The organism is Streptomyces sp. NPDC094034, assembly GCF_040303865.1.
Classification (GTDB): domain Bacteria; phylum Actinomycetota; class Actinomycetes; order Streptomycetales; family Streptomycetaceae; genus Streptomyces.
Genome location: NZ_JBEOUD010000006.1, coordinates 57,672 through 113,551 on the forward strand (window position 1 = coordinate 57,672; position 55,880 = coordinate 113,551).

Below are 55,880 nucleotides of genomic sequence, written 5' to 3' on the forward strand. Positions count from 1 at the left end.
GCGGACACCGCACGGCCGGCCGCCGCCAGGAACTCCGCCAGCTCGGGTCCGTTGACGGCGGCCAGCAGCCCCGGCCGGGTACGGAACTGCCCGGCCCCCGCCGTCAGCGCGCCGATGAACCCCTCGACCAGCGCGGCGGACCGGTCGCGGAGTGCGCCGGGCAGCAGGAAGACCGGGTTGACGCTGCTCATCTCGGCGTACACCGGGATGGGTTCGGGGCGGGTGGCGACCGTGCGCATCAGCGCCTCGCCGCCCGCCCGGGAGCCGGTGAAGCCGACCGCCCGGATCCGGGGGTCGGCGACCAGGGCCCGGCCCAGTTCCGCGCCGGAGCCGAAGAGCAGCGAGAACACGCCTTCCGGCAGTTCGCTCTCGCGTACGGCGGCGGCCACGGCCGACCCGACCAGTTCCGAGGTACCCAGATGGGCGCTGTGTGCCTTGAGCACGACGGGACAGCCGGCGGCGAGGGCGGCCGTGGTGTCCGCGCCCGCCACCGAGAAGCCGAGCGGGAAGTCTCTCGCGCCGAACACCGCCACCGGCCCGATACCGATATGACGCTCCCGCAGATCGGGCCGTGGCTCGGGAACGCGGTCCGGCAGCGGGCGGTCGATCCGTACCTCCGCCCAGGCGCCGTAGCGCACCTCGGCCGCGAGGAGCCGCAGCTGTCCCGTCGTACGGTCCCTCTCGCCGGTGACCCCGTCCGCGGGAAGGCCGCTCTCGGCGACGGCCCGGGCGATCAGCTCCGCGCCGAGCGATTCGACACGGTCCGCGATCCGCTCCAGGAAGGTCGCCCGCCGCTCGGGGGAGGTGGCGCGGTAGCCGGGGGCGGCCAGCTCGGCCAGCTCGCAGGCGCGCGCGACGTCCTCGGGGGTGCCGGAGCCGTAGCCGGGCTCCAGCGGGGTGTCCGTACGGGGATCGAGCGAGACGATCGCCGGGCCCCGGCCGGGCCGCCGCTCGGCGCCGAGGAACATCGCTCCTGTCAGGGGCATGGTGCGCTACCTCACCTCTCTGGGCTTCGTCGGGTTCCTCGGACGGGGGACGCGGGGCCGCATGCGATCGCGGGGCCCGGGGCCGACGGGGGTCAGCCGCCCCCGGGCTGCTCCCCGCGATCCGGCTCCCGCTGCTTCCCCGGCTCCGCCGGGCTGAGGTGCGCCACCAGTTCGGCGAGATCCACGCACGCCTGCTCGATCTTCAGCCGGACGTTCCGCTGCTCCGTGACAATCGCCGCCAGCAGCAGCGAGGTCAGGGCGACGGACCCGTTGAGGGCCTGGAGGCTGACCAGGCGCTCGACAAGGGTGTGGTGTTCGAAGGCCCCGACGCGGTCGGTCGCCTCCGCGATCGCCAGTACGGACACGCACAGCGCGTACGGCGCGCTCGCCGGGAGCTGGAAGCGCAGCGCGGCCCAGATGAGCACCGGGAAGACGAGGAAGAGCACGGAGAGGCTGCTCATGGTGGCCAGCGGCGTCACGAGGGCAGCGGTGATCAGCAGCGCCAGCGCCTCGGGCCAGCGCCGGAAGTCCCCGGTCCGGGGAAGCCGGGCCCAGCGGAGCATGAGCAGCATCGGCGTGACCACCAGCACCCCCATGGCGTCGCCCACCCACCACGCCGTCCAGGCCGGCCAGAATCCCTCGGGGCGCAGCTTGCCGCCGAGCAGCAGCATCCACACGCCCAGCGTCGCGCTGATCAGCATCCCGGCCAGTGCCCCGAGGAACACCAGGGCGACCCCGTCGCGCAGCCGGTCCAGCCGCGTACGGAACCCCACGCGCCGGAGCATCAGAAAGGCGCAGACCGGGCCGAGGGTGCTCGCCGCGATGACCCCGATGTCGAAGAGATGGACGGGACCGAGGGTCAGGATGGTGATGAGGGCGCCGAGCGAGATCCCCGGCCAGACCCCGATGCCCAGGAAGAGGAGCGCGGCCACCGCGATGCCCGAAGACGGCCAGAGAGGCGTCACGACCGCGCCCGAGATCAGCAGCTGCTTCAGCAGCCCGAGCTGCGCGGCCCCGGCGTAGGCGGCGGCGACGCCGAGGATCCGGACAGCGGCCATGGACAGACGTCGGACTTCCTCGGTACGCACCACATCAGCCATCAGACAACGCCCGCCGCCCGGGTACGCCGTGACACGCACTGCCGGAGGGCTGGCGTCACCCCGGACCGTACGTGCGGACAGCGGCCCGGGAAGCGCCCCCGCGTCAGGTCAGCGGCACTCGCCGCGCGCGCCGATGAACCCCTCCGGTACGGAGTCATGGCAGAGGACGAGCACGGCGGCGTCGTCCGCGTGACCGGTCAGCTCGGCCACCTTCAGCACCTCGGTGGCCAGCTCGCTGGGGTCCGCACCGACCCGGGCGTCCTCGGCGGCCAGCACCGCCTCGGCGGTCAGCTGGGCCACCCGCCCGAGGCCGTCCTCGACCGAGAACGAGGGGCCCTCCACCACACCGTCCGTGACCAGTACGAACGCCCCCGTGTCCGTCAGCCGACGGCGGATCACCGGGTATATCTCCCCCGGCAGGATGCCCAGCGGCAGACCGCCCGGGTCCTCGTCGACACCCGAGCTGCCGTCCGCCGCGGCCCACACCGAGGCCACATGACCGGCGCGGGCGCTCTCCAGCACGCGGGTGACCGGGTCGAAGCGGAGGAACGTACAGGTCGCGAAGAGGCTGGAGCCGACCGACAGCATCAGATCGTTGGCCCTGCTCAGCACCTGGCCGGGATCGCCCGCCGCCGCCGCGACCGCCCGCAGCCCGATCCGTACCTGCCCCATGATCACGGCCGCCTCGACATCGTGCCCCTGGACATCGCCGACGCAGAACGCGAGCGCTCCGTCGGGCAGCACGAAACCGTCGTACCAGTCGCCCCCGATGTCCAGACCGTCCCGCGCCGGCGCGTAGCTGGCAGCCGTCCGCAGCCCCGGTACGGCGGGCAGGAAAGGCGGGAGCATCGCACGCTGAAGGGCCTCCGCCAGCTCCACCCGGGCGTGCTGAAGCTCCACCCGCCGCCGTGCCTGGGCGGTGAGCCGACCGAGTGTGGTCAGCAAGTCGTCGGCGCTCGCCGATCGGCTGGGACGACGCCGGGTCATGCACCGCTCCGAGGTACGTCCGTTGGTGGACCGCTGTGAGTTGTTCCTCGCAACGGAGTGCAGAGGGCCTCTCTCTCAAGCCTCACCTTCATCATATTTCCGCCACGCGGCTTCCGCCGGATGAGCCCGGATGCGCCCGGATCGGCCTGTGATCCTGAAGGGGCCTTCTGGGGGCCTTCTGGGACCTCAGACTATGCATGCCGCACGAGAGGTGCATCACGAACATCGCGTCGTCGGCGCGAGCCGGAGCCGGGCCTCCCACCAGGCCGAACTACCGCGGGTCGGCGGAGTCGCCCACCTCGTCCACCCCGTCCGCTTCGCCCACCTCGCCCACCCCGTCCACCCCGTTCGCGGCTCCGCCCGCGCCCAGAAGCGTGGTGGGGGTCCCGGCCGAGGCAGGTTCCAGGGCGGGCAGGGCACGGCGGGCCCGGCGCGCCGCGGCGGGCGGGAGGGCCGCCCGTACGAGCTGGGCCGCGCGGAGCCAGGGCTGGGCGTAGACATGGCGGGCGCGGCGTTCGATGCCGGCGGTGAGGCGGTCCACGGCCGGGGCCAGCGGGTAGGTGCGGTTGGCGGGCCAGCGCATACGGGAGCGCAGCTCGCGGAGCGTGACATCCTGCTCGGCGCTGCGGACCATGTCGGTGTCGGTCCAGGTGAGATAGCCGACGCCGATCTCCACTCCGTGGTGCGCCACCTCCATACGGAGAGTGTGCGCGAAGGACTCCACCCCGGCCTTCGAAGCGCAGTAGGCCGTCATCATCGGCGCGGGGGCGAGGGCCGCGAGCGAGGCGATCTGGAGGTAGTAGCCCCGGGAGTCCAGCAGGGCGGGGAGGAAGGCGCGGGCGGTATTCGCGCTGCCGATCAGGTTGACCTCGATGACGCGGCGCCACGCGTCGGGCTCGGAGTGACGGAAGAGCCCGCCCGCCGCGACCCCCGCGTTGGCGACGACGACATCGACCGTGCCGAAGCGCTCCTCCACGAGCCGTGCCGTACGCAGCATGGCCGCCGCGTCAGTGACATCCGCGTGCCAGTGGTCCGCCTCGCCGGTCAATGACTCGGTGACACGGGCGAGTTCGGATTTCTCCAGGCCGACGAGCGCCAGCCGGGCGCCCCGCTCGGAGAGGGACCGGGCGAGCTGTTCGCCGACACCGCGCGCGGCGCCGGTGATGACGGCGGTACGTCCTCGGAGCGGCGGACGCCTGCTCATCGTGGGGCCTCCGGAGAGAGTGAGGGGAGGCCGCCCCCCGGCGCGTGGCTGGAGGACGGCATTCCGTACGTCGGCGCATTGTGTGCGCCGACGCGTCGCGCGCACTGACGCGGTGTGTGCGGCAGTACGTACGGCAGTGCGTACGCAGTGCAGTGCGTACGCAGTGCATACGGCAGCCAGTACGTGCGGCAGCCAGTACGTACGCAGTGCGTGCGGCAGGCAGTGCGTGCGGCGGCGTGACTCAGGCCCGTCGCAGCGCCAGCACCGCGTTGTGCCCGCCGAAGCCGAACGAGTGGCTGACCGCGCGGTCGATCCGCTGGTGCAGCGGCTGCTTGGTCACGCAGTCGATGTCGAACTCGACGGCCGGCGCGTCCAGGTTGGCGATCGGCGGTACGACGCCGTGCTGGAGCGTCAGGACGGTCAGGCCCGCCTCGATCGCGCCCGCCGCCCCCATACAGTGCCCGAGCACGCCCTTGGGCGCCGTGACCGGTGGACGGTGCGGATAGACCCTGCTGATCAGCGCCGCCTCGGTGGCGTCGTTGAGCGGTGTCGAGGTGCCGTGCGCGTTGACATGTTCGACATCACCCGACTGCCAGCCGGCGTCGCGCAGCGCCACCTCCACCGCGCGCTGGGCGACGGCGCCCGAGGGATGCGGGCTCGTCGGGTGATGCGCGTCCGTCGTGGCACCGGCGCCCGCCAGCAGCGCGCGTGGCTTCGCGCCGCGCGCCCGCGCGTCCTGCTCGCGCTCCAGCACCATGATCGCCGCGCCCTCCCCCAGGACCAGCCCCGCGCGGTCCGAGGCGAAGGGCCGGCACAGCAGCGCCGGGTCGTCGCCGGGATCCGCCATGGCGGCGGCTCCCGAGCGCACGAACCCGGTCATGGCGACCGGGAAGACGATGGACTCCGTCGCCCCCGCCACGGCGATGTCGCACTGCCCGGTGGAGAGCAGGTCCCGCGCCACGGACAGCGCCGTGACCCCCGAGGAACACGCCGTGCACGGCGCCATGCTGGGCCCGGTGGCGCGCATCTTGATGGCGATCTCGGCGGCCGGCATGTTGGGGATCGTGAGCAGGATGCCGGACGGGGAGGTCGCCTCGGGCCCGCGTCTGTCGAGCGCGACGGACTGTTCCGTCAGGCTGGCCGAACCCCCGCTGCTGGTCCCGACCACGACGGCGACCCGGGTGCCGTCCCAGCTCGTCGGGTCGAGTCCGGCGTCCGCGACCGCCTCGCGCGCGGCGAGGAGTGCGAACTTCACGTACCGGCCCATCCGGAAGGCCGTACGCCCGCCGATCGCGGCGTCGAGATCGATGCCCTCGACCGTGCAGGCGAAGTCGACCGCGCAGCCGCTCAGTTCGGGCACCCGATGCGCCGGGGAGACTCCCGCGCACACGCCGTGCCAGGTGGAGTCGGTGTCGTTCCCGGCCGGTGTGATCATCCCCAGACCGGTGATGGCGATGGCGGGTCCGGTCATCGGCCGACGCCCACCGCGGCCTCGTTCGTCTCGCTGACGCCGCTCATCGTGCCCGCCGCGTGAACCGCCCGGAGGGCGTGCGCTGAGGGCGCCGCGTGCGCGGTGTGCGCCGTCCGTGCCGTACGCGCCGTACGCGCTCCGTCGAGGAACGCGGTGATCTCCGCCAGCGTGGCGCCCTTGAGCAGTGAGTCCGAGTCGGCGTCGATCCCCAGAGTCTCCTTGATGATGACGGCGAACTCGGCGACGGCGAGGGAGTCCATCTCCAGGCTGTCCATGGTGGCCTCGGGGATGATCTCCGCGGCGGGCACCTTGAACGTCGCCGTCAGCACCTCGGAGATCTTCGGGTGGATCTCGCTCATGGGTTGTCCTTTCCAGGGGTTGGGTCGGTTGAAGGGGTCGGTGGTTTCAAGCGGGTGCGGCGGGTACGGCGAGTACGGTGTGCCACGCGCCCTCCGCGTCGTCGTAGGCGTCCACGTAACCGGCCCCGGAGATGGGCCAGTCCGCGAACATCTCCGTCGGCAGCGCGAAGGACTCCACGAGAGCGGGGGCGTGGCCGGCCAGCCGCGAGATGAGCTGTTCGACGGCCTCGGGCAGTTCGTCGAGATGACGGGGGGTCAGCCGGCCTGCGGCCAGCAGATCGCCGCTGTTCCGGTCGATCCACTGGAGCGCGAAGAGCCGGCGCAGCGAACCCAGCAGGTCACTCGCCGACGACGAGCCGGGCGAGGGCGACGGGCCGGGCTCCAGTCCCGCCATCGCCACCGCGTACGCCTCCGAAGCCCGCCGGTACGCGTACGCCTCCACGGCGCGCAGCGCGGCACCGGACGCCGCGTTCCACCGTGCCAGCGAATCGCCGTGCGGCAGCTGGCTCATCCGGCGGCGGGCCCGCTCCAGCCACACGGCCTCGACGGCGACGAGGAGTCCGTCCAGGAACAGCGGGTCGGTCAGCTCACGGTGCGAGGGACCGTACGATCCGACGCCCGGCTCCGAACCGACGCCCGGCTCCGGTTCGGGTTCGGGTTCCGGAGCCGCCGAGAACAGCATCTCGGCCGCCGCCTTCGCGTAAATCGCGAGATTGTCGCCCTCCGCCGTGATGACGCCCTCGATACCCGCCAGCAGTTCGGTCATGCCGTTGTTCTCCAGCAGCGCCTGCGCACCGCACCGTTCCCGCGACTCCACGATGACCTCGCGCGCCCGCCAGCTGATCCAGCCCTTGGCGACGGCCACCAGTCGCTCGGCCTCGTCGGTGTCCGCTTCGGTACGCGACTCCCAGGCGTCCAGCACCGTACGGTGCAGCAAGGTCATCGCGAAGACCGTGGCCAGGGCTCCGACCAGGGGACCGTGGTGGCTGCGGTGCGCGAACACCGGTACCCGTTGCCCTCCTCTGGAACCGGAGATCCGCCGGTGCCCGCCGTACCGAACGGCGAGCGCCAGCGTGACCCGCGCCGAGCCGACCGCGCACGCGCTCATCGAGAGCTTGCCCGCCGTGACCCGGCCGATCGACGTCAGGAAACGCCGTCGGCGATTGCTCTGCTCGCTCCGGAACACCCCGTCGTCCCCGATCCGCCCCTGCGCACCGCCCAGCAGCGCGTCGCGCCCCACGAACACCCGGTCGAACGAGGTCAGACAGTGGTCCACCGGGCTGCCCAACCGGGCGGGCAGCCTGCGCACCCGGACACCGGGGAGCGTCCCGGCGGCATCGGTCAGCGGCGTCAGGAACAGGAAAACGCCGTGATCGGTCCCGTCCACGAGCAGCCGCGCCGCCACCACACCGGACTTGGGGCCGCCCACCGGGCTGGTGTTGGGCATGAACTTCTGCGCCCCGGCATGCGGCGTGCGCAGGACGAAACCGTCCCGCTCCCGGTCGTAGGCCGCCGTCGTCTCCACGGCGACCGCGTCGTTTCCGTGCGCCACCTCCGTGCAGAGGAAGGTGCCCACCCGGCGCAGCGCGAGGAAGTCGGCCACGTCCGCCGAGCCCGCCACGTCCCGCGCCGTGCCGCGCGCCGCGCCCTTCTCCCTCTCCGCGTGGTCGAGAAGACTGCCGAGGAACAGGTTGTAGTGAATGCCCGCGACCGTCGTGAAGGCCGGATCGACCGGGCCCAGCCACTCGTGCAGGGCGGCGAGCCCGCGCGCGTCGGCAACCAGCTCCGCCGGGCTGTCGAGCGTGTCATTGACGGTACGCAGCCGTTCGTACGCCATCGCCAGCCGTTCCCCGGACGAGGCACCGGGCCGGCGGCGGAACGGCGCCGCGGCGGCGAGTCGACGCCACGGCGCGTGCTCCCGGTCGAAGTCCTCGCCGAAGAGCACGCGCGTCAGCGGATCCACTGCCGGATCCACTGTCGGATCCGCCGTGGGACCCGCCGTGGGATCCGCCGTGGGATCCGCCGTGGGATCCGTCGTGGGATCCGTCGTCGGGCCCGATGAGTCCGTAGGATCCAATGAGTCCGCCGGGACAAACGGCTCGGTCCTGATGAACGACTCCATCGGGACGAATGGGCCGGTCGGATCCAGGTCCGTCCGGTCCAATGAGCCCCTCTGATTCGCCGAGTTCATGGCAACGGTATTGATATTTATACTCACGCCGGTATAACGATCAATCAATGGCGAAGAAACGACTCTCCCACCCGCAGAACCATGGGACATTCGTACGATCAGCTCCCTGATGTGACCTGTCGTCAGGCCCGCCGAAACGCCAGCGCCACGTTGTGCCCGCCGAACCCGAAAGAGTGGCTGACCGCCGTCTCCACCCACTGCCGCCGGGGTTCCTTGGTCACACAGTCGAGGTCGAACTCGACAGCGGGCGCGTCCACGTTGGCGATCGGCGGAATCACGCCATGTTCGAGGGTCAGCACCGTCGCCACCGCCTCGATCGCCCCCGCCGCCGCCAGCGTGTGCCCGACCACCCCCTTCGGCGCCGTGACCGACGGCCGGTGCGGGTAGACCCGGTCGATCAGTGTCGCCTCCATCGCGTCGTTGAGCGGTGTCGACGTGCCGTGCGCGTTGACATGCTCGATGTCGTACGGGCTCCAGCCCGCGTCCCTCAGCGCCTCCTCCACCGCCGCCTGGGCCCACCGGCCGTCCGGCGCGGGCGCCGTGGGGTGGTGCGCGTCCGTACTGGCGCCCGCGCCTGCCAGCAGCGCGCGCGGCGCCCGACCGCGGGCTCGCGCGTCCGCCTCCCGTTCCAGGACGACCATGGCGGCGCCCTCACCAATGACGAAGCCGTCCCGGTCAGCAGCGAACGGACGCGACGCCTCACCCGGGTCACCGGTACGCGTCGACAGCGCGCCCATCCGCGCGAAGGCCGTCACCACCAGCGGGGTCAGTACGGACTCGGCGCCCCCGGCCACCACCACATCGCACTGCCCGCTCATCAGCAGATCGCGGGCCACGGCGATCGCGGTGGCCCCCGAGGCGCAGGCGGTCGCCGGGGCCAGGCTCGGCCCCCGGGCCTTGAGCGCGATGGCGACCTCTCCCGCCGCCGCGTTGGGGATCATCATCGGCACCAGTACGGGGGAGACCGCCTGCGGGCCGTCCGCCTGGAGCTTCAGCGCGTTGTCGACGAGCAGGGAGACACCCCCGACGCCCACGCCGAGCACCACGCCCACCCGGCCGCTGTCCCAGCTCAGAGGGTCGAGTCCGGCGTCCGCCACGGCCTGCCGGGCCGCGATCAGCGCCAGCTTCACGAACCGTGCCATCCGCCAGACCGACCGCCCGCCGATCACCGCGTCGAGATCGATGCCCTCGACCGCACAGGCGAAGTCGACCGGCATACCGGCCAGTTCTGGGCGCCGTCTGGCCAGCGACCGTCCCGCGCACAGCCCCTCCCAGAAGGACCGTTCATCATGACCGGCGGGAGTGACCACCCCGAGCCCGGTCACCGCGACAGTCCCGCTCCGCTGTCCGCTCCTTTGTCCCGTCCCCTGCCCCATCGCCTGCCCCGTCCCCTGTCCCGTCGCCTGCCCCGTCCTCTGCGCGGTCCCCTGCCCGTGCCCCTGCTCGGCCGTCGGCGTCATGATCCGTTCCTTCCGTCGAGGGCCGTGGCCCGTGAGCTGTCGGGCCGTACGGCCCCGGACGCAGTCGTCTCGGCCGTCGTCGTCTCTGGCGCAGTCGTCTCGGCCGTCGTCGTCTCAGGCGAAGTCGTCGCGGGCGCGGTCGTCGCGGGCCAGCGCAGCGCCACCGTTCCCCAGGTGAGGCCGCCGCCGAAAGCGGTCAGCAGCATGCGGTCGCCCGTGCGGAAACGTCCCCGCGCGTCCGCGTCCGCGAGGGCGAGGGGGATGGAGGCCGCGCCGGTATTGCCCACCCGGTCGAGATGCGTGACACAGCGCCGCGCGCCGATCCCCACCCGTTCCGCGACGGCCCGCAGAATCCGGGCGTTGGCCTGGTGCGGTACGAAATGGTCGACGTCGGCGGCGTCCCAGCCCACGGTGCGCAGCAGGGAGCGGCACGAACCGGTCATCCGCTCGACCGCGTGCTGATAGACCGCCCGCCCCCGCATCCGGAAGAACTCGTCGCCCTCGGCGGACGGTTCCGCCACCGACCTCGACCGCGCCCCGCCGCCTGCCACGGTGATCAGGTCGTATCCCGTCCCGTCACTGCCCAGATCGAAGGCGATCAGCTCGCCCGGGTCCCCGGCCCTGCCCGCGCCGATCAGCGCGGCTCCGGCGCCGTCGCCGAACACCACGCCCGATGAGCGGTCCCGGGGGTCCAGCCATGTCGAGTACACATCGGCGCCGACCAGGAGCACCCGCTCGTGGATCCCCGACACCACGAGTCCATGGCAGACGGCGAGGCCGTAGACAAAGCCGCTGCACACCGCGCCGATATCGAACGCGGGTACCGTGCCCAACCCCAGGCGCGCCGCCAGCGCCGGCGCGGTCCCCGGAATCAGATGGTCCGGCGTCGCCGTGGCGAGCACCACGGCGTCCACCGCCCGTGCGGAACCCGCCTCCGCTGAGCCCGCCTCCGCGGAACCCGTCCGCACCGGATCGGCGACCAGCAGTCTCGCCGCCTCATACGCGATGTCGCCCGTGGACATCCCCGGAGCCGCCCGATGGCGGCCGGCGATGCCCGTGCGCGTACGGATCCAGGCGTCATCCACCCCCCACTCAGCGGGCAACGCCCCATTGGGGACCGGCTCCCCCGGGACCCACCCGGCGACGGCCTCCAGCACCGCCGTCCGTGGCCCGGGCCCCTCCCGGCTCTCCTCTCGACTCTCTTCGCGCCCCCTCGCGCGCGGGTCTCGCGCCTCCTCGCGCCCGTACAGTGCGCTTCCGCTCGCCACCCACGGCCCCCATCCGGTAAACGATCACATCGACCGGATGACAAACGGGCGCGCCCGTAAGCGAGTTACTGCGCCATTTGGGGCAAAGATCGTGCTCGTTCCCACCCAGGTAGGTGAATCCGTGCCGCGGAGGTGCCGAGTCCGCTCGGAACGGGCGGCAGCCGGCGAGTGATACCGGCCCGGTCTTCCAGTAGTTCGGCCTCCTTGTACCGCTTACAGCCGTGGTGCCAGTTGAGAATCCCGGACAGCCAGTTCTCCAGCTCCCTCACATAGCCGTCGAGCGCCCGGCGCGCGTCCGCGTCGAGGGCGAAGTCGTCGCACAGCACGGGCAGTTCATGGGCGACGGCATGCTGGAACTGGCTCATCCGCGAGTTCATCAGGTCGTCGATGATGGCGAGGGCGGTCGGATAGTCGCAGTCGAAGAAGTTCTGCACGACAAGCACACCGTTGTGCGTCTCGCCCTCGAACTCGATCTCCTTCTGGTACGAGAAGACGTCGTTCAGCAGCGTCGCGTAGTCCTGCGCCGCGTTCTCCATGGACCTCATCGGGCCCGACCGGTAGATCGCGGGCGGCACCACCCGGCCGTGGCTCAGCCGGGACAGGCTCATCGTCATGTCCGAGCCGAAGGTCCTCCGGCGCATCTCGATGTAGTCGACGGGGTCGGGGATACGGTTCTGCGCTTGATTGGCCAGCTCCCAGAGCCAGCTGTCGGTCATGTCCACGACCGACTTACGGAAGGCGCGGCGCGCGTCCAGGTCCATCAGGCCCGCCGTACGGATCCACAGGTCGGCCAGCCCCCGTTCCAGCCCGGTCAGCGGCACCGGCATCGCCATGCCCTCGACCGGCATGAACCGCGCCAGCCGGTCATTGCACGCCTTCGCGCCCGCCATATCGCGCGCGCTTCCGTAGACCACCGGGTAGTAGTCGTCGCCGTACGTCCCCCACGTCAGCCAGTCCGAGGTGAGATCGAGCTCCTCCGCCGTGGCGTCCGGTTGGATACCGGCCGCGCAGAGCGGCAGATCGATACGGCGCAGCCGCCGCTCGTCCCAGACATCGGACCCGGGGATGCCGGGCTGCGCCCTCAGGATGCCCATCCGCTCGGCCCACTCGACGGTGTGCTCCCGCGAGTGGTTCAGATGCGGACTCAGCGACAGCCCGAACGGCATCCGGAACTCCGGCAGCACGGAGGGGCCGACCCGCTGGAACGGGATATGGCCGTGCCTGCGCGCCCGCGCCGGCGCACCCACGCCGATCGTCTTCGCGATATCGGCGGCGGCCGTACCGAGACCGACCGGCACCATCGAGAACGACACGCCCGTCCCGCCCGGCGCACCACCCGCCCCGCCGAGGGCCCCGCCGCCCGCGCCGGGACCGACAGCGGTACCGGAACCGGCGCCATTCATATACCGGCTGGAGCGCATATGCCACTCATGGCCGCCCGACTGCCAGTCCTGGAGCCCCTTCACATAGGCGAGGGTGTCGGCGCACGCCCGCGGATCCAGGCCCTTCTCGGCGAACAGCGGCCCCAGTTCGGTCAGCGCGGTGTTCTCGAACTGCTGGACGCGGGAGGTGAGCAGATCGTTGACGGCGTCCGCCGCCTCCTGTGTCGTACAGCCGAGGAAGGTCTCCAGGACGAGCACGCCGTTGCTCAGCTCACCCTCCTCCTCGATCTCCCGCTGGTACGAGAACAGGTCGTTGCGCAGATGGACGGCGTCCGAGAACGTGTCCTTCAGCACCCGCAGCGGGCGTGAGCCGGCGATCTCCGCGGGCACTTCGGCGCTCGCCGCGTACTCGACGAGCCCCGCGGACCAGGGCGCTCCGCCGACCTTGCGGCGCATCTCGATGTACTCGACCGGATTCGCGATCCGGTGCGCGTTGATGTTCGCGAGCTCCCAGTCGGACTCGTTGAGGAGATTCTCCGTGGACTCCGCGAACCGCTGCCGCCACGCCATGGACATGCTCGGGACCGTACGGGCCCACAGATCCGCCAGCCCCGCCTCGACCGGATTGGTCGGCTCCGGGAATCCGTCGGCGAGATCCATCGGCATGAAAGCGGCCAGCCGTTCGAGATACGCCTTGCCGCCCTCCCGGTCCTGAGGCCGCTTGTAGACCTCCAGGAAGTGGTCGTCGAAGAAGAACACCCACACATACCACTCCGTGACCAGCGACAACGCCGGACCGTCGCAGTCCGGGTGCGTGTACGAGCAGAGCAGGGCGTAGTCATGGGAATCGAGGTCCCGCTCCTCCCAGACACCCGAACCCTCCAGCATGCCCATGCCCCTGGCCCACCGCTTGGAATGCGCCCTGGCCTCCTCCAGACGCGGATTGAGTCGGGCCGGATATGCCATATAGAAATCCGGCAATTCAAACGGCTGTGTCACGGGCGAGCGGCCTTTCCCGACGGTTCCGGTGTTTTCTCCCTGGAGCGTGATCTACCCCTCGCCCGACTCCGCCATCCGGACCACAAATTAGTCATATGAACATATGGCGAGCGCGTGGCGTACGCACGTCACCGCGCGGCCCGGGGGATCATCGCCGAATGAGCACCACAATCCGGCTCGCCCAACAGCCCGAGGCCGACGAGCTGCTCGGCCGCAGCCCGCTGGCCGCGCTCGTCGGCATGCTGCTTGACCAACAGGTCCCGATGGAGTGGGCGTTCTCCGGCCCGTACACCATCGCCATGCGCATGGGACACGACGACCTCGACGCCCGCGAGATCGCCGCGTACGACCCCGAGGCATTCGTCGCCCTGCTCTCGGACAAGCCCGCCGTGCACCGCTATCCGGGGTCGATGGCCAGACGCGTCCAGCAGCTCTGTCAGTACCTCGTCGAGCACTACGACGGCGATCCCACCGGGATCTGGCGTGACATCGCCACCGGCGCGGAGGTACGGGACCGGCTGAACGCACTGCCCGGCTTCGGCACACAGAAGTCCCAGATCTTCCTGGCGCTGCTGGGCAAGCAGTACGGCGTACAGCCCAAGGGCTGGCGCGAGGCCGCGGGCGCGTACGGGGACGCGGGGTCGTACCGCTCGGCGGCGGACATCACCGGACCCGAATCGCTGGCCAAGGTACGGGCGTTCAAGCAGGAGGCGAAGCGCGCGGCGAAGGCGGCGAAGACGACGCCGGCGCCCAGGACCGACTGATCGCCGACGGATCAGGACCGGCCCGCACCCGATCCAGGCGCGGACCAGGCCCGATCCGAGCACGAACCGGGCGCGAACCGGGCCCGATCCGCGGCTGTTCCGCCGATACGCACCACGAGCTATGACACAAGTGTTCCCACGTGGCGCGGCGCTGGCTAGCTTTCCCTCACATTTGTTCGCATCGGAAGGATCCCAGCCCCTGTGAACGCAACTTCCCGCAGACTCCTGGCAGTCGCGGCCACCACCGCGCTCGCCGCCCCTCTGCTGCTCTCCGCCTCGTCCGCCTCCGCGCGCTCCCACGACCCGGCCAAGGACGCCGCCAAGGACGCGGCGAAGCTCTCCAGGAAGCTGGTGCGCGAGGCATCGGCCGGCGACGCCTACCGGCATCTGGAGAAGTTCCAGGCCATCGCGGACTCGGCCAACGGCAACAGGGCGGCCGGCACGCTCGGCCACGACGCCTCCGCGGCGTATGTGTACAGCCAGCTGAAGAAGGCCGGTTACCAGGTCTCGTACCACACGTTCGACATCACCTATATCGAGACGCTCGCCGAGAAGCTCAGGGTCACCGCTCCGACGCCGCGCGACATCGCGATCACCGCCATGTCCTACACGACGTCCACCAAGGAGGGCGGCATCGCGGCCGACCTCGCCGCCGTGCCGGTCGACGCGACCACGGGCTGCGAGCCGGCCGACTACGCCGTCGGCGCCTTCACCGGCAAGATCGCGCTGATCCAGCGCGGCGGCTGCGACTTCGCGACGAAGCAGAAGGAGGCGGCGGCGGCAGGCGCGGTCGCCGCGATCATCTACAACAACACCGAGGGCGCGCTCAGCGGAACGCTCGGCGGCCCGGACGCCGGGAAGATCCCCACGGGCGGCATCACGCGGGCCGAGGGCCAGGCCCTCGCCGCCGAGGCCGCCAAGGGCGCGGTGAAGGTCTCCCTGGACATCCGCCAGCTCCAGGAGAAGCGCACCACCCGCAATGTGGTCGCCGAGACCAAGGGCGGCAGGGCGGACCGGACCGTGATGCTCGGCTCCCACCTGGACTCCGTCACCGAGGGCCCCGGCATCAACGACAACGGCTCCGGTTCCGCCGGGCTGTTGGAGGTCGCCCTCAAGCTCGCCAAGACGCATGACAAGCCGGCCAACAAGGTGCGCTTCGCCTGGTGGTCGGCGGAGGAACTGGGCCTGCTCGGCGCCGAGGCGTATGTCAACGGCCTCACCGCCGCACAGCGCGCGGACATCGCGCTCTACCTCAACTTCGACATGATCGCCTCGCCGAACTTCGCTCAGTTCGTGTACGACGGCGACGACTCGGACGGCGTGGGCGCGGGCCCCGGGCCCGAGGGCTCCGCCCAGTTGGAGAAGGGCATCACCGACTTCCTCGACAGCAAGGGGATTCCGCACGAGGGCACGGACTTCGACGGCCGCTCCGACTACGGGCCGTTCATCGACGCGGGCATCCCGTCCGGCGGCACCTTCACCGGCGCCGAGGGCATCAAGTCCGAGGCACAGGCGACCAAGTACGGCGGCCAGGCCGGTATCGCGTACGACAGGTGCTACCACTCGGCCTGCGACGACCTCTCGAACATCAATATGAAGGCGTTCGGCATTAACATCGATGTGATCGCCAACGCCGTGGGCACCTACGCTCACGATCTGAGTTCGGTGACCAAGCCGGCGGCCACGGCCGAAGCGGCGCCGATCCCGCTCAAGCGCGGCGAGACCGAAACCGTTTCGCACTCCCGCGGCCACACGCCCACCGCGTAAAGGAGAGGCCCGACAGCACGGCGTAACGGAGAGACCGACAGCACGGCGCGCACCCCATTGCGTTCAGGCGATGGGGTGCGCGGCGGTTCTGGCGCCGGAAACGAAGGTGGAGAAAACAGCTCTGCTGAACACAAGGACCGGGCCTTCGGTATTCTTGCTGTCACGTACGGGGATAATGCCCGGGATACCGGTGCCTATTTCCACGCAGTTTCCGCTGTTGTCGCCGCTGTAACTGCTCTTTACCCACGTTGTCGCTCTGAAATCGCGATTCATCATGGTGGCCGTACCCTTCCATCGCGTCATTGAGCAACGCGGCAGACTCGGAGGCGGACAGCGCATCCGCCCTCAGAACAGCATAGGTCTGTGCATGACGGCCGGTAACTTCCGGATCGTCGCTGAAGTGCCCGCGGTCAAGCGATTCCGAGTACACCCAGACATGGCCATCCGAGAGGGTGATCAGAGACATGGACGTATTGGGACGCCAAATACCCGGGACACCCGCCGGGGCGACTTGGACACGGATGTTCGGCTGCTTTCCCACGCGCAGCAGATGTGCGCACTGATCCCGCATGACGGCCGCGCTGCCGACCGTGTTCCGGATGCAGCTCTCATCCAGGACCATGAGCAGAAGCGGCCCCTCGGGAGAGAGAAACCTGTGCTGTCTGCTGAGCCGCGCGCGTACGCGCCTCTCCAGCTCGTCCCCGCCGGCCCGGCGCGAGAGCAACGCGCGGGCGTAGTCCTCGGTCTGGAGCAGCCCCGGCATCATCTGGGTCTGGTACTCACGGAGCGCCGTCGCCTCCGCGTCCATGGCGGCACGGCGCTTGAACCAGTCCGGATGGTCCACTTCCGGATACCAGTCGATCTTGTGCCAGAGCTTCTGCAGGATGCCGCCGGTACGCAACACGATGTCGCACGTCTCAGCGAATTTCTCGTCAGGAACACGTGTTCCGGCTTCCACACGGGCAACGTAGGAGCGATCGCAGGGGACTTCGCCAGCCAGTGCTATTTGCGTAACACCTATGGACTCACGGCAGTGCTTCAGAACTTCGCCGAAGACATCGGCCGTGCTGGCGCCTTTCTCCCCGCCCCCTGCGTTGCGTCGGCCCATGGCCGCTCCCCTCATGTCATGTGACAGATCTCGACTGGAACGCGGGCGACGTTGTGCGCCCGCCCTGTGCAACGCAACCCTTGTCCTGTGCAACGTAGTTGCATCGCCCCGAGGACGACAATGCGCGAGGAATCGAACTCAATGACACACCGTCCCCCTGAATTGGAGGCCGTGGTCCTCGGCACGACTATGCTCCGGCGCCGCCGGGCGGAACAACTACCCGCCGAAGCAGGTGAATTGCACGAGCCGGTTTATTATCGAGTATCCCTCGGAGGGCATCAGAACACGGCGCATGGAAAGGTGACGTGATGCCCAGGGCAACCTTGACCACCGTGCTGCTCTCAAAGACGGACTGCTGGTACTGCGAATCCTGCTGGATAAACAGCGTGGAGGCGGCACGCACCACTCAGGACGGCTGTATGGACCTGCTGTGCCTCGGGTGTGCCGAGGCGAATTTCCCGAGGCGCGTGGATATCTTTCCGCCGTTCGGAATCTTCGGGCTCTCGAACCGCAGAGCACGAACGAGCAATGGAAAGCACGCGAAACCGGGCGGCCCCAAATTACCCCCCGATCCGGGCCCGCATCCGCCGCCGAACCCGCGCCCGCAGTCCCCGCCGGGGACCCCGCCCGTCTGACGCCGTCCGTCTGGCGGAGTGAGTCGCTGTCGCCCGCCTCACCGGACCCCTTTCGAGCGAATCGGCGGCGTGCCTCGGCCGCCGACGGCCGCGCTCCCGGGGGGCGCGGGCACCGGAGGGGTTGGTTCCACTCACGCTTCACGCCCCCTTTGCCACTGAATGTGACCTTTGAAGTCGGGCACCATGGCTGCGCCCGGAGCCGGTCGCCCGGTAGGCTTTCCGTGTGATCTTCAAGCGCATCGGTAACGGGCGGCCGTATCCCGACCACGGCCGGGAAAGCACCCGGCAGTGGGCGGATGTCGCGCCGCGCCCGGTCCGCCTCGATCAGCTCGTGACCACGAAGGGTCAATTGGACCTGGAGACGCTGCTCGCCGAGGACTCGACTTTCTATGGGGACCTCTTCGCCCATGTCGTGAAGTGGCAGGGCGATCTCTATCTGGAGGACGGCCTGCACCGCGCCGTGCGCGCCGCGCTCCAGCAGCGTCAGGTGCTGCACGCCCGCGTGCTGGAGCTGGATCCGCGCTGATCGTGCCCGTAGGTACGGACATCGTGCCCATAGGTGCGGACATCGTGTCCGTAGGTACCGACATCGCGCCCATAGGTGCGGACGGGGTCCGGACCCGCATGGACAGGGCCCGGATCCGTAGGGACACGGTCCGGCGGAGAGGGCTCCGGCGGGGTCGGCTCTTCGGGCGCTGAGCCTTTCGGGGCCTTTCACCACCCGGACCGCCCAACCAGTTGATCATTTAGTAGGAAACACCACCGGCGCACACTACGCTGCGGCCATGAGCATGCTGACTCCCCCCGGCATGGGCGGAAAGTACCGCATTACGGGCAACAAATACCCGCGCATGCGCCGCCCCCGTCATCGTCGCAGGATCGTGCTCGCGGCCGTCGCATCCGTCGTTGCCCTCGGCCTGGCCGGCTGGGGAACGCTGCAGCTCATCGACGTCTTCACGGGGGGCGGCACGAAAAGCGCCGCCGCCGCCGGGAAGTCCGGCTGCAAGCACTCGTCCGAGCCCGTCAAGGCGCTCCCCAAGCCCGGCCAGATCACGGTCAACGTCTACAACGCGACCCCGCGAGGCGGACTCGCCCAGACCACCGCCGACGAGCTGAAGAAACGCGGCTTCGTCATCGGCAAGGTGGGCAACGCCCCCGCCGCGTACGACAAGAAGGTCCCCGGCACCGGGATACTGCTCGGCGCGCTGAGGCCCGAGGACGGTTTCTTCACCGTCCTGGGCGCCCAGCTGAAGGGGGCCACGTCGAAGACCGACTCCCGTAAGACACCGGATGTCGATCTGATCCTCGGCGCGGCCTTCGAGGCACTGACCGACCAGAAGGACGCCGATCAGGCCCTGGCCACCCAGTCGAGCGCCGCGTCGGATCCCGCCTGCGGGGATCTGGGGGCGGCCCCGAAGAACTGACCGTCACGCCGCCTTCCTTCGGGGCCCGGTTCGCCTGCCGCGCGGACCGGGCCCCGACGCGGACCGGGCCCCGACGCGGACCAGGCCCCTGACGCGAACCGGGTCCCCGACACGAACCGGGTCCCGATGCGATCCGGGTCCCCGGCGGATGCCCTACTCGGCCGTCCCGTACATACGGTCGCCCGCGTCGCCCAGGCCCGGGACGATGTAGCCGTTCTCGTTGAGGCGCTCGTCCACCGCCGCCGTGACGACCGTCACCGGCGTACCCGCGAGCTCGCGCTCCATCACCTCGACGCCCTCGGGCGCCGCGAGCAGCACGACCGCGGTCACATCGTCCGCGCCGCGCTTGATCAGCTCACGGATCGCCGCGACCAGCGTGCCGCCGGTCGCCAGCATGGGGTCGAGCACGTACACCTGGCGTCCCGAGAGGTCCTCGGGCATGCGGTTCGCGTAGGTGGACGCCTGAAGGGTCTCCTCGTCGCGGATCATCCCGAGGAAGCCCACCTCCGCGGTCGGCAACAGCCGCACCATGCCGTCGAGCATGCCGAGCCCGGCCCGGAGGATCGGGACCACCAGGGGGCGCGGGTACGAGAGCTTCACGCCCGTCGTGCCGGTCACCGGTGTCTGGATGTCGACCTGTTCCGTCCTTACGTCCCGGGTGGCCTCGTACGCGAGCAGGGTGACCAGTTCGTCGGCGAGGCGCCGGAAGGTCGGGGAGTCGGTGCGCCGATCGCGCAGCGTGGTGAGTTTGTGCGCCACCAGCGGGTGGTCGACGACATGAATCCGCATGGCGACACAGTAACCGGGGGCCAAGGCTGTACGCGCTGCCACCGCCCGGTCGGCATCAACCCCGGTCAGTGAGGGAAGGTGTCAGAAGGTCGGCCCCGGTACACCGCGGAGCTGAGTACGCAGCCTGAGGTGGTGACGCAGCCATGGCGGACGAGGATCGGGAAGGCCGGGATCAGCGTTCCGACGAGGCCGAGGCGACGGCGGAGGCCGAGGCCCGGGAAGCGGACGAGGCCTGGGCGGAGACCCCGGCGGACGCCCGGGAGAGCGAGGCCGAGCGCCGTCGGCGGCGCGCGCAGTTCCTGCGGGAGCTGAACGAGGCGAAGGCGCTGCGCGAGCGCGTAAAACCCCGGCAGGCCCGCGCCGCGCGGATGCGCCAGCAGATGCGGATGCGTACGTTCCGGTGGTGACCGGCCGGTAGCCGCGCCCGGCGCGCGACGTACGTCATGTCCATCCCGCATGCTCATGGAAGGCATCCGGCGCCCGGAGCCGAACAGGGGCCTAATAAAATGGCCCGACGACGCAACGGTGGAAGACCTCTCGCGATGCGTTCGTTTCTGCCACGATTCCGAGTGGGCGGGGCAGATCAGCGCACCGCCGGATCGTCACACCTCTGACCAGTGGGAGAGTCACGGTGTACTTCGCCGCACTGCTCGCGCGCACCGAAGACGGGTGGGAAGCGAGCGACACAGAGCTCGACGATGTGGAGACCTTGTCGGACCTGACCGACTTGGCCCGAGAAGCCTCGGTGGACGAGGACACGGTGCTCGTGTTCATCGAGCAGGAGGATGCCTGGTTCGGCATCCTCCGCGTGGAGGGCGAGGAAGATCCTCGCATCTACGTCTCCGACGCGGCCGCGGCCGCACGCTCCTCGTACGGGGAGATCCTCATTGATGAACTGCTCGGCAGGGACGAAGACGACCCGGCCGACGACTTGGACACGCTGGACCTCGACGGTACGGAGGACGGCGAACCGGACGAGAACGACGAGGAGGAAGAGGACATCCCCGTGAAGGACGGGGAGACCGTGCCCGCGGGAGCCGTCGGCGACCGCGAGATTCTCAGCGACCTCGGCCTGTCCGAGGCCGATCTGCTGGCCCTGGATTCGGACGCGATGGCCGAGATCGCGGAGGCTCTGGGAGCCGCCGAGGTGCTGGAGACCGTCCGATAGTGATCCGGCACGACCCCGCGCCCGACCCGGTACGCGCACCGTGGCAGGCGGCCATGAGGCTTGCCCTGGAGGAGGCGGCACGGGCTGCCCTGTCCGGTGATGTGCCGGTCGGCGCCGTCGTGCTGTCCCCGGACGGCACGGTGCTCGCCGCGGGCCACAACGAACGCGAGGCCACGGGCGACCCGACGGCACATGCGGAGATCCTGGCGATCCGCAGGGCCGCCGGGAAGCTCGGAGCCTGGCGACTGACGGATTGCACGCTGGTGGTGACCCTGGAGCCGTGCACGATGTGCGCGGGCGCGATCGTCCAGTCCCGGCTGGACCGGGTGGTGTTCGGCGCACTCGACGAGAAGGCGGGAGCCGCCGGCTCGCTCTGGGACGTCGTACGCGACCGACGGCTCAACCATCGGCCCGAGGTGATCCACGGCGTACTCGCGGAGGACTGCTCCGACCTGCTGACGTCGTTCTTCCGCGACCGCTGACGGGCCGTCGGGCAGCCGCTGCCCAGCCGTCGGGCCTCTTCGGGCGGCACTCGGGATACCGATTTCGGAGCACGGCCCACCTTGGGCTAAGCTCTCTCTCGGTAGCGTGTCCGAGCGGCCGAAGGAGCTCGCCTCGAAAGCGAGTGTGGGGAAACTCACCGAGGGTTCAAATCCCTCCGCTACCGCTCTAGGGGACCGCCCTCGACCTGCGAAAACAGGTCGGGGGCGGTTCTTTGTGCTCCTCGTCTCCACCGCTCGACAGCATCGTGCTCGTGCCGGAGGCCCGTCCGCTGTGCTCCACGGAGTAGGCCGGAGCGGAAAGCCTCCCGGCTCGTCCGTCCGCGGAGGACGGCCCCGCCCGCAGAGGACGACTGAGCGGCTGACGTACCGGACCAGCCGGACGGACCGCACGCCGCCGTCGCGCGCCGCCGTCGCGGACCGCGGCGAAGCAGCGGAGGTCACATGGGCGGTGAGGAACGATTCTCCGGGTGAACACGTGGCGCTTTCATCGTCCGTGCGCGGGACCGCCACTGTGGCCGGGGCCGAACACCGGCCATGGATGATCCTTTTGCTCTGAGTCCCGTGAACCGAGCCAGAACATCCGATGCGTCTCGCGGAGGGCGGCCGGAAAGGCCAAGTAGGCGGCGGCGTACGGTCGGTCGGCGCCGGCTGGCCTTGTGGGCCTTGGTGGTCGAGGCGCTCCGATGGTTCCGCTCGGTCGTCTGGTCAGCGGTCTGCCCAGTCCGGCGCCCACACGTCGGGCGGGGTTAGCGGGCCTGTGGTGCGCAGATGGTCGCGTAGCGCGGTCAGCACGGGGTGCTGGTCTCCATTGCGGAACAGCAGCACGTGCGGGTAGACCGGGGTCGGGTCGTGCAATGGGATGCGGCGTAGGTCGTGGGTCTGGGGCCACAGGTACCGGTCCCCGCTGCCGACGAGGGTGGCCAGCGAGGCCGAGTCGGCCAGCGCGTCCATCAGGGCCTCGTCACCGAAGTTGGGGCCGAGCGCGTCGATGCTCAGGCCGAAGGCCCTGGACAGCGCCTGGTAGAACGCCGCCCACTCCGTGCCCGGCCTGATCCCGGGGATCCAGATGCGGTGGCCCGCCAGGTCCGCAGGACTGATCCGGGGCGCGTCAGCCATCGGGTGGCCGGGTCCGACCAGGAGCTCCAGGGGTGCGTCCAGGAGTCGTTCGGCGCTGATCCCGGCCGGGACCTGGTCTGCCGGCAGGGCACGGAAAGTCGCGTCGACGGTCCCTTCGAGCACCGCCTGGGCGGCCTGGGCGGCGTTCTCCTTGCTCAGCGTGACCGTGTCCAGGTCCGTCTCGGGGTGGGAGCGGTAGAACCGGTAGACGGCCTGGGCCGGGGAGATGCGCCGGTTGAGGACATCGACGCGCAAGGGACGGCTGCCGGGGCGCACGGCCTGTTCGGCCTGCTCGATGACCGCCAGGACCTTCTTGGCGTGCGGCAGGAAGACCTGCCCGTCCAGGCTCGGCCGGGAGCCTCGGGAGGTCCGCACCAGGAGCGTGACCTCGATGTGCCTCTCCAGGGCCGCGATCCGCTTGGAGACCGCCTGCTGGCTGATTCCCAGCTTGTCGGCAGCAGCCTGGAACTGGCCGGTCTCGGCGACGGCCACGAACGTCCGCAGCGCTTCAGCATCCACGCTTCGACCCTACTTCGACAACCATTGGTTGTGTCTGGCGGGGTGCAGGGTTGTTTGATCGAGTGTTCTGCGCGGTGGTGGGATAAGCACATGTCTACCCGTACAGAGCAGGTCATGTATGTCCAGACGCCTGAGTTCGCGCGTCATGCGGAGCGGATCGTGGAGGTGACCGATGCGACGTCCCGACTGAACGTGCTTCCGTTCAGCGACAGCGAAGGTCGCGCGGAACTACTTTCTGTTGTGTTCGGTGGCCCGCTGTCGGAGTCGGTGACGATCTACCCGCCGTTCTTCACCGAGTACGGGCTCAACACGGCATTCGGGGAGAACGTCTTCGTCAACCAGGGATGCACCTTCATGGACAAGGGAGGCATCCGTATCGGCAACGGCGTCATGATCGCCCCAAAGGTCAGCCTCATCACCGGAGGCCATCCACTGCCCCTGGCCGAGCGCCGCGAGTACCTCTCCTTCGCCCCGATCGTCATCGAGGACGATGTCTGGATCGGAACGGCTGCCGTGATCACGCAGGGGGTGACCATCGGTGCCGGTGCGGTGGTCGCTGCCGGTGCGGTGGTCACTCGTGATGTTCCCGCCGGCACCGTGGTCGCGGGAGTACCCGCCCAGGTGATCAAGACGATCGACTGAGCCCGGCCGGGCTGCCGACCGGGTGCGCAGTACCCCTGCGGTCTGATCCTGATGCCTCGTCACGCCCGGCTGACCGACCGGCAGTGGGACCGCGTCCGACCTCTGCTGCCCTCCAGTACCGGCCGTCGTGGCAGGCCGTGGTTGCCGGAGGGGGCGGACGACGCGCGGCGGCTGATGGTGTTCCTTGCCGCCGCGCACGATGCCGGGAAGGCCACCCCCGCATTCGCGTGCCAGGTCGAAGGTCTCGCCGACCGTATGCGTGGAGCCGGTCCGGACATGCCGTATCAGAAGCAGTTCGGCACCGACCGGCGGCTGGCTCCGCATGGACTGGCGGGGCAACTCCTGCTCCAGGAATGGCTTTCCGAGCGGTTCGGGCTGGCGGGCAGGGTCGCCGGCCAAGGAAGTCACCGCGCTCGTCGAGGACCTCCCCGAGCAACGCCGCGACGAGTAGGGGACAGGCCTCAACGCTGCCCGGGTAGCGGCTGTTACCGGGCGCCAGGTCACGGCTGCTGGAATGCGACCTCAGGATGTGTGGGCGTGGGGCCATTGAGGAGCGGCTGCGATATGCCCCGCAGGTGAAGGTCGAAGAAGGCTGACACGTAGTCGCGGGTGATGCGCCACCCGCGTTCTCCGGACAGCGGTACGGCAGGGTCCGACAGGCCCAACTGGTCGGCCAGATACGGCAGGTCCGTGAAGGAGAAGTGTTCGGCGCCGGCCACGGTCAGCCAGCGTTTCCAGCCGTTCAGGTGTTTCCACGCCTCAGGCCAGTCGGTTGCCGGGCTGTTGGGGCTGTGGGTGGACTCGGCGCCGAGCATCATGAACGGGCGCCCGCCGAGCCCTGCCGCAGCAGGGTGCAGAAAGAAGTCACCGTCCAGGTCAAACCCCGCCCGCACACGACCGTCGGCGGCCATGGTTGCCACCGCGGTCGCACCCCCGATCGAATGCCCGCCGATTCCGATCCTGCTCGGGTCGATCACACGGGACAGCACCCCGGCCTGTCGGCCGCTGGTCAACTCGCTGATCACGAAGGACATGTCCGTGGCCCGGCCGCGCACGACCGCCGCCTGCTCCTCTGGAGTGTCGACCCGTTCACAGGCCACACAGGTCAGCATCCGGCCCCCGGGGAATGCAGTGCCGACGGATTCGTACGCGTGGTCCACCGAGGCGACGACGTAGCCGCGACTCGCGAGATCGTCAGCGAGCGAGGTCAGTGTGGTGCGCGGCATCGAGAAGCCCGGGGAGAGCAGCACCAGGGGGAAACGCCCTGGCGCCGGGCGAGTGCCCACGTACGCGTGGGTACGCGCCCCGGCAACCGTTTCGGAGGGCACGACACCGCCGAGTCCCCTCGCCTCCAGAAGGACTTGCGCCTCCTCGTCGGTCATGTATGCCGCCGGCAATCCACTCGCCGAGCGTGCCGGGTAGGACACCGTCACCATCAGCTCCCGGTTACCGGCCGCCGGCACCCATGGATCGGTGCGGTTCCGGTCGACCAGGTGCAGGGTGCGGCGGCCCACGGGGTACGGACCGGTGGAGGACGGTAGTTCCAACCCGCTGCTGTACAGGACTTGGGGCGCGGCCTGCGCGGCCTGCGCGGCGTTGGCGGAGGCGGCCGATGTGGCGCCCAACAGGGGCGCGGACAGGGCCAGGGTGAGCAGAGTGGCCACAGTAGCCCTGCGACGTCTGGAGATCATGCAGTCGAAGCTAGGCCCTGGTTTTCCACAACACGTCCGGCTCCAGGGTTACTTGGTCGTACCCCTGTCGGCGGATCCCGTCAGACCCCGGTATCACACAGATGAGGGCGGGGTCTGCACAGTCGATCTACACACCAGCATCGAGGAACCCATCTGCCTGACTCCCCAAAAGCGGAGGTCTCGTCCGAGTTCTGAAGGTCTGACCCGCAGGAATCCGGGAACCCACGCGCTTCCGGCCGCACCGACAGCACGGCATCGCTGGTGGACCCCGCGCGTGTCGGGTTGGTCCCGGGCCGGCAGCGGGATCTTGGCCGAGGACCCGGCCTCGGCCACGGGCGGTTCACCCGGTCCATGCGGCCAATAGTGCCGCCGCCCGTCGAGGGACGGGGTGGTCGGAGCGGCCGAGTTGTTCGGCGGCTCGCAGGACTTCGGCGAGGATGTCCGGGTCGTGGGCCTGGACCCCGAGGACCAGGAGTGCGTCGAGTCGGCCGGCCCAGGCCGCCCGGATGGCGGCGGGGGCGGTGGCGGCGGTCGTGGAGACCTCGTGGGCCCAGGCGCGCACGCGGGCGGGATCCGCGGACGGCGTCAGGGGGCCGCCGGGGCTCTGTGCGGGACGCCTCCGGTCTCTGCGTACGGTGGCCGCCAGGGCCGCCGCGGTCGTCGTGTGGTAGCAGGTACCGAAGAGGTACGCGGTGGCCTTGTCGCCCTGGAGACCGGCCAGGACCTCGGGGCGGTGCACGGGGCCGGGCACGGCACCGTCCGGCCGGGCCGCGCGGGCCAGCGCGTTCCAGCCCTCTCCCGGGAGCGGGTCCACGACGGGCCCTTCGCCCAGGGCCGCCTCGCACAGCAGCATCTCGGCCAGGAGGTCCAGGCTGCCGCGGGCCAGGTGCACGCCGAGCAGGACGCGTACGGTCTCGCGGAGGCGGGCCGTCGGCTCGGGCCCGCCGAGATCGAGGGGCTGGTGGCCGAAGTCCGTCGCGTAGAAGACGACATGGGTCAGGGCGTAGGTCTCGCTCTCGCTCAACTGGAGGACGTCCGGGTCCAGTGCGGCGATGCTCTCGCGATGGAGCGCGCGGGCCTCGGGCAGGCACGGCGGGGCGGTGAATCCGCCGCGGTCCACGAAGTAACGCAGTTCGATCCGGTTGAGCACCGGCTTGTACGGCTGGGCGTGGGCGCCCGCGTCCGCCGCGAGCAGCGCCTGACATGCCGCGCGGGTCTCGGCGCGGGGGCGTCCCAGCAGTTCCAGCAGGGCGATCAGATTGAGGTGGTACGGGAAGAAGGCGTCGCCTGTGCGCAGTCCGCGCGTGAAGGACACGTCGGAGGCGGCCCGTTCGGCGAGGTCGAGGGCGCCTGTCGCGAGCGGGGCATCCTTGGTGAGGACGCCCGCGCGGGCCAGGACCCGGACCAGGCCGAGGAGTTCGAGGAGCGGGCCTGGGCGGAAGGGGCGGCGGGGCAGGAACTCCTCCCACCGCTCGGGCGCGAACCACTCCAGCCGGTCCTCGATCCAGCGCAGGGCGCCCGCCAGGACCTGTGTGGCCGCCTCGTCCTCGGTGAGTGAGTCGGTCGGCCGGGCGCCGCTCATCGCGCGCTCCGGACGCGCAGCACGGTCAGGACCGCGACCAGGATTCCGGCGAGGGCGCCGAGGTCCGCCCACCACGGCAGCAGACCACCGTCGCCCAGCAGGGTCTGGCGGGCCAGGTCAACGGCGTACGTCATGGGGTTGAGGTGCATGATCCAGGCCAGCCAGTCGGGGGCGTCCTGGGCGCTGAAGACCGACCCGGAGAGGAACAGCATCGGGAACATGGCCAGTTGGACGGCAGCCTGGAGCGTCTGCACCCGCTTGATGACGGTGGCCAGGCACAGCCCGATGACGCTGAACACGACCGCGGCGAGCGCGTAGGCGCCGACCGCGGCGGTGAACCGGCCCGGCGTCAGCTCGACCCCGGTCAGGGGGGCGAAGGCGAGCATCACGACGCTCTGCGCCGTCACCATGCCCGCCCCGGCGACCACCTTGCCCAGGGGCAGACAGATCCGGGGGACCGGGGCGACGAGAAGTTCGCGCAGCACGCCGTACTCGCGGTCCCAGGCGTACGTCTGGCCGGAGGCGACGCCGATCGACACGACCTGGATGGCGATGATGCCGGGGAAGACGTACGCGCTGAACGACACGGAACCGACCGAGCCGATCATGCCGTTGAAGCCGACGGCGTAGACGAGGACGAAGAAGAGGATCTGCACGCCCTGGCTGACGAGCATGCCCGGGCGCTTGACCTGCCGGAGCAGATCGCGGTGGGCGATGACGCCGATGGCGCGCAGTGCCACGGTCAGGCGGCCGTCCTCGGAGCGGGACTCTTGGGCGCCGGGCTCTTGGGCGCCGGGCTCTTGGGCGAGTCCGGGGGCGGTGGTCGTGGTCACGGCGTGCTCCCGCCTTCCTGTCGGCCGCTCTCCGGCCGGTCATCGCTCTCCGGCCGGCCGCTCTCCGACCGGTCGTCGCCCGCCGGCCGGTCGTCGCTCTCCCGTACGGCCGCGGCCGCCAAGTAGACATCGTTCATGGACGGGTGGTGGACGGCGACGGTCAGACCGGGCACGTCGAGGGCGCGCACCACCTCCGCGATCCGCGCCTCGGGATCGGCGCAGTGCACCGCGACTCCGCCGGGTTCGTGCAGGGGAGCGAAGCCCGCGGCGCGCAATTGACGGGCGGCGGCCTCGTCGTCGGCGCAGGACACCACGATGCGGGAGGAGTCCAGGCTGCTCTTGAGCCGTTCCAGGCTGCCCTGCCGGACGACCCGTCCCTGCCGCAGGATGACGATCTCGTCGGCGTACTCGGCCTCGTCCATGTAGTGGGTCGAGTACAGGACGGTGACACCCAGCCGGTCGCGCAGACGCAGCAGATCGGCCCACACGGTGGCCCGTGCGGAGGGGTCGAGACCGTTGGTGGGCTCGTCGAGGACGATCAGGCCGGGGCGGTGGAGCAGGGCGCGGGCGATCTCCACCCGCCTGGCCAGTCCGCCGGACAGCTCCTCGATCGGCTGACGACGCCGGTCGGTCAGTTCGAAAAGGTCCAGCATGAGATCGATGCGGGCGCGGGCGTCGGCCCGTTTCATGCCGAACAGCCGGGCATGGAACCACAGGTTCCGTTCCACGGAGAGTTCCTTGTCGAGGGTGCGCTCCTGGAAGACGAGGCCGAGCCGGCGGCGGGCGGCCATCGGGGCCTTCAGCACGTCGTGCCCGAAGACACGAACCGTGCCGGAGTGCGGCCGGGAGGCCGTCGACAACACGCCCAGCAGGCTTGATTTTCCGGCGCCGTTGGGGCCGAGGAGCGCGGTGATACGTCCCGGGGGAGAGCTGACCGAGACGCCGTCGACGGCACGCACCTTGCCGTAGCGCACGACGAGGCCCCTCAGCTCGAAGGCCGCCGACGCGTCGGAAGACCGGCCGGAGGACAGGTCGGAAGACCGGTCGGAAGGCAGGCCGGAAGACCGGTCGGAAGGCAGGCCGGAAGACCGGTCGGTGGACACGTCGGTGGACAAGTCGGTCGACACGTCGTTCTCCTCGATTCGCTCGGTTTCCGGAATCCGGAGGCTCAGACCAGTCCCAGCACCCGGTCCCACGGCAGTGGCCCCTCATCGACCGGCAGCAGGGACAGCGCGACTCCCGCCGCGCCCTCCAGCAGCCCCGCCGTGTCCACGGCCCGGTGCGGCACCGGTGACAGCGCGGCGGCCGGGAAGCGCATGAGGTGGCGGAAGCCGAAGGGGGCGTCCTCATCGGCACAGTCGACGACCTTGGCGGTCAACCGGTCGCGACCGGCCAGCAGTCCGGGGTCGCCGGTGGCATGCGCGACCCTGGCCACGACACGCAGCAGTCCGGCGTGGCCGTGGCAGACCGTGGCTCCCTCGATCGCCCACTTGGACTCGTCCCGCCGCAGCGCCGCGCGCAGTGCGTCGACGGCGGCGGTGCGCCAGGCCGGCCGGTCGAAGGCCGTCCCGGCGTGGAAGAGCGCGGCGGCGACGCCCGGGGCGCCGTAGCACCAGGCGGTTCTGGTGAACAGCTCGCGCGGCCGGTCGACGGCCAGTTCGTCGTCCCAGCTCGCCCGGGCCGGCCAGTACGGTCCGGCCTCGTCGTGCAGCGTCCAGCCCAGCAGCCAGTCGGCGATCCGGTGCGCGGCGTCGTGCAGGCCGGGCACCCGGTGCCCGGCGGCCCGGGCGGAGCCGAGCACCGTGAGCGGCCCGGCGATGCCGTGGGCCAGGCCCAGGTTGAAATCGCCGCGGGGATAGGTGTGCCGGTCACGTTCGCCGAGTTGGAGTGCGGCCGGTACCCACCAGCCGGGGACCTCGTGGCCGTCGACCCGGACGGGTTCGGTGAGGCGCACGAGGTGGCGCAGGGAGTCGGTCAGGGCGGACTCGACGTCGGGGCCGGTCTCGGCCGGGTCGGCCGCCGAGTCCAGGAGCAGGCGGGTGACGCCCGAGACCCCGTTGATCAGGTCGTACGCGGCCCAGTCGACACCGGTGCCGCCGCTCGCGGCCCGCTCACGGAAGACGTGCAGCCGCTCCCGCTGGTCCTCGGCGACCCAGGCGGCCAGTTTCCGGCGCAGTGCGCCGTAGTGGCCGGCCGGACCCGCGCAGCTCTGGGCGGCGGCGAGCAGTGCGGCGGGGCCGGAGAACAGTCCTCGGCTCGGCGCGGAGTTCATCGCCCGTCCCGCGGCGGCGATGTACCGGTGGGCCACCTGCCGCCAGGCCTCGTCGGTGCGGGCCAGTTCCGCGTAGAGGAGCGCGGTGCCCGGCAGGCCGTTGGCGAGGGTCATCGGCCCCCACATGACGGAGTCGTAGATGGGATCGCGGTTGTCGTCGCGGGAGGCGACGGCCGCGACGTGTGCGGGGTCGGCGAGCCGGTCGGCGACCAGCGCCACCGCCTCCCCGGCCCCAAGCGTGGCGGTGCTCATGAGGTATGGCTCCGGCGCTGGAAATTGTCCTGGACGGCGCCCCGGGCGATCCCGAGGACGGTGAGCTCGCGGGCGCTCTGGCCACCGAAGAGGCGGTTGCAGACCATGTGCAGCAAACTACCGACGACGCGGCCCTCGGGAGTGATTCCTGAGTCCCGTACGGCGTCGGCGAGTTGACGGACCGCCGCGTCCCGGGCGCGCAGGGCCGCCACGGCGGCGGCGCCGGCGGGGTCCAGGCAGGGCCAGCCGCCGTAGGGGTCGAGGGTGCGGCGCCAGTGGGCGGCCCGGCCGCGGAAGGCGGCGGGCAGGTCCCGGCGCGAGCCGGTCATGGAGAGCCAGGCCGCCGCCGCGTCGTCGCCGAAGTCCTCGGTGAGCAGGGGGTGGTGGGGCGCGGGCGGTCCGAAGGCGTGGGCCAGCGCGGCGCAGGAGAGGGCGGCGAGGTCATCGACCGTGTGGGCGTTCGCCGGGTCCTTGGCCAGACGCAGCAGGTCGAGGGCGGCCTCGCTGTCGTACTGGAAGACCTGTTCGGCGAGCCGTTGGGCGGCCGGACCGCCGTAACGCTCGGTCTCCGGGTCGTACTGGGCGACCGTGTGGCCGCGCAGCAGGCCCTGTTGGTGCCAGCGCTCCAGCAGGGCGCCGAGCGTGGGCGCTACCGAGCCCCACAGGACCTCGGGCCGGGAGCCGTGCAGGCGCAGGCGCAGGTGGTGGCCGGCCTCGTCGGTGTAGCGGATGAAGAACCAGCCGTCGGCGCCCTTCTCGGCGGCCAGCGCCACCAGTTCGGGGACGTGGCGGCGCAGCAGGTCGTCCTGGGCGCGGGCGGAGCCGTGCAGTTTGACGTACAGCCACTCACCGCCCAGGCCGTGCCTGGTACGGGTGGGCTGATGGCGTCCGGCGTACGGCTTGCGCCGGGGCAGGCCCCTCTCGCGGCGGACCAGCGGGACGACCAGTTCGAAGGTGTGCCCGGCGAGCGGGCTCTCCAGCCAGCCCTCGTACTCGCCGGGGACCTCCTGGGCGATCAGGTCGGGGTGGCGCAGCACCTGGTCGCGCAGCAGCTCGCGGTGCCAGGCGTCGCCGAGGTCGAGCAGCAGGCGCTGGTCGGCGGTGACGGCGAGGATCCGGCGCGGTACGTCCCAGGCTTCACGCCAGTCCGCGACCGCGCGGTCCCAGTCGGCGCCCCGCGCGTCCGCGGCACATGCGCGGGGTTCGTCCAGCCGCCACACGGCGCAGGCCAGCACGAATGCGCCGTACCGGACCCGGGGGACGAAGGGCGCGTCGGCCAGCGGCCCCCAGTTCCATGGCTCCCACAGCCGTTGCCCCTCCAGGCCGATCTCCCACAACAGCCGTACGGCGTTGGGGGCCTGGGCGGGCGCGCTGACCATGTTGCCCAGCACGGGCACGATCTCGCGGCCGGTGGGCAGATGGACGGCGGTGAGCCGGTCGAGGGTGGCGCCGACGCCGATGTCCGACAGGCGCAGTTCCTCCGTGCCTGACACGTCGGGCACGCCGACGCTGATGCGGCGGCCGGTGGCAGGAGTGGTGTGGGCCAGGTTGGCGGCCCTTCCCGAGCGGGTGCGGAAGGCGAGGTCGACGGCGACGGCGTCCTCCACGTGCACCGGGTTGTCCCGGTGCAGCGCGGCGAACTCGGCACGCCAGGCGGGGTGCAGGTCGGCGAACCTGGCGAAGGTCGACCCGGCGCGGTGCGACCCGGGCGAGGGCGAGAGGAAGACCCTGAAGTCCCCGTCGTCCAGGGCCTCCACCGAGCCCGCGGCGACCTGCACGGTCACCTCCGCGGAGTTGGGCAGCTCCGCCGGATCGGCGCTGTCGTGGCACAGCTCGTCGAGGTCCGCGTCACCGAGGACCGCCTCGCGCCGCCCGGCCCGCTGCGCCGCGGCCACCAGCCGGGCCATGGCCCGGTCCCGGCGTGCCGTCCGCGGGGTGTCGGGCGCGGGGCCGGGCGGCGTGTCGCCGTTGGGCCAGCCGTAACCGGCCGGGGCGCCGAGGCCCGTGGACTCGTCCAGGAGATCCAGGACCGGTACGAGGCGGTCGGCGCCGTACACGTCGAGGAACCGGCGGTGGTAGTCCCGCAGTGCGAACAGTCCCAGCTTGGGGCGGGAGAGCCGCCACATCACGTCCGTGGCACGCTCGATCACCTCCCTCACCGCATACGGCAGATGCAGGGCGCTGTCGAGGCGGGTGTCGATGTGCAGGGGGGTGTCGTCCGGCTCCACCGAGCGCGCCGTCTCCAGCAGTCGGCCGAGCCGCTCGCGCCCGGCACCGACGCCCACCGCGTCGTACGCCTGCCGCTCGCGGTCCACCGCCAGCAGCGCGGTGTGGAGGCGGCGGGTCTCCTCGGACGCCTCCGCCACGGGTGCGAGCAGGTCCAGTACATGCCGCAGTGGATCGCCGCCGTCCAGGGGCGGACGTAACCCGGTGATGAGGATCTCCTGCCGCACCAGCTCGCCGATCAGCGCCCGGATCTTCTCGACGGGTGCGCCGGGGAAGGCGTCCGCGAGGCGCCCGGCCAGTTCCCCGTACGGCAGTGGCGCCGCGGCCTCGGTCACGGCGCGCTCGACGACGGGTGTGTGGCATACGGAGACCGTGGACCGTGTCTCGCCGCCCTCGGTGAGGCGGACGCCCTGTGCGGAGGACGAGGTGAGGACCAGCCGGTTTCCGCGGACGACCAGGGCCTGGTGGGCCCGGACGGTGAGCGTGGACAGGACGGCCGGGTCCTGTTCGAGGCGGTGTCCGAGCCGGGTGAGCCACTGCATGTCGGCGTGGGTGCGGGTGCGGTGTCGCGTGCCGCGCTCCAGCTTGGCCGTGGAGTCGAACTGGCCGGTGGCCACGCCGGCGAAGAGGCCGAAGGGGGTGGGCCGGGTCCGCATCCGGATGTCGTAGCGCAGCACCGCGAGGGCGGCCCGGCGCAGCTGGCCCGCCTTGATCCCGTGCGGGCCACGCTCCGTGACACGGCGGATCATGGCGCTGAGGCTGGGTGAGGCCAGGTCGAGCGCCTCGCTCAGGGCGGGGTCGGCGTGGACCGAGCCGAGCAGGGCGGCGCAGGCGTCCAGGTCCCGGGGGCCCGCCGTGGGCAGGGGCAGGCCGGGGCCGTGCGGTGCCAGGGGCGCCCGGTACAGGAAGATGTCCCTGGCCTCGAACAGCTTCTCCGGCCGGTTCCGGTGTTCCGTCGACGATGCCCCCACGGTGTGCTCCTCCTTGTCGTCCTGCCGTTCCGGTCCGTGTGCCGGGAGAAGCCCATGGGGCGGGGCGGGCCCCCGCCCCATGGCTCCTGTCGTGTCGTGTGCCGTCAGCAGCAGTGGCTGCAGCCGGAGCCGCCGCCCTCGCTGGTGCAGCCAGGGGTGCACCACGAGACGCTGGTGATGGCAGGACCCGCGACCGACTTCTCGACGCCGATCTCCAGGTCGAGGTCGAACAGGTCCGTGTCCTTGGTGGACAGGACGGGTGCGTTGATGCTGCCCATGCGGGTACTCCTTCGCAAGAATCGGACGAATGTGTGTGAATCGCGATCCGGACATCACCGAACCATGCGCGTTCGGGGCTGGACAACAGCTCCGGACCGGAATGGCAGCGATGGCAGTCCTGTGGCAGGGGCAGCGTCGAGGGGTGCGCTGAAGGGCGCGTTTGAGGGGCGCGTTTGAGGGGGCCCAGCGCCGGTCGAGTTCCAGCCAGAATCGTCAGGAACGGCACAATCCGTGAACCGGCCCGGCGCTTTTGGATACGTATGGGGTGTGTGTCCGGACGAAGCCCTGCTCGCCGCCGTTGCCGCCGGCGACCAAACCGCCCTGCGTGTCCTCTACGAGAGGCATGCCACCGCCGTGCTCCGTCTCATCCGCAGACTCACCTCCGACCAGGGCGTGGCGGAGGAGATCCTGCAAGAGACCTGGCTCGCGGTGTGGCGCTCGGCGACCGCGTTCCGCGGCGAGTCCTCGGTCAAGGGGTGGGTGATGGGCGTGGCCAGACGGCAGGCACACAACCAACTGCGCCGCGCCCGGCCGCGGTTGACCGACCTGGCCGAGGCCAGGGACGTGCCGGATCCGGCACCGGGCGTGGAGGACCAGATCATGCGGGACGCCGAGCGCGCCGAGCTGCTGACCGCCGTGGCGGCACTGCCGGAGCATCTGCGCGAGGTGCTCACGCTGGTCCTGGTCGAGGAGCTTCCCTATCCGGAAGTGGCCACCGTGCTCGCCATCCCGGTGGGCACCGTCAAGAGCAGAATGTCCCAGGCGCGACAGCGGCTGGGCCGCATGCTCGCCGCCGGGCGGCTGGAAGGAGCGGAACGACGATGACGACAGAACACCTCACGGACGACGCCCTGGCCCGCCTGGCGCACACGGACGACGCCCTGGGCCGCCTGGCGCACACGGCACCGCGCGACCCGCTTTCCCCGGGCCACCTGGCCGGATGCGCCGACTGCCGTACCCGGATGGCGGCGTGGCGGGACATCCGGGCGGCGGTGCGGGCGGAGGCGGCGGAGCACACCGTGTCCCCGCCCTCGTTCGAGGTGCTGTTGGGGGGCGTGCTGGCGGGGGCGGAGGCACGGACCGCCGCAGGACGGGACGACGCCAACGCCGGAAACGTTCCGGCTGTCGTGCCGGGAAGCCCCGCGGCCACCGCGCCCCCCACCCCTCACATCCGCGACTCCTTGCGGACGACCTGGCAACTGGTCGTCCGACAGGCCGTGTTGATGCCGAAGAGCTGGGCGCCGCTCAGCGCGGCCGGTTTCCTGGGGGCGGCGCTGCTGGCGTCGGTGCAGGCGCACGAGCGGTTCGGGCTGCGGCTGTTCGCCGCGGTGGCGGTGCTGCTGGTGATGCTCGGTGCGCTGATGACGGCCTCGCCCCGCTGGGACCCGCGACGCGAACTGCTCGTCACCCTCCCGGTCCCGCCCACGGCCGTGTTCCTGGCCCGGCTGACGGTGGTGCTCTGCGTCGACGTGGCGCTGGCCCTGCTCTGCTCCACCCTGGTGGACGGGCCGCCCGGCTGGTCGCGGGTGGTCTCGGCCTGGCTCGGGCAGTCCCTGCTGGCCGCGTCCTGCGCCCTCGCGGTCTCGGTCAGGTTCAGCCCGGCGGCCGGGGCGGCGGCGGGCGGGACGATATGGCTGCTGGGCGTGGTGAGCGGACCCCAGGGGATCTTCACCACCCCGCTCGACGCCCTCCTCGGTCCCCTGCTGTCCACGACTCCCTGGACGCTGGCCCTGGCCGTGGCCCTCCTGGGCTGGGCCGTCGGCGCCATGCGGACCTCTCTGGACACCACCTCGCGGTAACCGGCCCGATGCGCACCCGGCGTCCACCCCCTGGGCCGTGAACCTCGGGGCGCTCCGCCGCTACGTACAGGGTGTACCGCCGCCAGGGGCCGGCGCCCCCGTAGCCGACCGCGAACGGCGGTACGCCACCCGTGCATCGGGGGCCCGACGGCCGGAAGGGAGCAGCACGCGCGAAGCCCGCCAGGGGCACGACAACGAGAAGGGAAAACGGGGGTCAGGAAGATGGTGGAGCCGTGACATGACCGCTGCGACGCGGTGGACACACGAGGCACGCCGCTGCGGGAGACAGGCCTTCCTCCTCCCTGTGATGGCGGCGCTCCTCGCCTATCTCACCAGTACGACCGGTTCCGGCGCCGGCATGCTGCTGGGCCGCTCCCTGCTGAGCTGCGCCCTGCCCGCGGCCACGGCACTGGCCTGCGCGGCCGTGGTGGCACGCGAGCAACTGCTTGAGCTGCACCTGTCGTTGCCCACCCGCTACCCGCTCGCCGTGGCCCGCCGGCTGTCCTGGCCCGTCACCGTCGCGGCCCTGGCGGCGGGGGTGCTGGTGACGCTGCTGGCCCTGACCGGGCCCCGGGAGTTCGACCCGGCGGCCGTCCTGCTGGAACTGGCGGGACTGACGGTCCTGCTCAGCGGCGGCGCGGTCTGGGCCACGGTCCGGTCCGGATCCGCCGCCCCCGCCACCGGCCTGGTCGTGGCGGCCGTCCTGGCCAAGCTGCTGCTGGTCGACCGGGTCGTGCCGGACGGGACCGCACAGGCCCTGCTCGCCCTGCCGGCCGGTGCCCTGCTCACCGTACGGGCCCTCAGGGCCCTCGAACCCGGGCGGGCGGGCGCCCGGCTCGACCGGGGCACCGCCCCGTACACCTCCGACGGGGAGACATGATGGGCGCACTGCTGTGGACTCTGCGGTACGAGGCGCTGATGGCCGCCCGCCGCAAGGTCGTCTGGGGCGCCGTGGTGCCGCTCGCCCTGCTGAGCCTGCTGCTGGCCGTCTCCTCGCCCGCCATCGTCGGGCACGCCGACGCGACCGCCAGAACAGGCGCCGCCGCGGTGCTCGTCAACACCTTCTGCACGCTCGGCGTGGGCATCGCCCTCACCGATGTGCTGCGCAGGACCCTGGAGACGCGCGGCCTGCCCGAACTGCTCACCGCCACCCCGGCCGCGGCGACGGCCCGCACCGCCGGGACCCTCACCGGTCCGCTGCTGACCGCCCTGGCCCCGGTCGCCGCGCTGTTCCTGCTGTACGGGGGAGCGGTCGCGGCCACCGAGGGCTCCCCCGCGCCGCTCGGCTCGGCGGTGCTCGCACTCCTGACCGCCGTCCTCCCGGCGGCGGCACTCGCCACGGCGCTCGGCGGGCTGCTCGGCCTGCTGATGCCGGTGGCCGTCGCGCGGGCCGTCCTGGTCATGGTCTGGCTGTGGGCCTGCCACTTCCCGCCGTCGTTCTCACCGGTGCCCACGGTCACCGGCACCGTCCTGTCACCGCTCGGCGGCTACCCGCTCGTCGCCTGGGCGCATGCCCCGGCCGTATGGGCGACCCGGGAGGGCACCGGAGCCCTCCGCCCCGCCGTGAGCGACACCACCGCGCTGCTGAACCTCGCCCTCGTCCTCGCGACGGCCCTGGCCTGTCACGCGCTCGGCCACCTCGTCGCCCGTATCCGACGACACGGAGCATCATGAACATCACCACGGAGCAGCTGACCAAGGTCTACCGTGGCGGACGCCGTGCGCTGGACGCTGTCGATCTGCACGTCGACAGCGGTACCGTCGGCCTGCTGGGCGCCAACGGGGCGGGAAAGACGACCCTGTTGCGCATCCTCACCGGCGTCCTGCGGCCTACCTCGGGCCGGGTCACGGTCGCCGGCCACGACCTCTCGACAACCGCGGGCCTCACCGCCGCCAAACGCTCCCTGGGCTACCTGCCGCAGGAGCTGTCCCTCTACCCCGACCTGACGGCACGCGAGTTCCTCGACTACATCGCTGTGCTCAAAGGCATCCACGACAAGCGGGAACGCCGCCGCCAGGTGGCGGAGCGGCTCGCCGAAGTCGGCCTGGAGGACCGGGCGTCCGAGCGACTCGCCGGCCACTCCGGCGGCATGAGACGGCGTATCGGCATCGCGCAGGCCCTGCTGGGCAACCCGTCCGTACTGATCGTGGACGAGCCGACCACCGGCCTCGACCCGCACGAACGGATGCGCTTTCGCGCCCTGCTCGCCGGACTCGGCGGCGGTCGCACCGTCCTGCTCTCCACCCACATCCTCGACGACGTGGCCCAGACCTGCTCGGACGTGGCCGTACTCGCCTCCGGCCGGCTGGTCTTCCACGACACCACCGCCGCGCTGGTCAGCCAGGCCGCGGGCCACACGTACGTCGTCCGGGCGGGCGGTCCGGGGGCCGGACCGCCCCCGGGCGCACAGGTGGTCAGCGCGGTCAACACGGCCGGGGAGGCCGAGTACCGCATCGTCACCGCCACGCCGGCGCCCGACGCCCGCCCGGTCGAGCCGTCCTTGGAGGACGGCTACGCCGCACTGCTCGCCGCCGACAGCACCACCCGAGACAACCGCACGCTCCGAGACGAAATGACCGACACATGATCGCGAAAACCCGAACCCGCACCACCGTCACCGCGTCCGCACTCACCGGCCTGATCCTGCTGGCGCTCACCGCCTGCTCGGGCTCCGGTCGCAGCGACCCGGCCACCGGGGATCCGGTACCGCTGCCCAGCCCGACCACCACGAAGCAGGCGATGAGCGAGAAGAACCTCGGCTACATGTGGCCGCTGAACGTCGATCACGGCACCGCCGAGTGCCGCGACGGCGACCAGGCTGTCTTCACCGTCCCCGACGGCACCACCTACGCGCTCAACGACCGTGCCCGGGAAGCGGGGTACGCGGACATCGATTCGGTGCGCGCCTCCGGCGACGGAGGCGGCAAGGTGAGTATCGGTGTCCTGCTCAGCCGAACCATGAAACTCTGCCGACCCGCCTGACCAGCTGACTCCGCCGGCCCGCCTGACCAGCCGACCGGCACACGGACAAGACCACCGCGACGACCAGACCACCGCGACGACTAGACGACCGCGCCGCCACGACCGACGACCGCGACGAACAAGAGGGATCCACAACACACGGGGGAAGAACGCAGTGCACGAGTCCCAGCCTTTTCATGTATTGGTCCATGCCGGCCTCAGGAGTCACTTCGACTCGGCGGGTTCGGCGGACTCACCGTTCGAGACGCTCCGCCGCAGCCTTGACCACGTCGACTTCGTGGACGAAGAGGAACTGAACGCTTCCGGTGGGCTCAGCCTGCCGGTGCTGCTACCGGTCAACAGCGAGTTCCAGGCCGAGGAGCTGCGCGCTCTGCGGGTACGGCACCCGCTGTCCCTGCTCATCGCCGTCACGAACGACCTCTCGGGCCACCACACCTACTACGCCATCCGCTCCGGCGCGAACTTCGTGTTCAACGTGGCCATCGCGGGCGAGAGCCAGATCGGCATGGTGCACGCGCAACTGCGGGCCCATGCCATCACCCACGCCATCACCCACGCCGGCGTTCCGGCCACCGTCCCCGCCGACGCCCGGCCGGCCACCGTACGCGTCACCGAGCAGAGGGTCACGCGGCCCGTGGCCCTCCCCGGCCTGCTCGCGACGGAAGCCTCGACGGTCCCGGATCTGCACCGGGCCGACCGGGAGCTGGTCCGCCAGCTCCGCACGTCCATGACGGTGTCGGAGATAGCTCGCCGTCACTACTGTTCGGAGCGGTCGATGTACCGCCGCATCCGCAGGATCTACGACGAACTCGGCGTCCGGGGCCGTGCCGAACTGATCTCCGTCGTCTCGGCACCGGCCGATTCCGGTGACCGCGTCCGGTCGCAGGCCGGCTGAACGTCCCACCGCCACGGCGGGACCTGCCGAGACATGTCCACCCGGCCCTGATGCTGTCCCCGGCCCTGATGCTGTCCCCGACCCCGGGATGTCCCCGGGGCCGGAGGCGTCCCGGAAAGGGTCGGCTCCGGAGGCTGCCCTCGGGGCCGGGCGGGCGGGAAGGCAACCGTCCTGGAGAGGGTCGCCCCGGAGCGGAGGCCCGTACCGGACATGGCCGTCCCTGAAGGGGCCGTTCAGCGCACGCCCGCATCCGCGGTCTCCAGCAGCCGGAAGAACCCGGCCTCCAGATCACCGTCGGCGGCGAGCCCGGCCAGCGGACCTTCGTACTGCGTCCGCCCCGCCACCAGCACCTGCACCCGGTCACACACCTGGGCCACCTCCGCCAGCTGATGGCTGGCGATCAGTACCGCCACGCCCTCGCCGGCCAGCGACCGGATGATCCCGCGCATCTCCCGGATACCCACGGGATCGAGCCCGTTGGTCGGCTCGTCGAGGATGATCAGCCGCGGTCGCGCCAGCAGCGCCACGGCGATGCCCAGCCGCCATCGCATCCCGAGGGAGTACGCGCCGACCTTGCGGTCACGCGCCCCGGTCATCCCCACCAGGGTGAGGGCCGGCTCGATCCACTCCTTCGGGACACAGCGCAGCGAGGCGTGCAGCCGCAGCGTCTCGTCGCCCGTCAGCGTCGGCCACAGACCGGGCACCTCGATCAGCGCGCCGACCCGCGCCAGCGCCTCTCGCCCGACCGGCCCGCCGAACAGCTCGATACCGCCCGACGTGGGCCGCTGAAGACCCAGCACCGTCTTCATCAGAGTCGTCTTGCCGGCGCCGTTCGGCCCGAGCAGGCCATAGACCTCTCCCTGCGACACCGTGAGGTCCACGCCGTCGAGGGCGCGATGGGTGCCGTAGTGCTTGTGCAGCCGCCGGATGGACAGCGCGGGGGTAGCCGTCGTCGTCATGGTCAGATCTCCTTACGGCTCATGTGCGCGCTGCCGACGACCAGCAGGACCGCGGTCAGCGCGACGGCGAGGACGACGGCGAGCGGGATCGCCGACATGGCGGTCACAGGACTGCCGTCGGGCAACGGCACCCCGTTGGGCCCGATCCCGGCCAGCGGCAGCACCACCCGCATGGGCCAGGCGAACGGAACGGCGTACCAGAAGTCCTTGTCCGAGACGAGCGCTCCGCACAACAGCCCCGCGACACCCACCCCAATACTCGGGCCCGTGCCCCACATCACCGCCACCAGCACCGCCAGGGCCGTCATCGACAGCCCCACCAGCCACGGCAGATAGACCGCCGCGACCACCGTCCCCATCGCGCCGGGGAACTTTCCACTGATCATCGCGCCCAGCGACAGCATCACCAGCAGCACCGTGGAGGACACGAGACCGAGCACGCCGAGGGCGGCCACCTTGCCCATGAAGTACCGGCGGCGCGGGACGCCGTACGACAGCAGCAGCCGCCAGGCGTCCTGGTCGGCGCGGACCGTCAGCGCCGCGGCGAGCCCCGCCGTCATCGGCACCAGCACGCCCCAGAACTCCAGCGTCACATTGCGGAACACCTCGAAGGTCTGCCCGGCCTTCGCCTCGGAGGAGCCGAGCGCCCCGAGGAACAGCGGGACGGTGATGACGATCGGCGCGAGCAGGTGGTACCAGGGCACGAACCCCCGCTTGTTGCGGGCCAGTTCCGTGCCGACCACGGTCACCAGCGAGGGGTTGTCGCGCTGTCCCGCCAGGGGCGGGTGGGCCGTGTCGTACACCATGGGTCTCCTCCGGGGTCGTGGTCGCTACGACCAGTACGTAGCGGTGGAGGCCGCGTCGGTTCAGAGCTCGGTGCGGGCCCTGGGTCGTTGGCAGTCCGTGGCAGGTCCGACGGTGTGGCAGTCCTGCGGCTGCCACCTGCCGACGCACTGCCAACCCGGCTGTCAGCCACTGCGTTCGGCGGGTGCGGGTGCGAGGGTCGGAGGCGCCGCGGCCGCAAAGAACGCACGTCCCGTGCTTCACCGAATCCAGGAGGACCCCGTGAAGAAGTTCCGTACCGCGCTGACCGTGGGGGCGATGACCCTCGCGCTCGGCGGCCTCGTCGCGCCCGCCGCCTCCGCCACCGCCTTCCCCGAGGCCGCTCCGCGGGGCGGCATCTCGATCCAGCGCACCTGGTACGCGACGGTCCAGTGCCAGATTGTTCGCATCAGCGACAACAACGTCGTCGGCTACGACCGCGCGGACGGCAGCGGCAACTCCAAGCAGGCCGCGATCAACGACGCCAAGCGCAACGTCCCCGTTCCGGCCAACCACTACAAGCGCCACTGCGACGCGAAGCGCGTCTGGTAGCGTCCAAAAAGGTCGTCCGAAAAGGGCGGGAGGCGTCCGATTCGCCCCCGCCCCTTTTCATCCACTTTTTCACTTCTTCATTCACTTCAATGGGTGCCAGCAGGAAGGCCGGCGATGTCCGAAGAGCGGAGCATCTGGGAAGTGCGGCTGGGCGTGTACGCCACGCGGCAGCAGGTCGACGAGATCGAGGAGCAGATCACCAGAATCCTCTGCCCGGACCCCGACCACGCCCCGCCCTGTCCGGTCCCGTGGTCGGTCATGACGCTGCACGTGTCGGACCTGGACGACGAGGATCCGTATCCGGAGCTGGTGGAGCAGGCGAGGATCGAGCAGCCGGGTGAGGACGGGCCGAAGACCGGCGACGGATAGCCCGCGGCGATCCCCCAGGAACAGATAGGGGGACACGAGGATGCCGGCAGAAGAAAGGGCGGGTTCACCGGCACTTCCCGTGCGAGAAAAGGAGCACTGTGCCGGAAACCGCAGAAGCAAGTAAAAGCAGGCGCCGACCCGCATAACCTCCCAGTTCGGCTCCCGCGGCCCCCGCGCACGCGAGGGTTCGCCTTTCCGACCCCCACGTCTCGCCCCCAGGACACCGGTCGTCCCCGCTCGGGGCATCAGCATGGACAGGCCGAGCGGACGCCCTCTCCCGGGGGCGGAGTCGTGTGTGAGAGCGACCTCTGGGCACAGGTGTTCATACGGTTAGACTCACGCGCGACCGCACTGGGAAGACAGGGGAGGAAGCGGCGGATGGGGCAAGCGAGAAAGATAGTGCTGTACGCGGTCGCCGTCTTCGTGCTGTACACGATCATCACGTCGCCTGCCCGGGCCGCCGATCTTGTCCAGGTAGGGTTCGAGGGCATCTCCAGTGCCGCTCAGGGTGTCGGCCAGTTCATGTCCGAACTCATCAACTGACCGACGCTCGGTCACGGACCGGTCCGCGCCGCCGACCCACGCCACCGGTCCCGCGCCCCCTCCATCTTCTCCCCGCGTCCTCCAAGGAGTGCCCGTGATCCGCCACCTGGTCCTCTTCAAGCTCAATGAGGGTGTCTCGCGCGACGAGCCGCGTGTCGTCGCCGGGGTGAAGGCCTTCAAGGAGCTCGGCGGGCAGGTGCCCGAGCTGGAGGTCTGGGAGTCCGCCTGGAACATCAGCGACCGCCCGATCGCCTATGACTTCGCCATCAACGCGGCGGTCGCCGATCACGATGCGCTCCAGCGCTATCTGGACCACCCGGCGCACCAGGCGGGCGTCGCGCAGTGGCGTGAATTCGCCACCTGGGTGATCGCCGACTACGAGTTCTGAGCCTCCCCCCTCCTCGCCCCGCACCCATTCGGTGTGGGGCTTTTGGGTTTATTGCTCCATCTTGCCGTCAACACGGTTTTTTCAGGTGCTTGCACACAGTGGACATGTCTTGTGATGCTATGACCGCTTTTGACGGATGAGTTGACGTAGTCGACCGCAAAGGGGTGGCGTCACCGTGCCGGCCAGTACTACGCCTCAACTGCTGCCCCAGATCGAGACCGAGCCCCGCCCCACGTCACAGAGCCGGGGCGCGGACACCAGGGCGCTGACCCAGGTCCTCTTCGCCGAGCTGAAAGGGCTTGAGCCGGGGAGCGAGGAACACACCCGGGTGCGCGGAGCGCTCATCGAGGCGAATCTGCCGCTGGTGCGCTATGCGGCGGCCCGGTTCCGCAGCCGCAATGAGCCCATGGAGGATGTCGTCCAGGTCGGCACGATCGGTCTGATCAACGCCATCGACCGGTTCGACCCGGATCGCGGGGTTCAGTTCCCCACGTTCGCGATGCCGACCGTCGTCGGCGAGATCAAACGTTACTTTCGGGACAATGTGCGGACGGTCCATGTCCCGCGTCGACTGCACGAGCTGTGGGTACAGGTCACCGGCGCGACCGAGGACCTGACGACGGCACACGGCCGCTCCCCCACGACCGCCGAGATCGCCGATCGGCTGAAGATCTCCGAGGACGAGGTACTGGCCTGCATCGAGGCGGGGCGCTCGTACCACGCGACCTCACTGGAGGCCGCCCAGGAGGGTGACGGACTCCCGGGCCTGCTGGACAGGCTCGGTTACGAGGACCCGGCGCTGGCCGGGGTCGAGCATCGCGATCTGGTGCGGCATCTGCTCGTACAGCTGCCCGAGAGGGAGCAGCGGATCCTGATGCTGCGCTACTACAACAACCTGACACAGTCCCAGATCAGTCAGGAACTGGGGGTTTCCCAGATGCATGTGTCAAGACTTCTGGCCAGAAGCTTTGCCCGACTGCGATCCGCAAATCGGATCGAGTCGTAACCCACAGGGGTAGACCCACTTCGACTCCCTTTCGCCGCTCGAAAAGCCCCACACCCCCTCTTTCCAGGGCGGATCCAGCGCTCACTTGTCGACAAGTCACTACAGCGTGTTGCCGACATGTGACATTCTGCTGGAACCGCGTTTGCCGCACTCCCGGCTCCGGTATTCAGGTGGAGGCTGCGTTCCACCGACGGGAGCGGCCGACGCGACCGTCCGCGACCTCAAGGGGGTGGCATGTCCGTAGAACAGGGCAGCTCGAAGGTGCTCACGCTCACAAAGAGCGCTCCCGCGCCCGATGCTCTCGACCACGTGGTCCAGCCGCGTGTGTCCCAGCCGGAAGCCATCGACACCCGCACTCTGTCCCGCTCCCTGTTCCTGCGGCTCGCCGTGCTGGATCAGGACAGCCCGGAGCGCACCTACGTACGTGACACCCTCATCGAGCTGAATCTGCCGCTGGTGCGTTACGCGGCGGCCCGGTTCCGCAGCCGCAATGAGCCGATGGAGGACATCGTCCAGGTCGGCACGATCGGCCTGATCAAGGCGATCGACCGGTTCGACTGCGAACGTGGCGTGGAATTCCCGACGTTCGCGATGCCGACCGTCGTCGGCGAGATCAAACGGTTCTTCCGGGACACCTCGTGGTCGGTGCGGGTGCCGCGCCGGCTCCAGGAGCTGCGTCTCGCGCTGACGAAGGCCAGCGACGAGCTGGCACAGAAGCTGGACCGCTCGCCGACCGTCCCCGAACTCGCCGCCGTACTGGGCGTGTCGGAGGAGGACGTGGTCGATGGTCTCGCGGTCGGGAACGCGTACACCGCTTCCTCGCTGGACTCGCCCTCGCCGGAGGACGACGGCGGGGAGGGCTCGCTCGCGGACCGGCTCGGCTACGAGGACATGGCGCTTGAGGGCGTCGAGTACCGCGAGTCGCTCAAGCCGCTTCTGGCCAAACTGCCGCCCCGCGAGCGCCAGATCATCATGCTCCGGTTCTTCGCGAACATGACCCAGTCGCAGATCGGCGAAGAGGTGGGCATCTCCCAGATGCATGTCTCGCGGCTGCTGACCCGTACGCTCGCGCAGCTGCGGGAAGGGCTGATCTCGGACTGAGGCCCGCGGACCCCGCCCCTCGCCCGTTCTCGGGCGATGTCGCGGGCGGGGTTCGGAACGACCGGACCGGGTTACGGGACGGGGTTACGAGACCGGGTTATGGGACCGGGTCAGGCGAAGGCCAGCCAGGCCACCACGGCCAGGACCACGACGGCCGCGACAACGCCGACGATCACTCCGACCTTCGGCCCGCTTTCCTGGGGCGGCGCCTGTCGGCGCTGCGGCTCGCCGTCGTCGACGAACGCACGGAACATCTGGGTGCTGCCCGCGGGGTCGGGATTGCCCTCGGGGCCCTGCGGGGCATGGGGGTTGTGTGCCATACGCCAGGACCCTAGCGAACGCGCGGATCGCGTCCAACGCCGGGCCCACCACCGACTGATACGCCCCAACTGACGCACCCCAACTGACCCGCCCTCACGGACAGGGCTCGTGACAGCACGGACACCGCTCGTGACAGCCCCGCGACGGCCCCAGTGACAGCTCCGCGACAGATCCGGTGACAGCCCCGCGACAGATCCGGTGACGGCTCCGCGACAGTTCCCGCGCCGGGCATTGACCTCGGGCATGCGAAGCCTTTTGGGTTCCTTTACTCCACTCGGCCCGTTTTCGTTTGCCTGTAGCAACCAACAGCTTCTATGGTTCTATGGTTGCCCCAAGCAACAAGATGTCGGGAGGGCCCATGGCCGCAGCACAGAGTCAGTACGCGGAACTGGCCCGACAGCTCAGTGCCGTCGGCGCCGTCAAACGGGGGCTGGCGCGCATCCTGCCCGCCGAGTGCCCGGCCGGCACCGCCGCCGTACTGACCCTTCTCGACCGGCACGGCGAGATGCGGATGAGCCGCCTCGCCGAGCTGCTCGCCGTCGACATGTCGGTGAGCAGCAGGCATGTCGCACACGCCGCCGAGCGTGGCTGGATCGAGCGGTCCCCGGACCCGGCGGACAAGCGCTCACGCATCCTGCGGCTCACCCCGGCGGGCCTGGAGCTGATCAGCGAGCTCGCCCGGCGGACGACCGAGATGTTCGCACGGACGCTCGACGACTGGACCGACGACGAGGTCGGGCAGCTGGCCGCGATGTTGGAGCGGCTGCGCAACAGCTTCGGCGACTGCCGGGACTGGCGCTACCAAGACTCGTACACCCGTACACCCATGCGGCAAGAGACGTAAGACAAGGAATTCAATGGCTACGACCACACCAACGGGTGTGCGGGGCGTCCACGCCAAGCACGGGGGCGGCGCCGCCCCCGCGACCGGCGCGCCGATGTCACACCGTCAGATCATGGAGGCGCTCTCCGGGCTGCTTCTGGGCATGTTCGTCGCGATCCTCTCGTCGACGATCGTCTCCAACGCGCTGCCGGAGATCATCTCCGACCTGGGCGGCGGACAGAGCGCCTACACCTGGGTGGTGACCGCGTCGCTGCTGGCGATGACGGCGACCACGCCGCTGTGGGGCAAGCTCTCCGACCTCTTCAGCAAGAAGCTGCTGGTTCAGATAGCCCTGGTCATCTACGTCTCGGGCTCGATCGTGGCCGGCCTCTCGCAGAGCGCCGGGATGCTGATCGCCTGCCGGGTGGTCCAGGGCATCGGCGTCGGCGGTCTCTCCGCCCTCGCCCAGATAGTCATGGCCGCGATGATCGCGCCGCGCGAGCGCGGCCGGTACAGCGGCTACCTCGGCGCGACCTTCGCCGTCGCCACCGTCGGCGGCCCGCTGCTCGGCGGTGTCATCACCGACACCGCGTGGCTGGGCTGGCGCTGGTGCTTCTACGTCGGCGTCCCGTTCGCCGTCATCGCGCTGATCGTGCTCCAGAAGACCCTGAAGCTCCCGGTCATCAAGCGCGAAGGGGTCAAGGTCGACTGGTTCGGCGCCTTCTTCATCAGTGCGGCCGTCTCGCTGCTGCTGGTCTGGGTCACCTTCGCGGGTAATAAGTACGACTGGATCTCCTGGCAGACATACGCCATGGTCGGCGGGTCGGTGGTGCTCGGCGCCGCGTTCATCCTCGTCGAGTCCAAGGCACGCGAGCCGATCATCCCGCTCCGGCTCTTCCGTAACCGCACGATCACGCTGGCCTCACTGGCCTCGCTCTTCGTCGGTATCGCGATGTTCGCCGGCACGGTCTTCTTCAGCCAGTACTTCCAGCTGGCGCGCGACAAGTCGCCGACGATGTCCGGGGTCATGACCATCCCGATGATCGGTGGTCTGTTCATCTCCTCCACCGTCTCCGGCATGATCATCACCAAGACGGGGCGCTGGAAGATCTGGCTGGTCAGCGGTGGTGTGCTGGTGACGGCCGGGCTCGGGCTGCTGGGCACCCTGCGGTACGACACCCCGTACTGGCACATGGCGATCTACATGGGCCTGATGGGTCTCGGCGTCGGCATGATGATGCAGAACCTGGTCCTGTGCACACAGAACCAGGTCTCCCCGGAGGACCTCGGCGCCGCCAGCTCCACCGTCACCTTCTTCCGCTCGCTCGGCGGTGCGGTCGGTGTCTCGGCGCTGGGCGCGGTGCTCGGAAACCGGGTCACGCACTACGTCAAGGAGGGGCTGGCCGACCTCGGTCCGCAGGGTGCGGCCCTGGGCCACGGCGGCACCGGTGGCGGCGCCATCCCGAACCTGGACACGCTGCCCGCGCCGCTGCGGACGGTCATGGAGGTGGCGTACGGCCATGGCGTCGGCGATGTCTTCCTCTACTCGGCACCGGCCGCGCTGGTCGCGCTGCTGCTGACGCTTTTCATCAAGGAGGTCGCGCTGAAGTCGCGGACCGGCGGTGAGACGGCGGAGGTCGCGGCTCCCGCCGTGACGAGCACGCCGACCGCGCCGACCGCGCCCACCGAGACGAGCGGCGCGATACCGGCGCTGTCCGGAACGACGCCGTCCCTGGCGGCGACACCCGCGGCGGCAGCGGCTTCTGGAGGGACCATGACAGCCGGATCAGCCGGATCGCCCGAATTCTCGTACGCGGCGGCACCCGTGCCGGGCACCGGCGTAAGGGGTGTGGTGCTCGGTTCCGAGGGCACGCCGGTGCCCCGCGCCGCCGTCACCCTGATCTCCCTGGGCGGCCGACAGCTGGCCCGCTCGGTCGCCCAGTCCGACGGCGGCTATGTCCTGGACGCGCCGGGCGCCGGCTCGTACGTACTGATCGCCTCCGCCGACGGCTTCCAGCCGCAGGCGTCCACGGTGGTCGTCGGCGACGGACCGGTCTCGTACGACATCCTGCTCTCCGGTACGAGCGGTCTCACCGGGGCCGTGCGCGCCGCGGACGGCGGGTACCCGATCGAGGGCGCGATGGTGATCGTCACCGATGTGCGCGGCGATGTGCTGGCCACCGGAAAGTCGTCCGAGCAGGGCGAGTTCGGCTTCAGTGAGCTGGTCCCCGGATATGTGACCGTCGCGGTGAACGCGGCGGGCTTCCGTCCGCTGGCCCTGCCGGTGGAGATAGCCGGCCAGGGCGTCACGCGTGTCGAGGCCGTCCTCCTCTCCGGCGCCCTGGTCCAGGGCACGGTCAGGGCGGGCGCTGCCCGCCGCCCGGCGCATGACGCCCGGGTGACGCTGGTCGACGCGGCCGGAAACGTGGTCGCGACGGCGACGACAGGGGAGGACGGGGCGTACGCCTTCGCCGATCTGGACTCGGGCGAGTACACCGTCATCGCGACCGGCTACCCGCCGGTGGCGGGGTCCCTGACGGTCACCGGCCGCGGGGTCGACGGGCACGACATCGAACTCGCTCACCCCGGCGAGTAAGGGAAACCCCCCGAGTCGCGCGGCGCTTGTAGCGGGCGGCGCGTCGGTCGGGTGCGGAAACGGGCTCCGGTGGCGGGGGCGGCGGGCAGGGGACGGCCTGACCGCCCCCGGCCGGGGCCCGGCTCGTGATGAAACCGAGGGAGAGAGAAACGGGATGGGACTTCGCGGACAGGTACGGACGCGGGACGGCTGGGCGGTGCGACACGCGGTCGTGACCATGACCAATATGAGCGGTACGCAGGTGCTGCGGGAGAGCGTCGACGAGAACGGCGCCGTACGGACCGACGCGGAGCTGGCACCGGGTCCGTACACCGTGGTCGTGACGGCCGTCGGCTACGCGCCCGTCGCCGCCACGGCGCTGGTCACGGCGAGCGGGCGGGCCGAGGTCGGCACGGTGGTGCTGGCCAGGCAGGGCGGGGCAGAACTGCCGTCACCTGGCACCTGGAGCCTGGATCCGGCGCACTCGGCGGTGAGCGCGGTGGCGCAGCATCTGGGGATCTCCAGCGTGCGCGGGAGGTTCACGGAGTTCGGGGGACGAATCGAGATCTCGCAGGGCGCGGCAGGCGGGTATGAGGCGGCAGGCGGGTATGAGGCCGAGGCGTCGCGCGTCGACGCGGTCATCAGCGCGGCGAGCATCGACACCGGCAACGCGCTGCGGGACAAGCACCTCAAGTCGCCCGACTTCCTCGACGTGGAGCGCTTCCCGGAGATCACGTACAGCAGTACGGAGCTGACCCCGGCGGGCCCCGACCGCTGGACGGTGCACGGACTGCTGTCGCTGCACGGCGTCGTACGCGAGGTGGACCTGGACCTGAGCTACCTGGGCACCGGGCCCGACCCGTGGGGCGGGGTACGGGCCGCCTTCCGCGCGACCACGGAGCTGCACCGGGAGGACTTCGCCATGAACTACAACCAGGTGGTGCGGGCGGGGATCTCGATGATCGGGACGACGCTGCGGGTGGAGCTGGACATCCAGGCGGTACAGGGCGAGAGCGTGCCGGGCGCGTGATACCCGTGCGGCTCCCGCGACACCTGTGCGGCTGCCATGCGGCTTCTGTGCGGCTTCCCTGCGGCTGCCATGCGGCTCCCCTGCGGCTCCCCTGCGGCTCCTCTGCGACGTTCAGATGATGTCCAGGTGACTCCTGGGGACGGTGGTGCTCCGGCGAGGAGTGTGGTTCGCGGCGGGCGGGCTCCAAGGTCGTAGGCTGCGCGGCATGGCACCGAATATCGCAACGAACAAGGCCGTTGACCTCGCCGGGCTGCTGGAGTTCGTACGCCCCAGGCACCGCGCGATCCTGCTGACCACCCGTTCCGACGGCCGGCCGCAGGGCTCCCCGCTCGCCTGCGGGGTCGACGACTCGGGCCGGATCGTCGTCTCCACGTACCCCGAGCGCGCCAAGACGCGGAACGCCAAGCGGGACGAGCGGGTGAGCGTGATCGTCCTGTCGGACGACTGGAACGGTCCCTGGGTCCAGGTCGACGGTACGGCCGAGGTGATCGACTCCCCGGAGTCGGTCGAGCCGCTGGTCGAGTACTACCGGAACATCGCGGGGGAGCACCCCGACTGGGACGAGTACCGGGAGGCGATGGTGAAGCAGGGGAAGTCCATCATCCGGATCACCCCGGAACGCTGGAGTCCCCTTGCCACCGGCGGCTTCCCGGCCCGTCTCGTCTCGTAGCCGCTAGGTCCTGTCCGGTCGGACAGGACCTAGGGGCGGGTCGGCTGGGACGGCCCGGGGCGGCTTGTCCCGGCCGTCCGGTCGGGTCGGCTTGTCCCGTCCACCGGTTCAGTCGCGGGGCCCGTCCCCGCTCCGCTCGTGGGGCCCGTCCCCCGTCCCGACGCGGTGTCCCGCGGAGGACCAGTCGCGCTCCCGCATCGTCTCGATGCCGGCGATGAGGAGTTCGATCGCGAACGTGAAGTCGCGTTGGCGCATCTCCGCCACCGTATCGCCGCCGCGCGCCTCCATCAGTTCGTCCGCGCTCTCGAACGACTCCTGGTACCGCGGCTGTTCGTTGATGGCGCCCATCGCCTGATGGAAGTACTCGTCCTGGGTCAGCCCGGCGTCGGCGCAGCGCTGTACGAAGTGGCCCTCGATCGTGCCGAATCCGTACACGAACTGGAAGACCGCCGACAGCCCTCCCATCCGGCCGTGGGGCGCCAGGCCCGTCCGGTCCATGACGGTCTGGACGGCCGCCGAGAAGGCCATCGAGTGCGGACCGATGTTCAGATATCGGCCGATGAGCGGCGAGACCCAGTGGTGCCTGACCAGCACCGCACGGTAGCTGGTGGCCAGTTCGCGCAGTTGGTCGCGCCAGTCGGCGTCCTCGTCCGTCATGTCGGGGACCTTGACCTCGCCGAAGACGGAGTCCAGGGCGAGTTCGAGGAGGTCGTCCTTGGTGTCGACGTACCAGTAGAGGGACATGGCGGTCACCCCCAGCTCGGCGGCCAGCCGTCGCATGGAGAACTTCGCAGGGCCCTCCGCGTCGAGCAGCCGTACCGAGACCGCCGTGATGCGGTCGCGGTCCAGGCCGGCGGGGTGGTCCGAGCTCTCGCTTCTGCGGCCGCGGCCCGCGGGCTTGCCCTCCAGCCAAACGCTGGTACGGGTTGGCCGCTTGGCGCGATCGGCTTCCGGCACCATGGGTGAGCCTCCTCGGTTCCCGCCGGCCGGGCTTCGGCCGGACTCCACTTCTCTGCCCGGCTCAGGCCCCGGCCGGCGCAGGCCCCTGCCGTCCGCCTCCGGGGACCGGGACGACGACCGGGGCGACGACCGAGATGACGATCGGGTGTTCCGACGAGCCGGAGCCCGGACGCCTGCCGCTCTTCCGATGCTATGCCGCCCCTGACACGGAGTCCGACGGGGAGCCGGACGGCGTTTCCGACGACGCGGCGACGACGGGGGCGAATACAGGGGCGACTACAGGGGCGACGAGGCGGCTGATGGGGAGCCGCCCTGAGTTCCGGCGGAGCCCGGAGATCCCGGAGATCCCGGAGATCCCGGCGAAGGGTTCGCGCGTTCGGCCCTGCGCAGCAGCAGCGCCGCCAGCAGACCGCCCGCCAGTACGGCCACGGCCCCGACCAGCTGGCTGGTCTCCAGGCTCGACGCGAACGCGTCGGAGATGCTCAGCCGCTCCGCGTCCCCGTCCGCGGCCGCGAGCGCGGCGGGCAGCGAGGCGGCCCCCACCGCCGCCGGGACCAGCGCGGCGAAGCGGGAGTTGAGCACGGCGCCCAGGACCGCGACGCCGAGACCGTTGCCGAACTCGGCGAGCGTGCCGTTGATACCCGCGCCGACCCCCGCCTTCTCCGGCGGAATCGCGCTCATAATGGCGTTCGCCATGGCCGGCATCGAGAGGGCGACACCCGCGCCCATCACGACCAGGCCGAGCAGCATCCCGCCGTAACCATGGGCGCCGAGCACGGCGATCGCGGCGAGTCCGGCGGACACCAGGACCATGCCGAGCGCGATGGTGCCCGGCGTACCGAGCTTCCGTACGGCCAGCGCGCCGACGCCCGCGAGGTTCAGGACGATGACGCTGACCGCGAGCGGAGCCGTACGCAGACCGGCGTCCAACGGCCCGTAGCCCAGGACGAACTGGAGATGCTGGGTCAGCAGGAAGAGCGAACCGGTCATCCCGAAGGCGACCAGGACGGCTCCCGCCACCGCCCCGATGAAGCGCTGGTCGCGGAAGAAGTGCATGTCGAGCATCGGATACGGGACGCGCAGCTCCCAGAGGACGAACAGACCGAGGACGACCAGGCCGACGCAGGCCGAGAGCAGCACCTGTCCGGAGAGCCAGCCGTGGTCGGGCCCGGAGATGATCGCGTACACGACGGCCGTCATACCGATGGTGGAGAGCAGCGCGCCGAGCAGATCGGGGCGGTCGCCCTCCTTGCTCTTCGACTCCGGTACGAGCGAGGCGACGGCGATCACTCCGAGCACCGCGACCGGGATGTTGATCAGGAAGATCGCGCCCCACCAGAAGTGGTCGAGCATGGCGCCGCCGATCAGCGGACCGGCGGCGAAGCCGAGGGAGTTGACGGTCGACCAGATACCGATCGCCTTGACGCGCTCGGTGTCGTCGAACAGCTGGACCACGACAGCGAGGGTCGTGGTGATCAGCAGCGCGCCCCCGACGCCCATTCCGGCGCGGGCCGCGATCAACTGACCGCTGGTCTGGGCGAGTCCGGCGGCCAGCGAGCCGATCCCGAACAGCACGAGACCCACGATCAGCAGCTTCTTGCGGCCGTAGCGGTCGGCGGCGTTGCCCGCGGTGAGCAGCAGGCCCGACTGGACCAGGGAGTACGCGTTGATCATCCACTGGATGTCGGCGGTGGAGGCGTGCAGTTCGCGGGTGAGGGACGGGATCGCGACGCTGAGGACGGTGTTGTCGAGCAGCACGGTGAGTTGGGCGAGACAGATGACACCGAGGATCAGCCAGCGCTGCGGATGACGTGCGGGGGCGGTGTGGTGCTCGGCGGCTGTCGCCGTCATGAAGAACTCCTTGTACGGTGTACGGGAACCGTCGCCGTACACCGTACAAGAGTCCCCCTTACGCTGTATAGCGCCTTTTTCTCGCCAGGCGGGCGCCGCTGTGGGTCAGGCCTCCTGGGGTCGAGTCAGGCCTCCTGTGTGAGGTCGTAAAGGGTGGTGCCATCCACCACGACCTTCTTGAAGGTGGCCTCAACCCAGGCGGAGATCCCGGATTCGGAGCCACGTCCGCCGCCGGTCGAGACGAAGTAGTGGATCTTTCCGTCGGCGACGTACTGCCTGAACGTGGCGAGGTCCGGCGACGGGTCGGTGCCGTTGAAGCCGCCGATCGCCATGACCGGCTCCTCGGTGGCGAGTTGGTAACTGCCGGCGCTGTCGGAGCCGATGGCCGCGGCGGCCCACGTGTAGTCGGAGGCGTCCTTCTTGATCGTGGCCGCGACCTTGGAGGTGACGTCCTCGCCGTCGAAGAGACCGCCCCCGCCTCCGCCGGGCCCGCCGCCACCCTCGGGCATGCCGCCGCTCAGTCGCGGTGCCCCGGCCGGCTGACCGCCGCCGGCCGGGGACTGCCCCTGCGCCTGGCCTGCTCCCTGAGCCTGGCCCTGTGCCTGGCCCTGTGCCTGGCCCTGTGCCTGGCCCTGCCCCTGGCCCGCTGCCCGCTGGCCGGGAGGCACCATCCCTGCCTCGGCGGCGCGACCGGCGGCCCGGGGTCCACCGCCGCCGAATCCGCCGGGACCGCCCCGCGCCGAGGCCGGTCCCGCCGTGATGATCGAGCCCCGGTACGCGGTGTTGACCGTGGTCAGCGTGTACGCGAGCGGCCCGGCCAGCGAGGCCGCGACGGCGAGACCCGCCACGCCGAGCGCGAGTTTCCGTCCGAGCGCCCGTCCGAGCCTGCCCACGACGAGCAGCCCCACCGCGGCCACCAGACCGCCGATCAGGACCGCCCAGCGCAGCCACGGCACATAGTCCGGGGTCCGGCCGAGCAGTACGTACGCCCAAACCGCCGTCCCCGCCGCCGCGATCCCCAGCGTCGCCGACGCCAGGATCCCGGCGCGCTCCTCCCACAGGACGGTGACGCCCATGCCGATGACGGCCGCGATGTACGGCGCCAGTGCCACCGTGTAGTACTCGTGGAAGATTCCGGCCATGAAGCTGAAGACCGCGAGGGTCACCAGCAGCGAGCCGCCCCACACCAGGAACGCGGCGCGGGCCGTGTCCGTACGCGCGCTCCGCCGGGTCACCACGAGTCCGACGGCGAACAGCAGCAGAGCGGCGGGAAGCAGCCAGGAGATCTGGCCGCCGACGGTCTCGTTGAACATCCGGCCGATTCCGGTCTCGCCCCAGCCGCGGCCACCGCCGCCGGCCTCGCCGCCGCCTCCTCCTCCGACGCTTCCGGTCTCCTCGCCGTTGAGCCGGCCGAGACCGTTGTAGCCGAAGGTCAGCTCAAGGAAGGAGTTCGTCTGGGAGCCGCCGATGTAAGGGCGGGAGGACGCGGGCCACAGCTCCACGATCGCGACCCACCAGCCACCGGAGACCACGATCGCGAGTCCCGCCAGCGCGAGTTGACCGAGCCTGCGTCGTACGGACGTGGGCGCGCACACCGCGTACACCAGCGCCAGCGGCGGCAGGATCAGGAACGCCTGGAGCGTCTTGGTCAGGAACGCGAAGCCGATCGCGATCCCCGCCCACACCAGCCACTTTGTCCGTCCGGCCTCCAGCGCGCGGAGCACGCAGTAGACGGCGGTGGTCATCAGCAGGGCGAGCAGCGCGTCCGGGTTGTTGAAGCGGAACATCATGACGGCGACGGGCGTCAGCGCCAGCACCACGGCCGCGGTCAGTCCGGCGACGGCGCTGAAGCGGCGGCGTACGGCGGCGTACAGCACCGCTACCGTGCCGAGCCCCATCAGCACCTCGGGCACCAGGATCTGCCAGGATCCGAGCCCGAAGAGCCTCACGGACAGGGCCATCGGCCAGAGTGCGGCCGGGGGCTTGTCGACGGTGATGGAGTTCGCCGCGTCGGAGGAGCCGAAGAAGAAGGCCTTCCAGTTCTCGCTGCCCGCCTGCACGGCGGCGGAGTAGAAGGAGTTGGCGTAACCGGAATCGCTCAGATGCCACAGCTGGAGCACCCCTGCGACCAGCAGGATGGCGAGCAGGGCCGGGCGTACCCAGGCGGCGTCTTCGGCCCTGCCCCGCCAGAAGCGGAGGGCGCGGCCGGAGGCGCGACGGCTTTGCTGGGCAGCCATCGCCGGAGGGCCGTCGGGCTGAAGGATCGTGGTCATCGTGCGGTCCTT

Annotated in this window: 54 protein-coding genes, 1 tRNA gene and 1 pseudogene (2 of these 56 cut by a window edge); 28 read left to right on the top strand and 28 right to left on the bottom strand. The window is 70.7% G+C overall.

Features of this window, described 5'->3' with window-relative positions:
• The 7 genes and pseudogenes from ABTZ59_RS08055 to ABTZ59_RS08085 all read right to left on the bottom strand — a co-directional run.
• Positions 1–986 carry the 5' portion of an aldehyde dehydrogenase (NADP(+)) gene (locus ABTZ59_RS08055; protein WP_351392504.1) on the bottom strand. Its footprint begins 595 nt before the window's first position, so only the first 986 of its 1,581 coding nucleotides appear in the window; its start codon is at positions 984–986; the stop codon falls past the left edge of the window.
• 92 nt (positions 987–1,078) lie between these two features.
• Positions 1,079–2,077, bottom strand: a complete 999-nt coding sequence (locus ABTZ59_RS08060; RefSeq protein ID WP_503002416.1) for an MASE1 domain-containing protein — start codon at positions 2,075–2,077, stop codon at positions 1,079–1,081.
• A gap of 117 nt (positions 2,078–2,194) precedes the next feature.
• Positions 2,195–3,073 carry a PP2C family protein-serine/threonine phosphatase gene (locus tag ABTZ59_RS08065; protein WP_351392511.1) on the bottom strand — a complete coding sequence of 293 codons (879 nt, stop codon included), beginning with the start codon at positions 3,071–3,073 and terminating at the stop codon, positions 2,195–2,197.
• A gap of 271 nt (positions 3,074–3,344) precedes the next feature.
• Positions 3,345–4,277 carry an SDR family oxidoreductase gene (locus tag ABTZ59_RS08070; protein ID WP_351392514.1) on the bottom strand — a complete coding sequence of 311 codons (933 nt, stop codon included), beginning with the start codon at positions 4,275–4,277 and terminating at the stop codon, positions 3,345–3,347.
• Between the two features lie 241 nt (positions 4,278–4,518).
• Complete coding sequence (locus ABTZ59_RS08075; protein WP_351392517.1) at positions 4,519–5,748, bottom strand: beta-ketoacyl-[acyl-carrier-protein] synthase family protein; 1,230 nt, start codon at positions 5,746–5,748, stop codon at positions 4,519–4,521.
• Between the two features lie 134 nt (positions 5,749–5,882).
• Positions 5,883–6,107: pseudogene (locus tag ABTZ59_RS08080) on the bottom strand (acyl carrier protein); the annotation flags it as partial.
• 46 nt (positions 6,108–6,153) lie between these two features.
• Complete coding sequence (locus tag ABTZ59_RS08085; RefSeq protein WP_351392520.1) at positions 6,154–8,070, bottom strand: acyl-CoA dehydrogenase family protein; 1,917 nt, start codon at positions 8,068–8,070, stop codon at positions 6,154–6,156.
• 37 nt (positions 8,071–8,107) lie between these two features.
• Here ABTZ59_RS08085 and ABTZ59_RS08090 point away from each other — a divergent pair, with 37 nt between their 5' ends.
• Positions 8,108–8,284, top strand: coding sequence for a hypothetical protein (locus tag ABTZ59_RS08090; protein ID WP_351392523.1), 177 nt, complete (start codon positions 8,108–8,110; stop codon positions 8,282–8,284).
• 136 nt (positions 8,285–8,420) lie between these two features.
• Here the strand turns inward: ABTZ59_RS08090 and ABTZ59_RS08095 are convergent, their stop codons facing one another.
• The 3 genes from ABTZ59_RS08095 to ABTZ59_RS08105 all read right to left on the bottom strand — a co-directional run bounded on the left by ABTZ59_RS08095 (position 8,421) and on the right by ABTZ59_RS08105 (position 13,407).
• Positions 8,421–9,674, bottom strand: a complete 1,254-nt coding sequence (locus ABTZ59_RS08095) for a beta-ketoacyl-[acyl-carrier-protein] synthase family protein (RefSeq protein WP_351392922.1) — start codon at positions 9,672–9,674, stop codon at positions 8,421–8,423.
• Positions 9,675–9,754: 80 nt separating this feature from the next.
• A complete protein-coding gene (locus ABTZ59_RS08100) occupies positions 9,755–10,915 on the bottom strand; it encodes a beta-ketoacyl-ACP synthase 3 (protein WP_351392525.1) in 1,161 nt (386 codons plus the stop codon).
• Between the two features lie 176 nt (positions 10,916–11,091).
• Positions 11,092–13,407 (bottom strand): family 2 encapsulin nanocompartment cargo protein terpene cyclase, encoded by a 2,316-nt coding sequence (locus ABTZ59_RS08105; RefSeq protein ID WP_351392528.1) that lies wholly within the window; start codon positions 13,405–13,407, stop codon positions 11,092–11,094.
• A 158-nt stretch (positions 13,408–13,565) separates the two neighbouring features.
• On the opposite strand from ABTZ59_RS08105, the gene ABTZ59_RS08110 reads away from it, so the two are divergent.
• Both ABTZ59_RS08110 and ABTZ59_RS08115 read left to right on the top strand, forming a co-directional pair.
• Positions 13,566–14,171, top strand: a complete 606-nt coding sequence (locus ABTZ59_RS08110) for an HhH-GPD-type base excision DNA repair protein (protein ID WP_351392531.1) — start codon at positions 13,566–13,568, stop codon at positions 14,169–14,171.
• A 201-nt stretch (positions 14,172–14,372) separates the two neighbouring features.
• Complete coding sequence (locus ABTZ59_RS08115) at positions 14,373–15,938, top strand: M28 family metallopeptidase (RefSeq protein WP_351392534.1); 1,566 nt, start codon at positions 14,373–14,375, stop codon at positions 15,936–15,938.
• 63 nt (positions 15,939–16,001) lie between these two features.
• Here ABTZ59_RS08115 and ABTZ59_RS08120 read toward each other — a convergent pair whose 3' ends face one another.
• Complete coding sequence (locus ABTZ59_RS08120; protein ID WP_249951608.1) at positions 16,002–16,142, bottom strand: DUF397 domain-containing protein; 141 nt, start codon at positions 16,140–16,142, stop codon at positions 16,002–16,004.
• The gene (locus ABTZ59_RS08125; RefSeq protein WP_351392536.1) at positions 16,099–17,046 is read right to left on the bottom strand and encodes a helix-turn-helix domain-containing protein; all 948 of its coding nucleotides are present in this window, start codon (positions 17,044–17,046) and stop codon (positions 16,099–16,101) included. The genes ABTZ59_RS08120 and ABTZ59_RS08125 overlap by 44 nt, the downstream gene beginning before the upstream one ends.
• A gap of 858 nt (positions 17,047–17,904) precedes the next feature.
• Here ABTZ59_RS08125 and ABTZ59_RS08135 point away from each other — a divergent pair.
• Together ABTZ59_RS08135 and ABTZ59_RS08140 are read left to right on the top strand one after the other, a co-directional pair.
• Positions 17,905–18,207 carry a type II toxin-antitoxin system VapB family antitoxin gene (locus tag ABTZ59_RS08135; RefSeq protein WP_249951605.1) on the top strand — a complete coding sequence of 101 codons (303 nt, stop codon included), beginning with the start codon at positions 17,905–17,907 and terminating at the stop codon, positions 18,205–18,207.
• A gap of 259 nt (positions 18,208–18,466) precedes the next feature.
• Complete coding sequence (locus tag ABTZ59_RS08140; RefSeq protein WP_351392542.1) at positions 18,467–19,105, top strand: LytR C-terminal domain-containing protein; 639 nt, start codon at positions 18,467–18,469, stop codon at positions 19,103–19,105.
• Positions 19,106–19,258: 153 nt separating this feature from the next.
• Here the strand turns inward: ABTZ59_RS08140 and upp are convergent, their stop codons facing one another.
• A complete protein-coding gene (upp, locus tag ABTZ59_RS08145; protein WP_030349959.1) occupies positions 19,259–19,894 on the bottom strand; it encodes a uracil phosphoribosyltransferase in 636 nt (211 codons plus the stop codon).
• 143 nt (positions 19,895–20,037) lie between these two features.
• Between upp and ABTZ59_RS08150 the strand changes: the two genes are divergently transcribed.
• The 4 genes from ABTZ59_RS08150 (at position 20,038) to ABTZ59_RS08165 (ending at position 21,729) form a co-directional block, all read left to right on the top strand.
• The gene (locus ABTZ59_RS08150; RefSeq protein ID WP_351392545.1) at positions 20,038–20,301 is read left to right on the top strand and encodes a hypothetical protein; all 264 of its coding nucleotides are present in this window, start codon (positions 20,038–20,040) and stop codon (positions 20,299–20,301) included.
• A gap of 224 nt (positions 20,302–20,525) precedes the next feature.
• Positions 20,526–21,062: a tRNA adenosine deaminase-associated protein gene (locus ABTZ59_RS08155; protein WP_351392548.1), complete on the top strand. Its 537-nt coding sequence runs from the start codon at positions 20,526–20,528 to the stop codon at positions 21,060–21,062.
• Between the two features lie 53 nt (positions 21,063–21,115).
• A complete protein-coding gene (tadA, locus tag ABTZ59_RS08160; RefSeq protein ID WP_351392926.1) occupies positions 21,116–21,544 on the top strand; it encodes a tRNA adenosine(34) deaminase TadA in 429 nt (142 codons plus the stop codon).
• A 100-nt stretch (positions 21,545–21,644) separates the two neighbouring features.
• A tRNA-Ser gene (locus ABTZ59_RS08165) sits at positions 21,645–21,729 on the top strand.
• 541 nt (positions 21,730–22,270) lie between these two features.
• Here ABTZ59_RS08165 and ABTZ59_RS08170 read toward each other — a convergent pair.
• Positions 22,271–23,200 (bottom strand): LysR family transcriptional regulator, encoded by a 930-nt coding sequence (locus ABTZ59_RS08170; protein ID WP_351392550.1) that lies wholly within the window; start codon positions 23,198–23,200, stop codon positions 22,271–22,273.
• Positions 23,201–23,314: 114 nt separating this feature from the next.
• On the opposite strand from ABTZ59_RS08170, the gene ABTZ59_RS08175 reads away from it, so the two are divergent.
• Together ABTZ59_RS08175 and ABTZ59_RS37340 are read left to right on the top strand one after the other, a co-directional pair.
• Positions 23,315–23,842, top strand: a complete 528-nt coding sequence (locus ABTZ59_RS08175) for a DapH/DapD/GlmU-related protein (protein WP_351392929.1) — start codon at positions 23,315–23,317, stop codon at positions 23,840–23,842.
• 51 nt (positions 23,843–23,893) lie between these two features.
• Positions 23,894–24,421: an HD domain-containing protein gene (locus ABTZ59_RS37340; protein ID WP_503002349.1), complete on the top strand. Its 528-nt coding sequence runs from the start codon at positions 23,894–23,896 to the stop codon at positions 24,419–24,421.
• On the opposite strand, the gene ABTZ59_RS08185 is transcribed toward ABTZ59_RS37340, so the two are convergent.
• From ABTZ59_RS08185 to ABTZ59_RS08215, 7 genes are all read right to left on the bottom strand, one after another.
• Positions 24,343–25,533, bottom strand: a complete 1,191-nt coding sequence (locus ABTZ59_RS08185) for an alpha/beta hydrolase family protein (protein ID WP_351392553.1) — start codon at positions 25,531–25,533, stop codon at positions 24,343–24,345. The genes ABTZ59_RS37340 and ABTZ59_RS08185 overlap by 79 nt on opposite strands.
• A 340-nt stretch (positions 25,534–25,873) precedes the next feature.
• Complete coding sequence (locus ABTZ59_RS08190; RefSeq protein WP_351392556.1) at positions 25,874–27,115, bottom strand: DUF6895 family protein; 1,242 nt, start codon at positions 27,113–27,115, stop codon at positions 25,874–25,876.
• Positions 27,112–27,948, bottom strand: coding sequence for an ABC transporter permease (locus ABTZ59_RS08195; protein ID WP_351392559.1), 837 nt, complete (start codon positions 27,946–27,948; stop codon positions 27,112–27,114). Before ABTZ59_RS08195 ends, ABTZ59_RS08190 begins: the two co-directional genes overlap by 4 nt.
• Entirely contained in the window at positions 27,945–29,075 is a 1,131-nt protein-coding gene (locus tag ABTZ59_RS08200) for an ABC transporter ATP-binding protein (protein WP_351392562.1), read from the bottom strand. The genes ABTZ59_RS08195 and ABTZ59_RS08200 overlap by 4 nt, the downstream gene beginning before the upstream one ends.
• A 41-nt stretch (positions 29,076–29,116) precedes the next feature.
• Positions 29,117–30,472 (bottom strand): lanthionine synthetase C family protein, encoded by a 1,356-nt coding sequence (locus ABTZ59_RS08205; RefSeq protein WP_351392564.1) that lies wholly within the window; start codon positions 30,470–30,472, stop codon positions 29,117–29,119.
• On the bottom strand, positions 30,469–33,669 hold the full coding sequence (locus ABTZ59_RS08210) for a lantibiotic dehydratase (RefSeq protein WP_351392567.1): 3,201 nt from the start codon (positions 33,667–33,669) through the stop codon (positions 30,469–30,471). Before ABTZ59_RS08210 ends, ABTZ59_RS08205 begins: the two co-directional genes overlap by 4 nt.
• A 104-nt stretch (positions 33,670–33,773) precedes the next feature.
• Positions 33,774–33,947: a gallidermin family lantibiotic gene (locus tag ABTZ59_RS08215; RefSeq protein ID WP_249951597.1), complete on the bottom strand. Its 174-nt coding sequence runs from the start codon at positions 33,945–33,947 to the stop codon at positions 33,774–33,776.
• Positions 33,948–34,215: 268 nt separating this feature from the next.
• Here ABTZ59_RS08215 and ABTZ59_RS08220 point away from each other — a divergent pair, with 268 nt between their 5' ends.
• From ABTZ59_RS08220 to ABTZ59_RS08250, 7 genes are all read left to right on the top strand, one after another.
• Positions 34,216–34,773 carry an RNA polymerase sigma factor gene (locus ABTZ59_RS08220; protein WP_351392570.1) on the top strand — a complete coding sequence of 186 codons (558 nt, stop codon included), beginning with the start codon at positions 34,216–34,218 and terminating at the stop codon, positions 34,771–34,773.
• On the top strand, positions 34,770–35,747 hold the full coding sequence (locus ABTZ59_RS08225) for a hypothetical protein (RefSeq protein WP_351392573.1): 978 nt from the start codon (positions 34,770–34,772) through the stop codon (positions 35,745–35,747). Before ABTZ59_RS08220 ends, ABTZ59_RS08225 begins: the two co-directional genes overlap by 4 nt.
• A gap of 238 nt (positions 35,748–35,985) precedes the next feature.
• Complete coding sequence (locus tag ABTZ59_RS08230; RefSeq protein ID WP_351392576.1) at positions 35,986–36,627, top strand: hypothetical protein; 642 nt, start codon at positions 35,986–35,988, stop codon at positions 36,625–36,627.
• On the top strand, positions 36,627–37,421 hold the full coding sequence (locus tag ABTZ59_RS08235) for a hypothetical protein (protein ID WP_351392579.1): 795 nt from the start codon (positions 36,627–36,629) through the stop codon (positions 37,419–37,421). Before ABTZ59_RS08230 ends, ABTZ59_RS08235 begins: the two co-directional genes overlap by 1 nt.
• Positions 37,418–38,335 carry an ABC transporter ATP-binding protein gene (locus ABTZ59_RS08240; RefSeq protein WP_351392582.1) on the top strand — a complete coding sequence of 306 codons (918 nt, stop codon included), beginning with the start codon at positions 37,418–37,420 and terminating at the stop codon, positions 38,333–38,335. The genes ABTZ59_RS08235 and ABTZ59_RS08240 overlap by 4 nt, the downstream gene beginning before the upstream one ends.
• Positions 38,332–38,730, top strand: coding sequence for a DUF2511 domain-containing protein (locus ABTZ59_RS08245; protein ID WP_351392585.1), 399 nt, complete (start codon positions 38,332–38,334; stop codon positions 38,728–38,730). The genes ABTZ59_RS08240 and ABTZ59_RS08245 overlap by 4 nt, the downstream gene beginning before the upstream one ends.
• A 277-nt stretch (positions 38,731–39,007) precedes the next feature.
• Positions 39,008–39,625: a helix-turn-helix transcriptional regulator gene (locus ABTZ59_RS08250; RefSeq protein WP_351392588.1), complete on the top strand. Its 618-nt coding sequence runs from the start codon at positions 39,008–39,010 to the stop codon at positions 39,623–39,625.
• Positions 39,626–39,858: 233 nt separating this feature from the next.
• Here the strand turns inward: ABTZ59_RS08250 and ABTZ59_RS08255 are convergent, their stop codons facing one another.
• Together ABTZ59_RS08255 and ABTZ59_RS08260 are read right to left on the bottom strand one after the other, a co-directional pair.
• Positions 39,859–40,584 carry an ABC transporter ATP-binding protein gene (locus tag ABTZ59_RS08255; RefSeq protein ID WP_351392591.1) on the bottom strand — a complete coding sequence of 242 codons (726 nt, stop codon included), beginning with the start codon at positions 40,582–40,584 and terminating at the stop codon, positions 39,859–39,861.
• A 2-nt stretch (positions 40,585–40,586) separates the two neighbouring features.
• Positions 40,587–41,390 (bottom strand): lantibiotic immunity ABC transporter MutE/EpiE family permease subunit, encoded by an 804-nt coding sequence (locus tag ABTZ59_RS08260; protein ID WP_351392593.1) that lies wholly within the window; start codon positions 41,388–41,390, stop codon positions 40,587–40,589.
• A gap of 259 nt (positions 41,391–41,649) precedes the next feature.
• Here ABTZ59_RS08260 and ABTZ59_RS08265 point away from each other — a divergent pair, with 259 nt between their 5' ends.
• The 6 genes from ABTZ59_RS08265 to ABTZ59_RS08290 all read left to right on the top strand — a co-directional run bounded on the left by ABTZ59_RS08265 (position 41,650) and on the right by ABTZ59_RS08290 (position 45,365).
• Positions 41,650–41,958 (top strand): hypothetical protein, encoded by a 309-nt coding sequence (locus tag ABTZ59_RS08265; protein WP_351392596.1) that lies wholly within the window; start codon positions 41,650–41,652, stop codon positions 41,956–41,958.
• A 114-nt stretch (positions 41,959–42,072) separates the two neighbouring features.
• Positions 42,073–42,327: a hypothetical protein gene (locus tag ABTZ59_RS08270; protein WP_351392599.1), complete on the top strand. Its 255-nt coding sequence runs from the start codon at positions 42,073–42,075 to the stop codon at positions 42,325–42,327.
• 378 nt (positions 42,328–42,705) lie between these two features.
• Positions 42,706–42,870 (top strand): hypothetical protein, encoded by a 165-nt coding sequence (locus tag ABTZ59_RS08275; protein ID WP_249951585.1) that lies wholly within the window; start codon positions 42,706–42,708, stop codon positions 42,868–42,870.
• A gap of 94 nt (positions 42,871–42,964) precedes the next feature.
• Positions 42,965–43,258: a Dabb family protein gene (locus tag ABTZ59_RS08280; protein WP_249951584.1), complete on the top strand. Its 294-nt coding sequence runs from the start codon at positions 42,965–42,967 to the stop codon at positions 43,256–43,258.
• A 175-nt stretch (positions 43,259–43,433) separates the two neighbouring features.
• On the top strand, positions 43,434–44,264 hold the full coding sequence (locus ABTZ59_RS08285) for an RNA polymerase sigma factor SigF (RefSeq protein ID WP_351392603.1): 831 nt from the start codon (positions 43,434–43,436) through the stop codon (positions 44,262–44,264).
• A 234-nt stretch (positions 44,265–44,498) separates the two neighbouring features.
• On the top strand, positions 44,499–45,365 hold the full coding sequence (locus ABTZ59_RS08290; protein ID WP_030349953.1) for an RNA polymerase sigma factor SigF: 867 nt from the start codon (positions 44,499–44,501) through the stop codon (positions 45,363–45,365).
• A 110-nt stretch (positions 45,366–45,475) separates the two neighbouring features.
• On the opposite strand, the gene ABTZ59_RS08295 is transcribed toward ABTZ59_RS08290, so the two are convergent.
• Complete coding sequence (locus ABTZ59_RS08295) at positions 45,476–45,685, bottom strand: hypothetical protein (protein WP_351392606.1); 210 nt, start codon at positions 45,683–45,685, stop codon at positions 45,476–45,478.
• Between the two features lie 359 nt (positions 45,686–46,044).
• Between ABTZ59_RS08295 and ABTZ59_RS08300 the strand changes: the two genes are divergently transcribed.
• The 4 genes from ABTZ59_RS08300 (at position 46,045) to ABTZ59_RS08315 (ending at position 50,784) form a co-directional block, all read left to right on the top strand.
• Positions 46,045–46,530 carry a MarR family winged helix-turn-helix transcriptional regulator gene (locus ABTZ59_RS08300; RefSeq protein ID WP_351392610.1) on the top strand — a complete coding sequence of 162 codons (486 nt, stop codon included), beginning with the start codon at positions 46,045–46,047 and terminating at the stop codon, positions 46,528–46,530.
• Between the two features lie 94 nt (positions 46,531–46,624).
• Positions 46,625–49,105: an MFS transporter gene (locus tag ABTZ59_RS08305; protein WP_503002421.1), complete on the top strand. Its 2,481-nt coding sequence runs from the start codon at positions 46,625–46,627 to the stop codon at positions 49,103–49,105.
• Positions 49,106–49,259: 154 nt separating this feature from the next.
• Positions 49,260–50,114 (top strand): YceI family protein, encoded by an 855-nt coding sequence (locus ABTZ59_RS08310; RefSeq protein WP_351392615.1) that lies wholly within the window; start codon positions 49,260–49,262, stop codon positions 50,112–50,114.
• Between the two features lie 205 nt (positions 50,115–50,319).
• A complete protein-coding gene (locus tag ABTZ59_RS08315) occupies positions 50,320–50,784 on the top strand; it encodes a PPOX class F420-dependent oxidoreductase (RefSeq protein WP_249951578.1) in 465 nt (154 codons plus the stop codon).
• 108 nt (positions 50,785–50,892) lie between these two features.
• Here the strand turns inward: ABTZ59_RS08315 and ABTZ59_RS08320 are convergent, their stop codons facing one another.
• From ABTZ59_RS08320 to ABTZ59_RS08335, 4 genes are all read right to left on the bottom strand, one after another.
• Entirely contained in the window at positions 50,893–51,744 is an 852-nt protein-coding gene (locus tag ABTZ59_RS08320) for a TetR/AcrR family transcriptional regulator (protein ID WP_351392618.1), read from the bottom strand.
• 276 nt (positions 51,745–52,020) lie between these two features.
• The gene (locus ABTZ59_RS08325) at positions 52,021–53,595 is read right to left on the bottom strand and encodes an MFS transporter (RefSeq protein ID WP_351392621.1); all 1,575 of its coding nucleotides are present in this window, start codon (positions 53,593–53,595) and stop codon (positions 52,021–52,023) included.
• A 125-nt stretch (positions 53,596–53,720) separates the two neighbouring features.
• Entirely contained in the window at positions 53,721–55,868 is a 2,148-nt protein-coding gene (locus ABTZ59_RS08330) for an ArnT family glycosyltransferase (protein ID WP_503002362.1), read from the bottom strand.
• Positions 55,865–55,880 carry the final stretch of a bifunctional glycosyltransferase family 2/GtrA family protein gene (locus ABTZ59_RS08335; protein ID WP_351392624.1) on the bottom strand. 1,358 nt of this gene lie beyond the right edge of the window, so 16 of the gene's 1,374 nt are visible here — the last part of the coding sequence; its start codon lies off the right edge, out of view; its stop codon occupies positions 55,865–55,867. The genes ABTZ59_RS08330 and ABTZ59_RS08335 overlap by 4 nt, the downstream gene beginning before the upstream one ends.

Excerpts from the sequence above, each read along its gene's own strand:
- ABTZ59_RS08230 (WP_351392576.1), top strand. The coding sequence starts at position 35,986 with ATGACCGCTGCGACGCGGTGGACACACGAGGCACGCCGCTGCGGGAGA.
- ABTZ59_RS08070 (WP_351392514.1), bottom strand. The coding sequence starts at position 4,277 with ATGAGCAGGCGTCCGCCGCTCCGAGGACGTACCGCCGTCATCACCGGC.
- ABTZ59_RS08075 (WP_351392517.1), bottom strand. The coding sequence starts at position 5,748 with ATGACCGGACCCGCCATCGCCATCACCGGTCTGGGGATGATCACACCG.
- ABTZ59_RS08095 (WP_351392922.1), bottom strand. The coding sequence starts at position 9,674 with ATGGGGCAGGGGACGGGACAAAGGAGCGGACAGCGGAGCGGGACTGTC.
- ABTZ59_RS08235 (WP_351392579.1), top strand. The coding sequence starts at position 36,627 with ATGGGCGCACTGCTGTGGACTCTGCGGTACGAGGCGCTGATGGCCGCC.
- ABTZ59_RS08320 (WP_351392618.1), bottom strand. The coding sequence starts at position 51,744 with ATGGTGCCGGAAGCCGATCGCGCCAAGCGGCCAACCCGTACCAGCGTT.
- ABTZ59_RS08175 (WP_351392929.1), top strand. The coding sequence starts at position 23,315 with ATGTATGTCCAGACGCCTGAGTTCGCGCGTCATGCGGAGCGGATCGTG.
- ABTZ59_RS08305 (WP_503002421.1), top strand. The coding sequence starts at position 46,625 with ATGTCACACCGTCAGATCATGGAGGCGCTCTCCGGGCTGCTTCTGGGC.
- ABTZ59_RS08125 (WP_351392536.1), bottom strand. The coding sequence starts at position 17,046 with ATGGGCCGACGCAACGCAGGGGGCGGGGAGAAAGGCGCCAGCACGGCC.
- ABTZ59_RS08245 (WP_351392585.1), top strand. The coding sequence starts at position 38,332 with ATGATCGCGAAAACCCGAACCCGCACCACCGTCACCGCGTCCGCACTC.
- ABTZ59_RS08300 (WP_351392610.1), top strand. The coding sequence starts at position 46,045 with ATGGCCGCAGCACAGAGTCAGTACGCGGAACTGGCCCGACAGCTCAGT.
- ABTZ59_RS08225 (WP_351392573.1), top strand. The coding sequence starts at position 34,770 with ATGACGACAGAACACCTCACGGACGACGCCCTGGCCCGCCTGGCGCAC.
- ABTZ59_RS08295 (WP_351392606.1), bottom strand. The coding sequence starts at position 45,685 with ATGGCACACAACCCCCATGCCCCGCAGGGCCCCGAGGGCAATCCCGAC.
- ABTZ59_RS08140 (WP_351392542.1), top strand. The coding sequence starts at position 18,467 with ATGAGCATGCTGACTCCCCCCGGCATGGGCGGAAAGTACCGCATTACG.
- ABTZ59_RS08325 (WP_351392621.1), bottom strand. The coding sequence starts at position 53,595 with ATGACGGCGACAGCCGCCGAGCACCACACCGCCCCCGCACGTCATCCG.
- ABTZ59_RS08150 (WP_351392545.1), top strand. The coding sequence starts at position 20,038 with ATGGCGGACGAGGATCGGGAAGGCCGGGATCAGCGTTCCGACGAGGCC.
- ABTZ59_RS08205 (WP_351392564.1), bottom strand. The coding sequence starts at position 30,472 with ATGAGCACCGCCACGCTTGGGGCCGGGGAGGCGGTGGCGCTGGTCGCC.
- ABTZ59_RS08240 (WP_351392582.1), top strand. The coding sequence starts at position 37,418 with ATGAACATCACCACGGAGCAGCTGACCAAGGTCTACCGTGGCGGACGC.
- ABTZ59_RS08110 (WP_351392531.1), top strand. The coding sequence starts at position 13,566 with ATGAGCACCACAATCCGGCTCGCCCAACAGCCCGAGGCCGACGAGCTG.
- ABTZ59_RS08330 (WP_503002362.1), bottom strand. The coding sequence starts at position 55,868 with ATGACCACGATCCTTCAGCCCGACGGCCCTCCGGCGATGGCTGCCCAG.
- ABTZ59_RS08290 (WP_030349953.1), top strand. The coding sequence starts at position 44,499 with ATGTCCGTAGAACAGGGCAGCTCGAAGGTGCTCACGCTCACAAAGAGC.
- ABTZ59_RS08310 (WP_351392615.1), top strand. The coding sequence starts at position 49,260 with ATGGGACTTCGCGGACAGGTACGGACGCGGGACGGCTGGGCGGTGCGA.
- ABTZ59_RS08255 (WP_351392591.1), bottom strand. The coding sequence starts at position 40,584 with ATGACGACGACGGCTACCCCCGCGCTGTCCATCCGGCGGCTGCACAAG.
- ABTZ59_RS08190 (WP_351392556.1), bottom strand. The coding sequence starts at position 27,115 with ATGAGCGGCGCCCGGCCGACCGACTCACTCACCGAGGACGAGGCGGCC.
- tadA (WP_351392926.1), top strand. The coding sequence starts at position 21,116 with ATGAGGCTTGCCCTGGAGGAGGCGGCACGGGCTGCCCTGTCCGGTGAT.
- ABTZ59_RS08275 (WP_249951585.1), top strand. The coding sequence starts at position 42,706 with ATGGGGCAAGCGAGAAAGATAGTGCTGTACGCGGTCGCCGTCTTCGTG.
- ABTZ59_RS08315 (WP_249951578.1), top strand. The coding sequence starts at position 50,320 with ATGGCACCGAATATCGCAACGAACAAGGCCGTTGACCTCGCCGGGCTG.
- ABTZ59_RS37340 (WP_503002349.1), top strand. The coding sequence starts at position 23,894 with ATGCCTCGTCACGCCCGGCTGACCGACCGGCAGTGGGACCGCGTCCGA.
- ABTZ59_RS08185 (WP_351392553.1), bottom strand. The coding sequence starts at position 25,533 with ATGATCTCCAGACGTCGCAGGGCTACTGTGGCCACTCTGCTCACCCTG.
- upp (WP_030349959.1), bottom strand. The coding sequence starts at position 19,894 with ATGCGGATTCATGTCGTCGACCACCCGCTGGTGGCGCACAAACTCACC.
- ABTZ59_RS08260 (WP_351392593.1), bottom strand. The coding sequence starts at position 41,390 with ATGGTGTACGACACGGCCCACCCGCCCCTGGCGGGACAGCGCGACAAC.
- ABTZ59_RS08215 (WP_249951597.1), bottom strand. The coding sequence starts at position 33,947 with ATGGGCAGCATCAACGCACCCGTCCTGTCCACCAAGGACACGGACCTG.
- ABTZ59_RS08065 (WP_351392511.1), bottom strand. The coding sequence starts at position 3,073 with ATGACCCGGCGTCGTCCCAGCCGATCGGCGAGCGCCGACGACTTGCTG.
- ABTZ59_RS08270 (WP_351392599.1), top strand. The coding sequence starts at position 42,073 with ATGTCCGAAGAGCGGAGCATCTGGGAAGTGCGGCTGGGCGTGTACGCC.